This is a genomic window from Rhizobium sp. N122 (assembly GCF_002211295.1).
Classification (GTDB): domain Bacteria; phylum Pseudomonadota; class Alphaproteobacteria; order Rhizobiales; family Rhizobiaceae; genus Rhizobium.
Genome location: NZ_LOKU01000017.1, coordinates 1 through 57,671 on the forward strand (window position 1 = coordinate 1; position 57,671 = coordinate 57,671).

General features: G+C 61.3%; 47 protein-coding genes and 3 pseudogenes (1 of these 50 running past the window's edge). 19 read left to right on the forward strand and 31 right to left on the reverse strand.

Annotation, left to right across the window (positions count from 1 at the left end; translation table 11 throughout):
- The 3 genes and pseudogenes from ATY75_RS33915 to ATY75_RS14290 form a co-directional block, all read left to right on the forward strand.
- A pseudogene (locus tag ATY75_RS33915) lies at nt 1–102 on the forward strand (IS110 family transposase); the annotation flags it as partial.
- A gap of 480 nt (nt 103–582) precedes the next feature.
- On the forward strand, nt 583–1,347 hold the full coding sequence (locus ATY75_RS14285) for an SDR family oxidoreductase (protein ID WP_088938061.1): 765 nt from the start codon (nt 583–585) through the stop codon (nt 1,345–1,347).
- 63 nt (nt 1,348–1,410) lie between these two features.
- Nucleotides 1,411–1,824, forward strand: a complete 414-nt coding sequence (locus tag ATY75_RS14290) for a cupin domain-containing protein (RefSeq protein ID WP_088938062.1) — start codon at nt 1,411–1,413, stop codon at nt 1,822–1,824.
- Between the two features lie 47 nt (nt 1,825–1,871).
- Here the strand turns inward: ATY75_RS14290 and ATY75_RS14295 are convergent, their stop codons facing one another.
- The 4 genes and pseudogenes from ATY75_RS14295 to ATY75_RS14320 all read right to left on the reverse strand — a co-directional run bounded on the left by ATY75_RS14295 (nt 1,872) and on the right by ATY75_RS14320 (nt 8,575).
- Nucleotides 1,872–3,155: a cystathionine gamma-synthase family protein gene (locus ATY75_RS14295; RefSeq protein ID WP_064843876.1), complete on the reverse strand. Its 1,284-nt coding sequence runs from the start codon at nt 3,153–3,155 to the stop codon at nt 1,872–1,874.
- A gap of 87 nt (nt 3,156–3,242) precedes the next feature.
- Entirely contained in the window at nt 3,243–4,322 is a 1,080-nt protein-coding gene (locus tag ATY75_RS14300) for a YihY/virulence factor BrkB family protein (RefSeq protein WP_088938063.1), read from the reverse strand.
- Nucleotides 4,323–5,762: 1,440 nt separating this feature from the next.
- Nucleotides 5,763–6,128, reverse strand: coding sequence for a hypothetical protein (locus tag ATY75_RS14310; protein ID WP_088938065.1), 366 nt, complete (start codon nt 6,126–6,128; stop codon nt 5,763–5,765).
- 1,647 nt (nt 6,129–7,775) lie between these two features.
- Nucleotides 7,776–8,575: pseudogene (locus tag ATY75_RS14320) on the reverse strand (protein-L-isoaspartate O-methyltransferase).
- A 339-nt stretch (nt 8,576–8,914) separates the two neighbouring features.
- Here ATY75_RS14320 and ATY75_RS14325 point away from each other — a divergent pair.
- On the forward strand, nt 8,915–10,357 hold the full coding sequence (locus ATY75_RS14325; RefSeq protein WP_088938067.1) for an RtcB family protein: 1,443 nt from the start codon (nt 8,915–8,917) through the stop codon (nt 10,355–10,357).
- 54 nt (nt 10,358–10,411) lie between these two features.
- On the opposite strand, the pseudogene ATY75_RS14330 reads toward ATY75_RS14325, so the two are convergent.
- The 19 genes and pseudogenes from ATY75_RS14330 to oiaX form a co-directional block, all read right to left on the reverse strand.
- Nucleotides 10,412–10,922, reverse strand: a pseudogene (locus ATY75_RS14330) (GNAT family N-acetyltransferase).
- Between the two features lie 142 nt (nt 10,923–11,064).
- The gene (gene ugpC / locus ATY75_RS14335; RefSeq protein ID WP_088938068.1) at nt 11,065–12,135 is read right to left on the reverse strand and encodes a sn-glycerol-3-phosphate ABC transporter ATP-binding protein UgpC; all 1,071 of its coding nucleotides are present in this window, start codon (nt 12,133–12,135) and stop codon (nt 11,065–11,067) included.
- A gap of 14 nt (nt 12,136–12,149) precedes the next feature.
- On the reverse strand, nt 12,150–13,670 hold the full coding sequence (locus tag ATY75_RS14340; protein ID WP_088938069.1) for a DUF5060 domain-containing protein: 1,521 nt from the start codon (nt 13,668–13,670) through the stop codon (nt 12,150–12,152).
- Nucleotides 13,671–13,700: 30 nt separating this feature from the next.
- A complete protein-coding gene (locus ATY75_RS14345) occupies nt 13,701–14,585 on the reverse strand; it encodes a carbohydrate ABC transporter permease (protein WP_088938070.1) in 885 nt (294 codons plus the stop codon).
- Nucleotides 14,582–15,481 (reverse strand): sugar ABC transporter permease, encoded by a 900-nt coding sequence (locus ATY75_RS14350; RefSeq protein WP_037147108.1) that lies wholly within the window; start codon nt 15,479–15,481, stop codon nt 14,582–14,584. The genes ATY75_RS14345 and ATY75_RS14350 overlap by 4 nt, the downstream gene beginning before the upstream one ends.
- A gap of 91 nt (nt 15,482–15,572) precedes the next feature.
- Nucleotides 15,573–16,826 (reverse strand): extracellular solute-binding protein, encoded by a 1,254-nt coding sequence (locus tag ATY75_RS14355; protein WP_088938071.1) that lies wholly within the window; start codon nt 16,824–16,826, stop codon nt 15,573–15,575.
- Nucleotides 16,827–16,896: 70 nt separating this feature from the next.
- On the reverse strand, nt 16,897–17,544 hold the full coding sequence (gene dhaL, locus ATY75_RS14360; RefSeq protein WP_088938072.1) for a dihydroxyacetone kinase subunit DhaL: 648 nt from the start codon (nt 17,542–17,544) through the stop codon (nt 16,897–16,899).
- Nucleotides 17,545–17,547: 3 nt separating this feature from the next.
- Nucleotides 17,548–18,552 carry a dihydroxyacetone kinase subunit DhaK gene (locus ATY75_RS14365; RefSeq protein ID WP_088938117.1) on the reverse strand — a complete coding sequence of 335 codons (1,005 nt, stop codon included), beginning with the start codon at nt 18,550–18,552 and terminating at the stop codon, nt 17,548–17,550.
- Nucleotides 18,553–18,608: 56 nt separating this feature from the next.
- On the reverse strand, nt 18,609–20,468 hold the full coding sequence (locus tag ATY75_RS14370; protein WP_088938073.1) for a hypothetical protein: 1,860 nt from the start codon (nt 20,466–20,468) through the stop codon (nt 18,609–18,611).
- Nucleotides 20,465–21,499, reverse strand: a complete 1,035-nt coding sequence (locus tag ATY75_RS14375) for a Gfo/Idh/MocA family oxidoreductase (protein ID WP_088938074.1) — start codon at nt 21,497–21,499, stop codon at nt 20,465–20,467. The genes ATY75_RS14370 and ATY75_RS14375 overlap by 4 nt, the downstream gene beginning before the upstream one ends.
- Before the next feature lies 1 nt (nt 21,500).
- On the reverse strand, nt 21,501–22,565 hold the full coding sequence (locus tag ATY75_RS14380) for an ABC transporter permease (RefSeq protein ID WP_054185406.1): 1,065 nt from the start codon (nt 22,563–22,565) through the stop codon (nt 21,501–21,503).
- Nucleotides 22,562–24,112 carry a sugar ABC transporter ATP-binding protein gene (locus ATY75_RS14385; RefSeq protein ID WP_088938075.1) on the reverse strand — a complete coding sequence of 517 codons (1,551 nt, stop codon included), beginning with the start codon at nt 24,110–24,112 and terminating at the stop codon, nt 22,562–22,564. Before ATY75_RS14385 ends, ATY75_RS14380 begins: the two co-directional genes overlap by 4 nt.
- On the reverse strand, nt 24,109–24,753 hold the full coding sequence (locus tag ATY75_RS14390; RefSeq protein ID WP_088938076.1) for a DUF2291 domain-containing protein: 645 nt from the start codon (nt 24,751–24,753) through the stop codon (nt 24,109–24,111). The genes ATY75_RS14385 and ATY75_RS14390 overlap by 4 nt, the downstream gene beginning before the upstream one ends.
- A 73-nt stretch (nt 24,754–24,826) precedes the next feature.
- A complete protein-coding gene (locus ATY75_RS14395) occupies nt 24,827–25,768 on the reverse strand; it encodes a D-ribose ABC transporter substrate-binding protein (protein WP_003592022.1) in 942 nt (313 codons plus the stop codon).
- Between the two features lie 76 nt (nt 25,769–25,844).
- Nucleotides 25,845–26,672 (reverse strand): phosphogluconate dehydrogenase C-terminal domain-containing protein, encoded by an 828-nt coding sequence (locus ATY75_RS14400; protein ID WP_088938077.1) that lies wholly within the window; start codon nt 26,670–26,672, stop codon nt 25,845–25,847.
- A gap of 77 nt (nt 26,673–26,749) precedes the next feature.
- Complete coding sequence (locus ATY75_RS14405) at nt 26,750–27,196, reverse strand: RpiB/LacA/LacB family sugar-phosphate isomerase (RefSeq protein WP_088938078.1); 447 nt, start codon at nt 27,194–27,196, stop codon at nt 26,750–26,752.
- Nucleotides 27,193–27,996: a triose-phosphate isomerase gene (locus tag ATY75_RS14410; RefSeq protein ID WP_088938079.1), complete on the reverse strand. Its 804-nt coding sequence runs from the start codon at nt 27,994–27,996 to the stop codon at nt 27,193–27,195. The genes ATY75_RS14405 and ATY75_RS14410 overlap by 4 nt, the downstream gene beginning before the upstream one ends.
- On the reverse strand, nt 27,996–29,330 hold the full coding sequence (locus tag ATY75_RS14415; RefSeq protein ID WP_088938118.1) for a four-carbon acid sugar kinase family protein: 1,335 nt from the start codon (nt 29,328–29,330) through the stop codon (nt 27,996–27,998). The genes ATY75_RS14410 and ATY75_RS14415 overlap by 1 nt, the downstream gene beginning before the upstream one ends.
- Nucleotides 29,331–29,335: 5 nt before the next feature.
- Nucleotides 29,336–30,592: a 3-oxo-isoapionate-4-phosphate decarboxylase OiaX gene (oiaX, locus tag ATY75_RS14420; RefSeq protein ID WP_088938080.1), complete on the reverse strand. Its 1,257-nt coding sequence runs from the start codon at nt 30,590–30,592 to the stop codon at nt 29,336–29,338.
- Nucleotides 30,593–30,770: 178 nt separating this feature from the next.
- Here oiaX and ATY75_RS14425 point away from each other — a divergent pair, with 178 nt between their 5' ends.
- The 7 genes from ATY75_RS14425 to ATY75_RS14455 all read left to right on the forward strand — a co-directional run bounded on the left by ATY75_RS14425 (nt 30,771) and on the right by ATY75_RS14455 (nt 37,987).
- Nucleotides 30,771–31,475: a transcriptional regulator NanR gene (locus ATY75_RS14425; protein ID WP_088938081.1), complete on the forward strand. Its 705-nt coding sequence runs from the start codon at nt 30,771–30,773 to the stop codon at nt 31,473–31,475.
- Between the two features lie 91 nt (nt 31,476–31,566).
- On the forward strand, nt 31,567–31,887 hold the full coding sequence (locus ATY75_RS14430) for a hypothetical protein (RefSeq protein ID WP_088938082.1): 321 nt from the start codon (nt 31,567–31,569) through the stop codon (nt 31,885–31,887).
- A gap of 122 nt (nt 31,888–32,009) precedes the next feature.
- Entirely contained in the window at nt 32,010–33,014 is a 1,005-nt protein-coding gene (locus tag ATY75_RS14435; RefSeq protein ID WP_088938083.1) for a LacI family DNA-binding transcriptional regulator, read from the forward strand.
- A gap of 36 nt (nt 33,015–33,050) precedes the next feature.
- Nucleotides 33,051–34,343, forward strand: a complete 1,293-nt coding sequence (locus tag ATY75_RS14440) for a sugar ABC transporter substrate-binding protein (protein ID WP_088938084.1) — start codon at nt 33,051–33,053, stop codon at nt 34,341–34,343.
- Between the two features lie 96 nt (nt 34,344–34,439).
- On the forward strand, nt 34,440–35,378 hold the full coding sequence (locus ATY75_RS14445) for a sugar ABC transporter permease (RefSeq protein WP_088938085.1): 939 nt from the start codon (nt 34,440–34,442) through the stop codon (nt 35,376–35,378).
- A complete protein-coding gene (locus tag ATY75_RS14450) occupies nt 35,371–36,264 on the forward strand; it encodes a carbohydrate ABC transporter permease (RefSeq protein ID WP_064843893.1) in 894 nt (297 codons plus the stop codon). Before ATY75_RS14445 ends, ATY75_RS14450 begins: the two co-directional genes overlap by 8 nt.
- Nucleotides 36,265–36,268: 4 nt before the next feature.
- A complete protein-coding gene (locus tag ATY75_RS14455) occupies nt 36,269–37,987 on the forward strand; it encodes a GH32 C-terminal domain-containing protein (protein ID WP_088938119.1) in 1,719 nt (572 codons plus the stop codon).
- A gap of 51 nt (nt 37,988–38,038) precedes the next feature.
- On the opposite strand, the gene ATY75_RS14460 is transcribed toward ATY75_RS14455, so the two are convergent.
- Nucleotides 38,039–39,115, reverse strand: coding sequence for a saccharopine dehydrogenase NADP-binding domain-containing protein (locus ATY75_RS14460; RefSeq protein WP_088938086.1), 1,077 nt, complete (start codon nt 39,113–39,115; stop codon nt 38,039–38,041).
- A 103-nt stretch (nt 39,116–39,218) separates the two neighbouring features.
- Here ATY75_RS14460 and ATY75_RS14465 point away from each other — a divergent pair, with 103 nt between their 5' ends.
- Entirely contained in the window at nt 39,219–39,815 is a 597-nt protein-coding gene (locus ATY75_RS14465) for a TetR/AcrR family transcriptional regulator (protein WP_088938087.1), read from the forward strand.
- Nucleotides 39,816–40,061: 246 nt separating this feature from the next.
- Here the strand turns inward: ATY75_RS14465 and ATY75_RS14470 are convergent, their stop codons facing one another.
- The 3 genes from ATY75_RS14470 to ATY75_RS14480 form a co-directional block, all read right to left on the reverse strand.
- A complete protein-coding gene (locus tag ATY75_RS14470) occupies nt 40,062–42,056 on the reverse strand; it encodes a glycosyltransferase (RefSeq protein ID WP_088938088.1) in 1,995 nt (664 codons plus the stop codon).
- Entirely contained in the window at nt 42,038–43,270 is a 1,233-nt protein-coding gene (locus tag ATY75_RS14475) for an HlyD family efflux transporter periplasmic adaptor subunit (protein WP_064844957.1), read from the reverse strand. The genes ATY75_RS14470 and ATY75_RS14475 overlap by 19 nt, the downstream gene beginning before the upstream one ends.
- Nucleotides 43,271–43,684: 414 nt before the next feature.
- The gene (locus ATY75_RS14480; RefSeq protein WP_064843898.1) at nt 43,685–43,885 is read right to left on the reverse strand and encodes a hypothetical protein; all 201 of its coding nucleotides are present in this window, start codon (nt 43,883–43,885) and stop codon (nt 43,685–43,687) included.
- 653 nt (nt 43,886–44,538) lie between these two features.
- Between ATY75_RS14480 and ATY75_RS14485 the strand changes: the two genes are divergently transcribed.
- Nucleotides 44,539–45,681, forward strand: coding sequence for an AraC family transcriptional regulator (locus ATY75_RS14485; protein ID WP_088938089.1), 1,143 nt, complete (start codon nt 44,539–44,541; stop codon nt 45,679–45,681).
- 73 nt (nt 45,682–45,754) lie between these two features.
- Here ATY75_RS14485 and ATY75_RS14490 read toward each other — a convergent pair whose 3' ends face one another.
- The 4 genes from ATY75_RS14490 to ATY75_RS14505 all read right to left on the reverse strand — a co-directional run bounded on the left by ATY75_RS14490 (nt 45,755) and on the right by ATY75_RS14505 (nt 49,044).
- Entirely contained in the window at nt 45,755–46,705 is a 951-nt protein-coding gene (locus ATY75_RS14490) for a C-terminal binding protein (RefSeq protein ID WP_088938090.1), read from the reverse strand.
- A 109-nt stretch (nt 46,706–46,814) separates the two neighbouring features.
- A complete protein-coding gene (gene gloA / locus ATY75_RS14495; protein ID WP_064843901.1) occupies nt 46,815–47,225 on the reverse strand; it encodes a lactoylglutathione lyase in 411 nt (136 codons plus the stop codon).
- On the reverse strand, nt 47,218–48,003 hold the full coding sequence (locus ATY75_RS14500; protein WP_088938091.1) for an iron-sulfur cluster assembly protein: 786 nt from the start codon (nt 48,001–48,003) through the stop codon (nt 47,218–47,220). The genes gloA and ATY75_RS14500 overlap by 8 nt, the downstream gene beginning before the upstream one ends.
- 36 nt (nt 48,004–48,039) lie before the next feature.
- Nucleotides 48,040–49,044, reverse strand: coding sequence for an amidohydrolase family protein (locus ATY75_RS14505; RefSeq protein WP_064843903.1), 1,005 nt, complete (start codon nt 49,042–49,044; stop codon nt 48,040–48,042).
- Between the two features lie 435 nt (nt 49,045–49,479).
- Here ATY75_RS14505 and ATY75_RS14510 point away from each other — a divergent pair, with 435 nt between their 5' ends.
- From ATY75_RS14510 to ATY75_RS14535, 6 genes are all read left to right on the forward strand, one after another.
- Nucleotides 49,480–50,835 (forward strand): aspartate aminotransferase family protein, encoded by a 1,356-nt coding sequence (locus ATY75_RS14510; RefSeq protein ID WP_245317576.1) that lies wholly within the window; start codon nt 49,480–49,482, stop codon nt 50,833–50,835.
- A 78-nt stretch (nt 50,836–50,913) separates the two neighbouring features.
- A complete protein-coding gene (locus ATY75_RS14515; protein WP_088938092.1) occupies nt 50,914–52,989 on the forward strand; it encodes a hydantoinase/oxoprolinase family protein in 2,076 nt (691 codons plus the stop codon).
- Between the two features lie 112 nt (nt 52,990–53,101).
- Entirely contained in the window at nt 53,102–54,856 is a 1,755-nt protein-coding gene (locus tag ATY75_RS14520) for a hydantoinase B/oxoprolinase family protein (protein WP_064843906.1), read from the forward strand.
- A 105-nt stretch (nt 54,857–54,961) separates the two neighbouring features.
- Nucleotides 54,962–55,378: a nuclear transport factor 2 family protein gene (locus ATY75_RS14525; RefSeq protein WP_064843907.1), complete on the forward strand. Its 417-nt coding sequence runs from the start codon at nt 54,962–54,964 to the stop codon at nt 55,376–55,378.
- Between the two features lie 65 nt (nt 55,379–55,443).
- Nucleotides 55,444–57,030 carry an FAD-dependent oxidoreductase gene (locus tag ATY75_RS14530; protein ID WP_088938093.1) on the forward strand — a complete coding sequence of 529 codons (1,587 nt, stop codon included), beginning with the start codon at nt 55,444–55,446 and terminating at the stop codon, nt 57,028–57,030.
- 80 nt (nt 57,031–57,110) lie between these two features.
- Nucleotides 57,111–57,671, forward strand: the 5' portion of a protein-coding gene (locus tag ATY75_RS14535; protein WP_088938094.1) for a fumarylacetoacetate hydrolase family protein. The gene runs 324 nt beyond the window's last position; only the first 561 of its 885 coding nucleotides appear in the window; its start codon is at nt 57,111–57,113; the stop codon falls past the right edge of the window.

Genomic DNA, 57,671 nt, shown 5'->3' on the forward strand with positions numbered 1-57,671 from the left:
GCCGGCAAGCCCAAGATCGTCGCAACCGTCGCCACCATGCGCAAGCTGCTCACCATCCTCAACGCCATCATCAGGGACGGACGACCATGGCAAAACGCTTGACAAAGAAGACAGTCGCTCTCCCCGCAGGCGGGGCGAAGGGCCATGCCGCAAGCTCTCCGTTCCTCTCCAGCGTCTCGCAGGGCACCTCCCCTCTCCCCGTTTTACGGGGAGAGGGTTAGGGTGAGGGGCCGTCGCTGGCGCGAACCGGACAACCTCGCCGCGAAAAGTCCCGCAGCTTGCGCGACCATGACTACCCCAGCCCTCACCGTCGCCCCCGGTGGTAGGTCCAGCCGATCCCTGTTGCCGTCAAATTCCGCCATTTCGGCGAGCCGCCCTACTGCCTTGGCATAGGGCGACAACGACTGGAGGAGAATGGTTCGTTGCCGCGATCCGGCGCATTCTCCTGCCCATCGGTTCCGGCCGCCCGTACCCAAGTGACAATTCCATACCGATGAAGTCGCCTGCCTCGCCGAGGCGGCGATTTCGGCAGCCAGCTCACGTCAACAGAGGAAATCCTCGTAAAGGACAAGGAGACCACCCATGAAGATCGTCATTATCGGCGGCACCGGGCTCATCGGCTCGAAGACCGTGGAAAGATTGCGCAGCAAGGGGCACGAGGTGCTGGCGGCGTCGCCGAATTCAGGCGTCGACACGATCACCGGCAAGGGGCTGGCCGAAGCGCTGGCGGGCGCCGAGGTGGTGCTCGACCTCGCCAACTCGCCGTCCTTCGAGGACAAGGCGGTCCTGGAATTCTTCCAGACCTCCGGCCGCAATCTGCTCAAGGCGGCGTCCGCCGCCGGCGTAAAACATCACATCGCGCTGTCGATCGTCGGCATGGAGCGGCTGCAGGGCAGCGGCTATATGCGCGCCAAGATGGCCCAGGAAGAGCTGATCAAGGCTTCCGGCATTCCCTACACCATCGTCCATTCCACCCAGTTCCATGAATTCATGGCCGGCATCGCCCAGTCGGGCACATCAGGCCAGACCGTGCATCTGTCACCGGCCTATGTGCAGCCGATCGCATCGGACGATGTCGCCGACGTCATGGCCGAGGTGGCGCTGGCCGCCCCCGTCAACGGCACGATCGAGATCGGCGGACCGGAGAAAATTCGTCTCACCGACATCGTGACGCGCCTGCTGAAAGCAACGAACGATCCGCGCCAGGTGGTGGCCGATCCTCACGCCCGTTACTTCGGCGTCGAGCTCGAGGATAATTCGCTGGTCACTGGCGCCCAGGCGCGGCTCGGCCGCATTCGCTTCGATGATTGGCTCAGCCGGCAGCCACCGCAGAAAAAGAGCGCCTGACGGCCGGGGCCGCCCTTCGCGGCCCTCGCTGCAACCGTTTCCATCAACGCAAGGAGACCAGATATGTTAGGAAAAACGATTTCGGCAGCGGCATTCGCCGTTGCCATTGTCACTGGCACCGCCGCGCATGCAGCGGGCGACAAGGCGAAGGTAACCCTCGTCTACGACCACGCGCTTCCCAACGTTCCCGGCAAGAGCATCAAGGCCGTGCTCGTCGAATATAAGCCCGGCGGCACATCGCCGGGCCACACTCACCCGAAATCCGCCTTCATCTATGCCACCGTTCTGGAGGGCTCGATCAAAAGCCAGGTCAATGACGGCCCGGTGAAGATTTACAAGGCCGGCGAAAGCTTTCCCGAATTCCCCGGCGATCACCACAGCGTCAGCGCCAACGGCAGCAAGACCGCGCCGGCGAAACTGCTTGCGGTCTTCGTGGTGAACTCGGACGAGACGGAGCTGACGACCGACGACAAGTAAGCCGCCCTCGATGCCCGGCGCCGCCGGGCATCGTTCCTTGCTCTCAGTCAAGCAGATTGCAGCGCCATCTCCAGGTCGGCGATCAAATCGTCCGGATGTTCGATGCCGATCGACAGGCGGATGGTCGATTCCAGCACGCCGATGCGCTGGCGGACATCGGCCGGCACGCCGGAATGCGTCATGGTCGCCGGGTGGCTCGCCAGCGATTCCGTTCCCCCGAGACTGACCGCAAGCTTGAACACCTGCAGCGCATTCAGAAATTTGAAGGAGGCCGGCTGGCCGCCGCGAATGTCGAAGGAAAAGGTGGAACCGGCGCCGGTGCATTGCGCGGCGAAGGTCCGGCCGGCCGGCGAATCCGGATCGTGGTAAGGCAGGTAGTGGACCTTCTCGACCTTCGGGTGATCGCGCAGAAAATCGGCGACGGCGCGCGCATTGCTGTTTGCCCGCTCCATGCGCAGCTGCAGCGTTTCCAGCGAGCGACCGAGCATCCAGCAGGAATGCGGATCGAGCTGGGTGCCTATCGCTCCGCGCAACGCCTTGACCTGCTTGACGACGGCCTTGCGGCCGAGAACGGCGCCGGCGATCAGGTCGGAATGGCCGCCGACATATTTGGTCAGCGAATAGAGCGAGATATCGGCGCCGTGTTCGATCGGCCGCTGGAACACCGGCCCGAGCAGGGTGTTGTCGCAGACGATGATCGGCACATGTCCCTGCTTTGCGCCGATCGCGTCGGCCACGCGCCGGATCATCGCGACATCGACCAGGCTGTTGGTCGGGTTGGCGGGTGTTTCGATCAGGATAACGGAGACGCGGCCTTTGGCCATCGCCTCCTCGGCCGCCTTCTGCACCGAACCCTCGCTGACGCCGTCGGCAAAGCCGATGGCGGCGACGCCGAGGTTCAGGAAGGTTTTGGCCAGCAATGTTTCCGTGCCGCCATAAAGCGGCTGCGAATGCAGCACCGCATCGCCCGGCCTGACGAAGGCAAGCAGCGTGGTGGCGATCGCCGACATGCCGGAGGAAAACAGCGCGCCGCTTTCCGTCCGCTCATAGACGGCGAGCCTGTCCTCGACGATCTCGCTGTTGGGGTGGTTGAAGCGCGAATAGACGAGACCGGCGCCTTTGCCCGCCGGCGGCTCGCGGCGGCCCGAGACGTAGTCGAAGAAGTCGCGGCCGTCCTCGGCGGAGTTGAAGACGAAGGTGGAGGTGAGGAATACCGGCGGCTTGACCGCCCCTTCCGAAAGTTCGGGATCGTAGCCGTAATTCAGCATCTGCGTTTCGGGATGCAGTGCATGATTGCCGATATGGGTTTTGGAAGGATGCGGGGCCGTCATGATCGTCTCCTCTGTCGGGATTGCCCAGGGACAAATTACATCAGAACTGCATGGGAGGAGCAAATGATCGATGCCGCTCCTTAATGGTTAGCTCACGGTCTCGCCCAAAGTGTCTGCAACATAGGCGCCGCGCGCACCCATCGGCAGCGGCGTGCCCGTCGTCGTATCCCTCGCCGTCTGATGTTCCAGCTCGGCGTTGAGTTCCGCGCCGATGACGAGAATGACGACGGAAAGCCAGATCCAGATAAGGAAGCCGATCAGCGCGCCGAGCGTGCCGTAGGTCGCGTTGTAATTGGCGAAATGATCGAGGTAGAAGGAGAAGACCAGCGACATGGCGGCCCAGGCGAGGGTCGTCAGACCTGCGCCCCAGGTCATCCACCGCACCCTGGCGGGCTCCCGGCTGGGGCCGAAGCGGTAGACCGAGGTGACCGCCAGCGCGACGACCAGCAGCAGCAGCGGCCACCGCAGCAGAAGCGCCATGTGCTCCTTGAACTGATCGAGCCAGAGATAGGAGAGCACAACCGGCATAACCCCGACGAGCACGACCATCACCACCATCAGCAGCATCGCGCTCAAGGTGAAGCAGAGGCCGACGAGGTTCAACCGGATAAGACCGCGCTTTTCATTCTCCTCATAGGCGACGTTCATCGCATCGAAAATCGCGAGCGTGCCGCTATGCGTGCTCCACAGCGCAATGCCGAGCCCGACGAAGAAAGTGATGCCGAGCGCGCTGTCGCGCTTGCTGACGAGTTCCTTGATCTGATCGGCCAGAAGGTCGAAGGCACCCGGCGGCAACAAACCGGCCAATTCGCGAAGATGCTCCGAAATCGTGACCGGATCGGCAACCAGCCCGTAGAGAGAGACCAACGCCGCCATGGCGGGGAACAGCGCCAGCAGCAGATAGAAGGTCACCCCCGCGGCAATGAGTGTCACCCGGTCGTTCAGGACCTCATGGTAAACCCGCCAGAACACATCGCGAAGGCCGCTGAGCGGAATAGCCTCGGGTGTGGCGGCGCTGCGGCCATGATCGTCAATCGCGCGGCCCGGCGCCGCGGACGGCACCAGCGCCTCGCTCTGCTTTGCCTGGATCAGCACAAATGCCCCGATCGCCGCCGCCATCATCGCAGCGGCGATGGACAACCTCTTGAGCGGGAGCGCATCTGCCATTACCCTATCCTCCGATTTGCTGCGTGGATAACGCCGGGTGCCGCAAAAGGATGCAAGCCGTTGCTTTCCTGCGGAGATTCGAGAACGAGGGGGAGGGGGGCCGCAGCCACAAGGGCTCCGCTGGACGCAACCCCAAGATCATAATATACTGATTTTACTGGATAAGTTATTCGATACGGAAATGAAGCCGCACTTTAGTTTCATCACTCCGGGTTAGGGTATATCTGCACCAACCCGCCGTCGCCGCGATTTTTGGCCCCTGGGCCAGCAAATTCGGCACCATGCATCTTGGAAAGCGCGGCTTGGAACCGCATTCCGTCCACCGCCATCAGCTCGAACGCCGGTATCAAACGCGATAAACGATGCCTCCCCTCATCAATAGCGTCGCCGGACATAACCGGCAATAGCCGCTGGCGTTGTCCACGGCAAACTTCGCCCTTGGGCTATCGACGCCGCCGCGCCAGCATCCACGAGAGCCTCATCCTGAGGTGCCCCGCAGGGGCCTCGAAGGACGAGGCGGGTGCGCAGGCGCCCGAATGAATGTAGGAAGCAGCGCCGGAGCGCGTCCTTCGAGAGGCTCCGGCCTCGGGCTTGCACACCTCAGGGTGAGGTGCGTTAGCGAATGCCGCGCCACCACCACCCGGAGAAGCCTCATCCTGAGATGGCCCCGCAAAGGCTTCGAAGGGCGATGCGCACGCCAGAGGTTGCCACTGCAAGAGGCAACACTGGAGCGCGCCCTTCGAGGCTCCGGCCTTCAGCCTGCGCGCCTCAAATGAGGAACCCTTGGAGGATGCCGTGTCGCCCTCCGAGAAGCCTCATCCCGAGACCCCCGCAGGGGCCTCGAAGGACGAGGCGGGTGTGTTGACGCCAGACGACGGCAAGGAGCAGCGTTGCGGCGCGTGCTTCGAGGCTCCGCCCTACGGGCTACGCGCCTCAGCATGAGGGGCGTTAGAGGATGCCGCGTTCGACGACGTGGGACATCAGCGAAAGCCTGATCCAAACTCCCTCATCCCTGTGCTCGGTTTTGACTCAAGGGATGTCACAGGGATCCAGTGCGCCCAAATGCAAGGTTGGAGCATGTCCTTCGAGGCTCCGGCCTGCGGCCTGCACACCTTAGGATGAAGACAGATGGAGAATGCTGCACCTCGGCAGGAGGCGCCGGCATTCCGCGCCTTCGCAACGAGCTAACGCCCTCGCCGAGTCCACGAAAGCCTCATCCTGAGGCGCCCCGCAGGGGCCTCGAAGGACGAGACGGGTGCGCCAACGCCGAATGAATGCAAGGAGCCGCGCCGGAACGTGCCCCCTCGATGCCCCAGCCTGTGATTATGCACCTGGATATCGCTCATGCCACGCCATTCGGATCTCGGCAAACAATGACGCCGGCCGCCTCGCTAAATCTTCACGGCAGATCCGTTCCAGCTTGCGCATTCACCCAATGAACTACCCGGCATTGGCGGCCGCGGGCCTCCTGCGCGCCCGGATGATCTGCCCAACATCCTTGTCATACCGATCATCGGGGAAGGTTATATTCCAGATGAGGCGACGCAACGGCTCCGGAGCGATATTTGAATAACCAAGTTCCTCCAGACCGAGCAGAAGCAGCAAATGATCGGTCACGACGATCAGCCGGGCGTAAGCGCTAAGCTGATACAGCGCAGGACGCATGGCGGCATAGGAGTTGAAACCGAATGACGCGGCGATTGCCTCATCGAAGTGCGATGATTTGATATGAGGATATTGGCCCCGGAGAGCTTGCTTTAACGCGACGACGTTCGAAGGCGAGAACCTGATGGATGGGTTCAACATAGGACGATCCAGTGCTCTGGTCGAAGTCTGCCGATTACACTTCGACCTTGAGGAACACGGTCGTCGAGAAACCCCCTACGCCCTTCAACCCGGCAGCAGGTTCGGATAGGCTTCCAGACTCATACACTACCCGTCAAACACCTCACCCTCAAGGCCCAGACTCGTGGAACCAACGGGGATCGGCTGCGCACGGCGCGCGATATCGCATGCCCAGCCAGTTGCCAGCAACATCCGTTGTCCGCGGCACTCAGATGAGTGCACCGAGCAGCGTTAGCGTGTGTCCTTCGAGGCTCCAGCTTTCAACGTCAGGCCGAGGCACGCCCGGAGAACGCCACTCCAGCACGCCCGAGAAGCCTCATCCTGAGGTGCCCCGCAGGGGGCCTCGAAGGACGAGGCGGGGGCGCTACCGCCAGACGACGGCAAGGAGCAGCGTTGCGGCGCATGCTTCGAGGTTCCGCCTTACGGGCTACGCGCCTCAGCATGAGGGGCGTTGAAGGATGCGGCGTCCGACGTCGTGGGGCATCAGCGAAAGCCTCTCCAAACTCCCAATCCCTATGCTCGGGCTTGACCCGGGGGATGCCACAGGGACCCAGTGCGCTCAGGTCCTTGGGCGCGAAAGAACTCTTTCCTGACGAAAGTCATTCACCGCGCGGACGCGCCGTGGCTGGATTCCTGCGGCATCCCTCAGATCAAGCCCGAGGAAGGAATGACGGAGATGGAGCGGGCGCCCACCAGGAGCCTCGAAGGGTGAGGCGGCTGCGCCGCCACCGAAATGCAAGAAGCAGGGCCAGAGCACCACCTGCGAGGCTCCGGCATGCGGCCCGCGCCTCTCAGGGTGATGACCGTTATAGGACGCCGCACCCGAAATAGGGGGCCTGACAATCGGCGCCCCGGCAACGGGCGCTGAAGAACCCACGACGATACTCACGAGAGCCTCATCTTGAGGCAGCCCACCCCCCAAGACCAAGCAGGCGCGCGGACGCGGAATAAGGCGTTGGCGTCCCACATCTTAACAACGGGTACTGAAGATTTCGCCCTCCTGAGAAGCCCCGTCCTGAGGCGCCCCGCAGGGACCTCGAAGGACGAGGCGGGCGCACCCACGCCAAAGAAATGCGAGAAGGAGCTTGGAGCGGTGCTCCGAGAGTTTGGCCATCGGCCTGTGCACGACAGGACGGAACTGGAGGCTCGCACCTTTAATAACGGGCGCTGATATTCTGCATCGCCGCGCTGAGGCGAGCGAGGATCGACCCTGCAAAGGACAGGCGGCGAGAATCCGCTATCAATTGCGAATGCGTTGTCCGCGGACAACAGGCAACCATTTCAGAGCGGCGGCGCGGCGCAAGTTGTCCGCGGACAACGCCACACAGAATCCGCCCGCCGTTATCAGAGCTACGCCCGCTTAACCTTCCTCCACCGCATCATCCGCCATGGCCCAACCACGACGCTTGAATTTGCGGCATGGCGGCACTACCTGTTGGCCGACCGAAGCACTCCCCCCTCCGAGCCGCTTCGGTTCGACGGACAGCATTCCTCCTCCCAGGCTGTCGGTCCCTATCGAAGCCCGGCGCCCTCTCCCGCGCCGGGCTTTCGTTACCTCGGCGAGGCGCCGTCGCCGCCGACCAGCTTTCCACTGCCGAAAAGACTATGTCAGGGCTCATCGTAACAAAGCGCCCATTGGTCGCCGACATGCCAGCAACGTCCTATCCGCGGCTCGGTCTTCCAGATCAGGCTGTTGACGAACTCGATGCCGCCACGCTTGAACGCGGCCGTCAGCGCCTCTTTCTCATCGATGGTCAACCCACCATCGGCGCAGACGAAATAGGCTGTGCCGCCCCAACGCGCCGCAAATCCACGCGCGCCGCGCTCGATACGAAGCGCGGCGCCATGGGAGGTATGACGGCCGCTATTCGGCGCCCGGCCCTGGCGCGGTACGCCGAGCGGCATTACCAGGCGCCCTCCCGGCCGCTGACTTTCGATCCAGGGCTCTGCGGGACGCCCGGCCGGCAAGGGCTGACCGAGCGTGGCCGGCCAGATCACGATCCATCTCGATGGCATAGACATGACCAGTGGCGCCGACCAACTCGGAAAGAACCGCGCTATAATAACCGGTGCCGGCACCGATATGGGCGATGCGATCGCCGATTTGAACGTCGAGCTCCGCCAGCAACCGGGCACGACGGGCTGCCATTATTGACGCCCTTGTCGGGCTGCAACGCAAACAGCACATCCTGCTAGGCAAGAACCAAATCGGCGGAGAGCAGCCGGCGATATCCGCCACCCAGACTGGCGATCTGCCACGGCGGCGCGCCAAGGAATTTTTCGCGGGGTACGACCGCAAAGGCGGCCTCGATCCGCGGGTTCGTCGTTCCGGCGGTTGCCGCCACCTGTCGGGCGTAAGCCCGGCGGACCACCGCAAGTTCGTCGGCCGTGAACGTCGCAGTCGGCATGACTCATCTCCGGCATGTCTTTGAGATCTGTTCCGTTTTACGTCTCGCGGCTTAAGATCTAACACGATCGACGGGCAACAGTCCTCTCAAGGCTGCGGCATTCGTGACGGAAGTTAATTGTCGTTTTTTTTCCTTTGCAGAAAACTACGCTGTTACGTCAGAGGCTTACTCTAGCCACCCTACAAAACTCTATTCATCGCAGCACTGAGCCAGGCGCATGGCATGGCCTCGTATGTCGGTCACCCGTGAAAAGGATTGAGTTTTTCATCAGGCCATGCCATACGCCCCGACACTCCGTATTGCCGCGGCTGCTGAACCTAGGCACTCACGGAGAACAACATGAACGCGCCATCATTCATCTGCCGCACCAGCAACATTGCTGGGCATGTCATCAGGTCCGTCGTTGCACACGACGAACCGGAACAGAGTTTTTCACATTCACTTGCGGACCTTGCGAGCGCTCTGCCATCGCCGGAGGCGTTGGCTCAAAAGAGGGCCTCGCTTCGTGCCGTCGTCACGACCCCCGACTTTCATCCCGGCAAACCCGTCCCCGTCGGCGTCGTTGCGGACCTTGAAGGTGCGGTTCTCCCGCACATGATCGGCTCTGACATCGGATGCGGGATGCGCATGGTTGTTCTCGAAGACGTTACGGCCGATCAATTATCGACACCACTTCTCGACCATCATCTTCGTCATCTCTTCTTTCAAGGTGGGCGTGATATCGCCCTAACGGGATCGGACCGGCACGCAATTCTGCGCGAGGGTCTACCTGGGCTCCTTGATAACCTACAACGGACGAGTACTGGCCTGCTGTCCAAACTTGACCTTTCGCGGGCATGGGTCGATCTCGAGCGGCATTCGGACAACGGGGTTTTCTCATGTGAAGACATCGATCCTGACTTCGCAGACTATGCGCAGGTCGATGACGACCACCGCCGCGATGCTATCCTCGGCACGATCGGTGGTGGGAACCACTTCGTGGAACTCGGTTATGTCGATCACGTTGCGGATGGCGCATTTGCCCGAACCGCCGGACTGAAATCCGGCTCAGTCGTCCTTGTCGTCCACTCCGGCTCTCTCGACTTTGGACAGCGAGTAGGCACGGCAACAAAAGAGAGAGCGAGGATTGCTTCAAGATCTGGCGAGGATTGGCGGGTGCTCTCTATGGAGATGCAGCCGCACCTCTACAGACGATACTTGGATGGCCATGCGAATGCGGTGAATGCCGCCTTCGCCAACCGCTTCTTTATCGAACTCGCGGCGGTGGAGGCCGTAGCGCGCGCTTTGGGACGAGAAATCGACCATCGTCTCGTCTATGACGCCCCACACAACACTGTTTGGCAAAACGGAAATATCGTACGCCATAGAAAGGGTGCGTGCCCAGCTAGGGGCGTCGGTGTCATGGCCACCAGTCCATATGAATGGCTCGGCGAACCGGTCATCCTTCCCGGCTCCATGGGCGATGGCACATGGCTACTTGCGGGATGCGGTTCGAGCGACTTTCTGGAGTCCGCTGCTCATGGAGCGGGTCGCAAGCTATCGAGGCAGGAAGCACGCTCGAAAACGAATATCGGCAGTGGGCTACGTGTCATCGGTCCCGTCGACCCTCGAAGCCCGACTTTGCGGGGCCGGCAGGATATTGTGGCCGAGATCCACGCTCGACTCAAGGAAGAGGCGCCAGCGGCATACAAGCCAATCGACAGCGTTATGGCGCCGATGGTCGAAGCGAACATGATAACAAAAGTTGCGAGGATCAAGCCACTCACCACGGTGAAGGGATGATACACGGCAATGACCGGAGACGTGCGGCCTTAAGAGCAGGCCGCCCCCGACCAATCAGGCGTGCGCCGTCATGCGATGCATGCCGTTTACGCTATACCGTTTCTTGATCCTGTCGACCGGCGTCCCGTCCTGAAGCGGGACCTGGACCACCCTGTCATAGGTCTCAAAACCCATCTTGGCGTAATAGCCGAGGCCGCTGACATTGTCGGCGCGGATGGTCGCATTGATGAATTCGAGTCCGAACGCTTCCGCTGCCGCCAGGGTCGCGGGAAAAAGCGCGCTGCCGACGCCTGCGGTCTTCGGGTTCATACGGGCAAAGGTCGCAATGTCGGCGACGCCTTTCGGCGGATCGCCGTATAAGCTCAGCGATTGAAAACCGACCAGCGTCTGATTGTGCTCGGCCACATGGCAGGCAAGCGGAAACTCGCCATCGATGAACCAGTCGGCAAACTCGGCAGCCGAAAGCGGGGTCTCGAGCGCTGTCGTGCCACCGGCCCCGGATGATCTCGTTCAGCAGAGCGCTCAGCTCCTCCGCGTCAGAGGAGACGGCTTTTCGGATGTGCATGCTTGGCTACCTCGTCGTGAGCCAACAACCTGTCGGCGAGATTTTGAGATGACAAGTTACCGTTTCGTCCGGATGAGACGACCAGCCGGCCTGCCACCCTCGGTTCCGACTTCGTCTTCCCGGAGTTGCGCGCAGAGTATTTTCAGGCGTTCAAACGCTGCTGCGTCTGCTGGTCGAAGAAATGCACCTTCGACGTTTCGAAGGAAAGCTTCACCGGCTGTTCCGGCGCGAGCTCGACCCGTTCGCGCACGACCCAGGTCAGTTCCCTGCCGTCGACCTCAACGGCGACATGGGTTTCCGATCCCGTCGGCTCGACCACCTTGACCACCGCATTGACGCCGGTCTCGCCGCCGAAAGCAATGTCTTCGGGACGGATGCCGAGCGTCAGCGGCCGGTTGGCGGAAGCGGCCGGCGCCCGCGACAGCGCCACGCGCGAACCGCCGTTCAACGCCAGTGCCGGGCTGCCGGCATCCGCTATGGTCCCTTCGAGAAAATTCATCGCCGGCGAGCCGAGGAACCCGGCGACGAAGATGTTGCGCGGCTTGTCGTAAAGCTCGAGCGGGCTGCCGATCTGCTCGACGCGGCCGCCATGCAGCACGACGATCTTGTCGGCCATGGTCATGGCTTCGATCTGGTCGTGGGTGACGTAGACGATGGTGGTCTTCAGGCGCTGGTGCAGCGCCTTGATCTCGGCCCGCATCTTCACACGCAGTTTCGCATCCAGATTGGAAAGCGGTTCGTCGAAGAGGAAGACTTTCGGATCGCGGACGATGGCGCGGCCCATGGCCACGCGCTGGCGCTGGCCGCCGGAGAGCTGAGCCGGCTTGCGGTCGAGCAGCGGCTGCAGGCCAAGAATGGCGGCAGCCTCGCCGACCTTCTTCTCGATCTCCGGCCGCTTGGCCCCGGCAAGCTCCAGCGCAAAGGCCATATTCTGGGAGACCGTCATCTGCGGATAGAGCGCATAGTTCTGGAACACCATCGCGATGTCACGATCCTTCGGCTGCAGATCGTTCACCACCCGCCCGTCGATGCTGATCTCACCGCCGGTGATGTCTTCGAGGCCGGCGATCATGCGCAGCAAGGTCGATTTTCCGCAGCCGGAGGGGCCGACGAGAATGGTGAATTCGCCATCGGCGATCTCGACGTCGACGCCGTGGATGATATCGACCGGGCCGAAGGATTTCTTGACGTTTCTGATGCTCAAGCCAGACATGTGGGACCTATCCTCTATCGCTTCCTGCGCACGCGCAGCGCCTGGAACGGCTTGCGCGGGATTTTGACGCCGAAGGCGGCGTCCGGCTTGCCGCCGCGCACGACCGAGCCGTGGCGCGTCGGATGCGGAACGGGTGCGGCCACTTTCTCGGCCGGCGCGATCGTCATCTCCCAGGTGTCGATGATATCGACATCGTAATCGTCGCCATCGACGGGCAGGCCGGTCGACCAGACGACCGGCTGATGCTCGCCGAAATAGATCAGGCGGAAATCGCCGTCGCCGTCACGCGCGCCCGACACCCGCGACCAGGGCCATTCGCCGATGACGCCGAGCGGTTCGAGGCCGTGCTTGACGTCGGCCTCCAGCAGATCACGCAGGAAGCCGATCCGCTTCCAGGCTTCGCCGCGGAGTTCCCCGCCCTTGGCCCACCAGATCAGATCCTCGGGATGGGAGTAGGTCTCGCCATGGCCGGCATAACCGCCGCGCGCCATGGTGATCCAGAAGCGGTGCACCAGTTCGCCGGCATGGAGATTGCCCCAGGACTGCAGGATGTCGCCCTCATATTCCGGCTCGTCGTTGACGACAGGCTTGCCATAGGCGTTGCGCCATTCCTGGGTGCGCTTGACGTCGGGGTTCTGAATGCAGGTGTGGGTGACCCACGGCTTGCGGTGATCGAAATTCGCCGTCACGTCGCCATTATGGATGGAGCGCAGATGCTGGTAGGGATCGTTTTCCTCCAGGATGTGGAAGTAGCGGTCCCATTGCGCCATCGGCTTGGTGTCGATCAGGAAATCATATTCGTTGGCGAGCGACCACCAGACGTTCCGGTAGGCGGCAAGACGGGCGGCGAGATATTCGACATAGCGGAAATCCTGCGCCGCCGACATGTCGGCATAACCCCAGCGATCATAGGGGTGGAAGATGATGATATCGGCTTCGATGCCGAGGTCGCAAAGGGCCGCGACCTGTTTTTCGAAATGCTGGAAGGCCGCGGGGTTCGGGCGGTCGAAATCTTCCTTGCCGTCCGCGCCGCGCTCGAAGCAGGCGTGCAGCGGCTCATTGACGTTATAGGGGTAATCCTTCGGAAAAACGCCCATGCGCATCTTGTTGAAGCGCGCCTTCTTCAGCGTCTCCAGCGTCTGCTTCTGCATGTCGAGCGGCTGGTGCGTCCAGGCATAGCAGGTCGTTCCGAAGGAGAGGAACGGCGTGCCGTCGGCATAGGCGAAGTGGAATTTGTTGCGCACCCGCACCGGGCCGTGATTGCCTGATGAAGGGGCGGTCGCGATCAAGGCGCCGGTCTTGCCGTCGAGGGCTGCGGTCTTGGAGCGCGTCTTGAACAACCACTCGCCCTCGCTGTCGGGCATGAAGCGGATGCGGTAGGTACCGTTGCCGTCATAGAAGCCCGGCACGCGAACCTCGCGGCTCTTCTGGGTGAACACGGCATCGAACGCCACGTCGAGATAGGGATTGCCTGCCGCAGGCCCCTCGAAGGCGGCCTCGAACACACCCCATTTTTCGACTGTTGCATCGGACATTCTGTCTCTCCTCGTAGGAAAATTTCGCGATCAGCCCTTGACGGCGCCGGAGGTGAGGCCGGAGACGAAGTAGCGCTGGAACATGAGATAAACGATCGTTGCCGGAAGCACGGTCATGACGATCGCCGCGTTGAGCTGGCCGTAGTTGCTGGAGAACTGCCCCTGGAACGACATCAGGCCGAGCGGCAGGGTCCACATGTGTTGGTCCTGCAGCAGCACCAGCGCCATGGCAAATTCGTTCCAGGTGGAGACGAAATCGAGGATGAGCAGCGCGGCAAGCACCGGCAGGCAGACCGGCAGGAAGATCCTGCGGAAGATGGTGAAATGGCTTGCGCCGTCGATCAGGGCCGCTTCCGACAGCTCCTTCGGAATGCTCTTGAAGAAGCCGTGCAGGATGAAGACCTGATAGGGAACACCGAAGGCGATATAGGGCAGGATGACGCCGGGATAGGTGTCGATCAGCCCGAAGGAATTGACGAGCGTGAAGAGCGGCGCCAGCATCACCTGAAAGGGGATCATCGTGCCGAAGACGACGAGAAGCAGCAGCGCCTTTGAGATCCTCAGCCTGATCTTGGCCAGCGCATAGGCGGCCATGGCCGAGAGGAACAGGCCGAGCGGCACCTTGATGACGGTGATGATGACGCTGTTGAAGAAGGAGTTGGCGAAATTGCCGCGGCTCCAGGCAGCGCTGTAATTGTCATAGGCAAGCTCGGTCGGCGGCATGAAGGCGCCGGTGCTCGTCACCGCCGCCGGCGTCTTCAGCGAGGTGAAGACGATGAAGATGAAGGGCGCCACCCAGACGAGCGCCACGAGAACGAGCGCGATCCAGAGACCGATCAGGACGGGGTCACGCTTCATCGACGACGGCTGGACGTCGGCATGCACGGCGGCGGTATCGCTCGGCACTGCTGTCACGATTCGACCTCCTCATGCCTCTGGGTCCATCTCAGATAGGGGATGACGACGGCCATGGTGATCAGCAGCAGGACGACGGAGATTGCCGCGCCCCGGCCGAAATCGAAGATCTGCATGGCCTGGGTGAAGGCCCAGAGCGCCAGCATCTGGGTGGATTGGGCCGGGCCGCCGCCGGTCAGGCCGTAGACGATGTCGAAGGCCTTCAGCGACGAGATGACGGAAAGAACGAGAACGATGGTGATCGTCGGCCGCAGCGCCGGCAGCGTTACATGCTTGAACACCGCCCAGCGGCCGGCGCCATCGATGCGCGCCGCCTCGACCAGCGTCTGCGAGACGTTCTGCAATCCGGCCAGGAACAGCACCATGGAGAAGCCGACCGTCTGCCAGAGATAGGCGACGAAAACGGAGTAGAGCGCGATATCCTTGTTGCCGAGCCAGTCCTTGATCCAGCCCTGCATGCCCCAGGAGGTCAGCAGCTGGGCGAAGAGGCCGAAGAAGGGATCGTACATCCACTTCCACATGGTGGCGACGGCGATCGGCGCGATGATGACCGGCAGGTAGAAGATGGCGCGCAACCCGTTGCGGCCGAAGATCTTCTGGTTGAGGCTGAGCGCCAGCAACAGGCCGACCAGCGGCGGGAAGATCAGGCTCATCAGGGTCCAGATCACCGTGTTGCGGAAGGCGACCCAGAAGACAGGGTCGCGGGTGAAGATCGCCGAATAATTGGCCATGCCCACGAACTGCCGGTTGGCATCGAGCCCATTCCACTTTTGGAAGCTCAGGATGACGACGTTGAGCATCGGGTAGAGCGCGAAGACCGCGTAGATCGCCAGCGCCGGCACCAGCAAGATGGCCGCCTGCATGCGCGGATCGTGTGTCGATTGTCGAAGTGACATGCTTTCCTCCTGGTGGGGCGCTTGCGCCAGCTCACGAAAGGATGTGCCGGTCGATCAACTCAAAGGTCGATCGACCGGCGCTTGGGAGGAATCAGCTTCTGCCTGCGATGAAGCTCTGCAGCTGCTTGGCCGCCTCGGCCGGTTCGGTGTTGCCGGAGGCGACGTCGTTGATGACGCGGAAATATTCCGTCGTGACATCGAGCGGGAAGGCCTGGTCGCCGTTCATGTAGACCTTGCCGTATTTCTGGAAGATCCCCAGCCATTCCGCCTCGAGCGGCTTCTGGTTGGCATATTGGACGTTCTTGTTGACGGAGGTCGAGCTCAGCTGGCCGAGCAGATCCTGCTGCACCTTCGTCGACAGGAAATAGTCGAGGAACTTGGCGGCGATGTCGGGATTCTTGCTCTTGGTGCTGATGTAATTGTACTCGGCGAAGCCATAGAGACGTTCGGTATTGGTCGGGAAGGGGAAGATGCCGTAATCGTCGAGATTGGCGCCCGAGCCGTTGAGCTGGCTGACCAGCCAGTCGCCTTCCAGCATCATCGCCGCGCGGCCCGCGGTAAAGAGGCTGTAGGACTGCTTGTTGTCAATGCCCATGAAGGGCTGCAGCGTATAGTCCTTGGTCCACTTGGCGAATTCGGCGAAGGCGTCCGTCGCGCAGGGCTCCTTGGTCCAGTCCAGCGTCATCGCCTTCAGCGCGTCGTGCTTTTCGGCGCCGCACTTGGTTTCGAGGATGACGTCCATCAGGCGCATGACGTGCCAGTTGACCGTGCCGCCGAAGGTGAAGGCGGGAATGCCCGCGGCCTTCAGCTTCTCGGCGGCGGCGAGAAGCTCCTCATAGGTCTTCGGCTCTTCTGTGATGCCGGCCTGCTCGAAAAGCTTCTTGTTGTAATAGACGGCTTCGCCCTTGAAGGTGAAGGGGACGCCGTGTTTGCCGCCGGAATAGAGATCAGCGAAGGCCGCAGCCGACGGCAGCAATTCGTCGGTCCACTTGTATTCGGTGTAATATTTGTCGAGCGGCAGGGAGAGGCCGGCCTTCACATATTCGCCGCCAAGGCCAAGGCCCGCCCAGCTGAAATAGATGTCGGGTCCCTTGTCGGAGCCGGCCGCCACGCGCAGCGCCGTCTTGTGCTCGTCGACGGCGCGCTGAACGATCTCGACATGCGTTCCCGGGTTCGCCGCTTCGAAATCCGTCGCCACCTTCTTCAGCGCGCCGTTGGCGGCATTGTTGTCGAAGTTGAGGGTCCAGAGCGTGATGTCTTCGGCCAGAACCGGCGTCGCGGCGAAAGATGCCATGGCCATCGCGACGATGCTCGCAGTCTTCAATTTCGCGGATAGGGTCAGCATTACCGTCCTCCTCTTGATAAGCCGGCCCCTTGTCGCAGATGATCATTTACATGTCAACTGGTATGATGAGCTAACCATCATGCTGCTGGACGAATTTTGCGATAGCAGCAATGACAATGACGGCGGAGGCAGCACCCGGATCGATATGCCCAACTGCCCGTTCTCCCAGCCGCGACGCCCGTCCCTTGGCCGCTGTCATATTTCTGGTCGCTTCGCAGCCTTGGCGCGCTGCCCGCTCTGCCATTTCGAAACATCGGGGAAAGGCTGTTCCCGGCTGCCAGGCATCGAGCGCCGCATCGGCCGCAGGTTTCCAGGCATCGACCATCGTCTTCTCGCCGGGCTCCGCCTTGCCGCGCTCCTGAATGCCTTGCGCCATCGCCGCGAAAGCGCGCAGGAAGTCGTCATCGCTGAGTTCAGGCCTGTCTTTGACTGCCGCTCCGGCGCGCATGAAGGCCGTGGCATAGAGCGGGCCGGAAGACGCGCCGACCGCATTCAGGAATACCTTTGCCGCCGCGTTGAAGACGGCCGTCGGCGCAGTCTGCGCGGGGTCGAGCGCGCCGACCGCCTTGGCCGCCGCCTCACAGCCGGCATCCATGGCAAGACCGTGATCGCCATCACCGATCGCGCCATCCAGCTCACAGAGATGGTCGCGCTGTGCCGCGATATCGGCGGCGATCAGGGCAAAGAGGTGCTGCAGGTCTTTGGTCGTGATCGCCATCGATCACCTCCGGAACATGGCGCAATCGCAGGGATGGTCGATCAGCCGCCGAAGCTCGTCATCGAGATGCATGAGCGTGATCGAAGCGCCGGCCATTTCGAGCGAGGTGCAGTAATTGCCGACGAGCGAGGTATGGATGACGAGCCCGGCCTCATCGAGCCGCGCCTTGGCACGTCGCATCATGATGTAGAGCTCCATCATCGGCGTGGAGCCCAGCGAGTTGACGAGCACCGCAACCCGGTCGCCCCGCTCGGCCTTCATTTCGCGGAGAAGGTTGTCCATCAACTCGTCGGTCACCGCATCGGCCGTTCCCAGCGGTTCTCGGGCAACGCCGGGCTCGCCATGGATGCCCATGCCGATCTCCATCTCCTCCTCGCCGATCAGGAAGTTCGGCTTCAAAGTCTGGGGCAGCGAGCAGGGCGAGAGTGCCACGCCCATCGTATAGGTTCGCGCATTGGCATGGCGGGCGGCGCGCTCGACCTCGTTGAAAGAATAAAGAAGATCGCAGGCAGCACCGGCGGCCTTGAAGATGAAGACGTTGCCGGCAACGCCGCGCCGCCTGGCGCTCTGGTCGGCAGGGGCAGACGCCACGTCGTCGGTAGTCAGCACGGTGCGCACTTCAATATCGTCGAGTGCCAGCATTTCGGCGGCCATGTCGAAATTCATGACGTCTCCGGCATAATTGCCGTACATGAAGAGCACGCCGACGCCGCCGTCAACCGCCTTGGCGCAGGCGATGATCGGATCGGGCGGCGGCGAGGCGAAGACATTGCCGATTGCGGCAGCATCGGCCAGCCCCCTGCCGACATAGCCGAGGAATGTCGGCTCGTGCCCGGAGCCGCCGCCGATCACCAGCCCGACCTTGCCCTGGCGCGGCCCGTTTCTGGCAATGATGGCGCGCGGCATGTCCTCCACGGCATAGAGATGCTCGGGATGCGCCGCGAGGACGCCTTGCAGCATCTCATCGACGGCATCCGCGCCTGCATTGATAAGCTTCTTCGTCTTCACGCCGATCCTCCCCAGAACGAGCTCCGACTGCATAGATGCGGCTGGCGCCCAGAACGTCAATCCGCCAGCGGCATGACCGCGGTGGCGAATGGTGCGAGCAGCAACTGTTTGTCCAAATCCGCCGGCCGGCATGCGCTGCAATCGACCGTCCGGTTCTCGCCGGTCAGATTGACGATATGAAGCCTGGCGCCTGCGGCATCCCTGGCAACGAAAGACAGCACCTCGGAGGGGGAGGAGGAGACGCATTCCTGCCAGGCGGCGCCCGCCAGCGCCGACAAAGTCCGCACGGTGTTGAACAGTGGCCGCCGCCCGCCTTGCTCGACCGGTTCGTCAGGACCGGCGATCAGCCCGAAAGGACCGGTCAGGGCCGAAAGCGTCAGGCATTCGAGGCCGGCGTCCAGCACGCGGATGGCGTAGCCCAGCGCAAAGGCCTCGGCGAAACACCCGTTATGGCGGGGGTCACGGTTGGCCATGGGAATACGCCCGCCGGACGGATTGTCCATGGTGCGGCTGCCATAGGGGTTCTGCCGCATCGGGATCGTCGATGGGCCGATGCGATAGGGCTTGTCGCCGTAGATCGCGCGGACGGATCGGGTGATGAAGGGCAGCGCCTCTAAGGTCTGCATGACGCTGAGATCGTCGGCCGCATGCACGATCGGGTTGGTGCAATGGCTGACGAAATCGATCTCGCTTGCCGGCACGCGCTTGCGGTTGAGCTCGGTGAAATAGCTGAGCATGCCGCCGCCGATGCGCATGCCGGGGAAGGCGGCGCGGGCCGCGGCATAGATCTCTTCGAGGGGAGGGCAGTCCGGCCATTTGCTGCCCGGTGGTGTCGACTGCCGATCGACGGAAGGCGAGATCAGGATCGCATCCGGCCGGAAATCCGCGCGCTGCATCTGGCGGGCGATCTCGGCCGCTTCGCTCGATGGCGACGACTTGCAGGCAAGCGCGATCTCCAGCACCGTGCGGCCGCGATAGGCGGCGGTGATCGCGGCAAATTTCTGCAGCGCTTCGGCGTCATCTCCGGCATTCGGATCGAAATGGAAGAGCAGTTCCCGAGGCGCGATCTCCAACAGCGGCGACCGGGCCGCGAGCGTTGCATCGGCCTCCTCCGGCGTCACGACCACGCCGATATCGGGCATGGCGCCGGTCCTTGTTCCGAATTCGAGCCTGATTGCTCCGCTCGACGCCGCGGCTGCGAGCAGTGCGGAAGGGCCGGTATCCCTGATAATCAGCGACGTCTTCTGCCGAACCGGTTGGCTGGCAGGAAGCCGGTAGGGCCAGGGCAGAGCGAGCGGCCGGACATAGGTCTTGTAGGAGGCATCGGACCAGTTCCGCTGATCCTCCATTTCGAAGGTGTCGCCTTCCATGCGGCATTCCGCCCTAACATTAGCCGCGACCTTATGGGAAATGGCGCGCATATCTTTGAACGGCTGCCAGGGCTCGATGACATCGGGAAAGCGCGTCTCGACGATCCGGCCGTCGACGTGTTCGACCGTTGCCGTTGCCCCGGCAACGCCGACGATCGGGTGCAGGATGCAGAAGCCGCAGCGGTTGGTCTCGAAGCCGGTTTCCGAAATGGCTTCGGCCTCGAAGTCGAGCCGGTCCTGATCTGCCCTGATGCGAACCTCAATGACAAGGCTCGTTCCGTCGGGCGCCTCGCAAGTCGCCCGGTAAGCGACATCGAAACGACCTTCGCCCTGATCGATCCGGAGATCGGCTATGCCGGGGCTATAAGTGCCCCAGTCCCGGTCGCGGACGAGGTAGGAAATCGCCCGCAGCACCTCGATTCCCTGGTAGCGGATGGAGCGAAGGCTGCCATCGGCGAGATCGGCCGTCAGCTTTCCCGCCGTCAGGCGAACCGGCGGCCTTTCCAAAGAATGGGTGCCGTAAAGCTGAAAGGCATCGGCCGTCATCGCAGCATCGCCCGGACATCGATCGTCTGCCCCCTGGAAGCACTGTCATAGGCGGCTTCGACAAGCGCGAATGTCTTCAGATTGTCGGCGCCCGAGGTCGAATGTTCCGCGCCGGGCCTGAGCTGGTCGACCCAATGCTGCTGGATCGCATAGACGCTCTCCTGGATATTGTGCCAGGGTCGCGAGGCCCAGGACAGCAGCTTTGGCGAGACATCCATCCTGGTCGTGCCCCTGCCGTTGGTGATTTCGAGGCCATACCCCTGGCTGAGGCGGATCGTACCCTCGGCGCCGTCGAGTTCGATCAGGGTCTCGGGGAAGGGCTCTTTGGAAAGCTTGGTGGCGTAGCTGACATCGACGACCGAGGTGGCGCCGTTTTCGTGATCGAGCAGGATGGTCGCGACGTCCTCACCCTTGATTTTAGGATTGACCCGCCTGGTGCGGGCGGTCAGCGAATTGACGTCGCCGAGGATATAGCGGGCGATATCCAGCGTATGGATGCCCAGATCTTCGATGATGAACCGCTCGCCCTCGGCCAGATAGGGCTGGCCGGAGAAAACGTCGTAACCCGAGCGGAAGGAGAAGCGGCCCCAGAAGGGCGTGCCGATCGCGCCGGCGTCGAGCGCCTTGCGGACCGCCTGGATCGGCGTCTGCCAGCGGAAATTCTCGTGCACCATCAGCGCCACGCCGGCATTGCGGCAAGCCTCGACCATTGCCTTGGCATCCGACAGCGTCTTGGCGAAGGGCTTCTGGCAGATGGCCGGCACCTTATTCCGGGCGGCCATTTCCACCAGCGTGCGGTGGCTCTGGACGGTGGTGGCGATATCGACGAAATCGAAGCCGCCATCGGCAAACATCACCTCGGCATCGCTGTAGCGCCGCTCGATGCCGAACTGGTCGCCGACGAGCTTCAGCCGTTCCGGATCGCGGTCGCAGATCGCGACGATCTCGGCACCTTCGACATCTTTCCAGGCATGCATCTGGTTGATCGCAAAGAAGCCGCAGCCGATCAACGCGCCTTTCAACACGGTCATATCAACCTGCCTTCGCCATCTGCATCAGCGTGACGCGCTGCTGCAGGCGGCGCTGCGCCTGGTCGACGACCACGGCAATGATGATGACGAGGCCCTTGATGACCATCTGCCAGAAGGAGGAGACGCCCATCATAACAAGCCCGTCAGAGAGAATGCCGATGACGAAGGCGCCGATGATCGTGCCGCCGATCGTGCCGCGCCCGCCCGACATCGAGGTGCCGCCGAGAACGGCTGCCGCGATCGCATTGAGTTCGAAGCTCTCGCCGGTGGCCGGATGGGCGGCCATCAATTCTGATGAAATGACGACGCCGACGATCGCCGCGCAAAGGCCGGAGAACATATAGACGAAGATTTTCACGACATCGACGCGGATGCCGGACATGCGCGCCGCCCGTTCATTGCCGCCGACGGCGAAGATGTGGCGTCCGATCGGCGTCGAGCGAGCGACATAGGCGGCCGCCAGCGCCAGCACGATCAGGATCCAGATCGACACCGGCAGGCCGAGAATGCGTCCGGCGCCGAAGAAATCGAAGCCGGTCGTGGCATATTCCGGCCGACCGACGAGGTTGGGAAAGGTCTGGCCATCGGACGATAGCAGCGCCAGGCCGCGGGCGACATACAGCGTGCCGAGCGTGGCGATGAACGGCGCGACGTTGAGCTTGGTGATCAACAGGCCGTTGATGAGGCCGATGATAAGGCCGATCGACAGCGTGATCAGCACGATCTCGAAGAGGTTGAAATAGATGGTGTAGCCGATCGGCAATTCGATGCCGTAGAGGATCAGGCCGCCGGCAACCATGCCGCACAGGCCGACGATCGAGCCGACGGAGAGGTCGATGCCACCGGTGATGATGACGAAGGTCATGCCCATCGCCAGGAAGGCGTTCAGCGCCACATGTTTCGACATCAGGATCATGTTCGCGGTCGAGGTGAAGTTCGGCGCGAAGATCGCAAAGAAGATGATGACGGCGAACAGCGCGATGAAGGTCCTGAGCTTCATCAGCGTCAGAAGCGCCGAGCCGTTGGCGCCCTTCGGCGCAAGAGTGGTTGAGGTTGCCGCCATCATGACGCGAGTTTCCCTTGATGTCCGTGTCCCTTGGCCGAGGCCGCGATAATGGCCTCCTCCGTCGCCTCGTCCCTGTCGAAGACGGCGACCAGATGCCCATTACTCAAGACCGCGATGCGATCGGATAGCGCCATGACCTCTTCGAGGTCGGAGGTCGAAAACAGGATGGCGAGCCCGTTTGCCGCCAGCCGGCGCATGGTGCGGAAGACGTCGGCCTTGGCGCCGACATCGATGCCGCGGCTCGGCTCATCCATCAGCAGCACCTTCGGATTGGTCATCAGCGCCTTACCGATGACGACCTTCTGCTGGTTGCCGCCGGACATCGAGGTGACCTCGAAATCCGGGTTCGGCGCCTTGATGGAGAGATCCCGAATCGCCTCCTGAATGGCGTTCTTTTCCGCGCCGCTGTCGATATGGAAGAGACGGGTGAAGCGCGACAGGCTTGCGAGCGTCAGGTTCGAGGCGATCGAGAGCACCTGCACCAGCCCCTCCCGCTGCCGGTCTTCCGGGATCAGCGCAAGGCCGCGGCGGATGCGCCGCGTTGTGTCGCGGGCGCGCACTTCCTTGCCGTCGATGAAGATCCTGCCGGTCGAATGCGTATGGCGCCCGATCACGCATTCGAAGAATTCGCTGCGCCCGGCGCCCATCAGGCCGTAGATGCCAAGGATCTCGCCTGCCTTGACCGAAAGGGAGACGTCATTGACCGCCAGCCCGCCGGTTGGTCTTGGAAGGCTGATATTTTCGGCGCGGAAGACTTCATCGCCGACGGAATGGGTGACGGATTTCGCGAAATCCTTGGCGTCCGAGCCGATCATCGAGCGCACGATCCAGCGCGTGTCGATATCGCGCACCATGGCATGGCCGGTGATCTGGCCGTCGCGCAGCACCGTTATGTAGTCGCCGATCCGCATCAACTCTTCCAGCCGGTGCGAGATATAGACGATCGCCACACCCTGAGCCTTCAGCTCGGCGATCACCTTGAACAGGATTTCGACTTCGGCCGCCGACAACGCCGATGTCGGCTCGTCCATGATCAGGATGCGGGCATTGAGCGACATCGCCTTGGCGATCTCGACCAACTGCTGCTGGCCGATCGGCAAGTCCTCGACCATCGTATCCGCCTCGATGCCGGCATCGAGGCGCCTGAGAAATTCATTGGCCTTCTCGACCTGCGCCTTGTGATCGATGCCGAACAGGCCGCGGGTGATCTCTCGCCTTGCGAAGATGTTTTCGGCGACCGACATGTTGGCGAAGAGATTGAGCTCCTGGAAGATCATGCCGATGCCGTGCGCCTGCGCGGCGGCCGGGCTGTCGAAGGAGACCGTCTCGCCGTCCAGGATGATGCGGCCAAGCGTCGGGCGCTCGACGCCGGCGATGATCTTCATCAGCGTCGATTTGCCGGCGCCGTTCTCGCCGACCAGAACGTTCACCGCGCCGCGGCGCAGCTCCAGATTGGCGCGCTTGACAGCGACGATGCCGGAATAGACCTTCGACACGTCGTCGAGGCGCAGGATGATATCGTCCTCTCGTGCCTCTGCCGCCGTCATGAGCCCACCTTCAGTTCCGAAGGGGTGACGAGCGGAAGCTCTCCGCTTTTCGGCAACGGAAAGGCGCCGATCACGGTCACCGTCTTGCCGGTCAGACCGTCGCGGGGAACGGCGGCGAGAAAAGCGGTATTGGCTTTCTCGTTGAACGCCTTGCCGAACTGCGCCCATTCGATCTGGTTCTTGAATTCGTTGAAGTTGACGAATTCCAGCGTGTCGCGCAGTGCGGTGCCGCGCAGCGCCGGCCCGATCTGCACCTTGGCATCGGCCTTGCCGTCGCCATCGGCGTCGACATCGAGCGTTGCCGCGCGCGAAGCCGTGTCGGCTGCGACGACCTTGCCGGTGATCTTCACCGCATAGGTCCAGGGCGAACTGCTCTGCTTGCGCGGATTGCCGTATTTTTCGCCCGCGGCATCGGGGCTCGTGGCAACGAGCTGCATGACGTCCTTCAGCTCGCCGGCGCGCTTTTCGAAATAGGGCACGACGTCAGGCTGCCAGATCGCCTCGACCTTGGCATTCGGATCGAAGGCGGTCTTGGCCACTTCAGCCGCTTTTTCCTCAGCGGTCGGCGTCTTGATGATCTTGCAACCGGGCAGGGCCGCCGCCACGATGGCAGCGACCAGGGCGCCCTTCATTCTCAACATACGGGTGAACCTCGACGTCTTGCAAAATGCATTGCGGAGGGCGCAACGCTGCACCCTCCGCAATTGGTGCTGATCAATTCGTCAGGGCGAAGGTCTCGAGCTTGCCGGAATTGTCGGCATTGATGAGAACGCAATCCATCAGCTGTTTCTCTTCCTTCGGCGTCGTCTTGTTCTTGATGTAGGCGTCGGCCTGTTCCACCGCCAACTGGGCCTGCGCATAGGCGGGCTGCAAGACGGTCGCCTTGATGCCGCCCGCCTTGATGGAATCGCGCACGTCGTTGGAACCGTCGAAGCCGACGACGATCACATCCTTGCGGCCAGCCGCCTGGAGTGCGGCGATCGCGCCCATGGCCATGGTGTCGTTGCCTGAAATGACGCCCTTGATATCGGGATTGGCCTGAAGGATGGTTTCCATCTTCGAATAGGCTTCCGTCTGGCTCCAGTTGGCCGACTGCTTGGCGACCGACTTCAACTCCGGATAATCGTCGATGACGTCGTGATAGCCCTGCGAGCGGATGCCGGCATTCGTGTCGGACTCCTTGCCCACCAGTTCGACGTAATTGCCCTTCTCGCCCATCAGCTTGACGAATTCCTGCGCCCCGAGCTGCGCGCCCTGATAGTTGTTCGAGACGATCTGGGCGACGGCAACGCCGGTCGCGTTGATCTCGCGGTCGATCAGGAAGGAGGGGATGCCGGCATCCTTGGCCTTCTTGACGGCGGCGACGGAAGCGTCCGCGCCGGCATTGTCGAGAATGATCGCCTTGGCGCCGCGCCCGATGGCCGTATCGATCATTTCCGACTGCTTGTTGGCGTCGTCGTCGTGGGTCATGACCAGGGTCTCGTAGCCGAGTTCCTTCGCCTTGGCTTCGGCGCCGACGGCTTCGGCCTTGAAGAAGGGGTTGTCATGCGCCGGCGTGATGATGGCGATGAGGTCGGCCGCAAAGGCCGGCATGGCCGTTCCGAGCGCCAGCGCGCTGGCAAAGGCTGCGAGTGTCAGTCTGCGTGTCAGTTTCATTTTTTCCTCCCTGTTGTGAATGAAGCCCCGTCTCCCCGGAGCGGTTAAGGGGGAGGGCATGCCTCCCCAGGCCGGTTCAGGTGATGCGCCGGATGCTTTCGGCGATCTCCTGCGGTTCGAATACTTTTTTCCAATCGTCACGCATCAGCGCCGGGATGCCGAACTCGATCGCCTTGTTGCAGGCATCCGAGAACACGCCGTCGACCTCCTTGAAGATGACTGCGCCGAGCACGTTCATATGACCGAGCAGAAAGTCGCGGGCCGCCTCTGCAGGCACGCCGCGCGCCACGCATTCGTCCATCGCCTGGCGCATGACGACGAGCAGCGAGGCGCAAACGGTTTCGGACAAGCCCGGCTCAAGCATGGCGAGCTGATCGACCGTAACCCGGTGCGAGCGCATCACCGGCGCCCAGATGATTTTGGCTATTTCCTCGCCCAGCGCATAGGCGCTGTCTGGCCCCTGCATCAGCGCCGAGACGATGTGCTGCTTGGCAAACAGGCCGCCGAAATGGTCCTTCTTGGCCTGCATATCCGTCTCATCGTTGAAGATCGGCGGATGGCAGGGATGGGTGACGAAATAGGTGAGATCATCACGCTTCGGCAAATGGCCGGCAAAGGGGGCGGCAGCATCGAGCGCGATCACCATGGTGCCGGATGCGAGCTTGTCGACGATACCGGCCGCGACCTTGCCGATCGCCGTATCGGGCACGGCGAGGATGACCACATCAGCCCCGTCGAGGGCGGCCTCGACCGGCACGCAATCGAGACCGAGATCGTTCTTCAAACGTGCTTTGCCGGCGTCGCTCACCTCGACATGGCGCACCTGGAAGCGCGAGCCTTTGAGATTTTTGGCAAGCCGGTATCCCATTTTGCCGCCGGCGCCGAAGAGAGCAATCTTGGTCATGTTTTCCTCATCTTTCCGTCTGGATATGATCATGCACTGGTATGATGAGTCAATCACCATATCACCTTTTTGGTTGTTCAAGACCCATGTTTTTCCGCGTCGAGCCGGTCAATCGCCTCGACGTTGCCGGCCGACGGGCCGTCCGGGTCGAATTCGGAGGCAAGCCAGACGTCGACGATCGACTTTGCCAGTTCCGGCCCGATGACACGCGCGCCCATCGTGATGATCTGGGCATTGTTCGATTTCGCCGCCCGTTCCGCCGAATACGTGTCGTGGGTGAGGGCGGCGCGAATGCCCGGCACCTTGTTGGCGGAAATGCACACGCCGATGCCGGTGCCGCAGAGCAGGATGCCGCGCTGATGTTCGCCGTCGACGATCGTCTGCGCCAGGCGCTGAGAGAGATCGGCGTAGAAGCCGGACTGGCTGAGATCATGCACTTCGAGGTCCGCCTTGCCGGCGAGATGGGCGGCAATGACATCCAATAGCGGTTTGCCGGCGCTGTCGGCGCCGATTGCGATCTTCATGGCAGTTTCCTTTCACTCGCCGTCTGGCGTGGGGATGAGCGGTCGATCGCCGCGCCGACGCGGCCGAGGATGTCGAGGTAACCGTCGATGGACCAGGCGGAGCGGCCGATGAACAGGCCGTCGATATGCGGCTCGGTGATCAATTCCTCGCAATTTCCAGGATTGACGCTGCCGCCGTAGAGGACCGGCATCGCCCGGCCGAGAATGGCTCTCGCCACCTCGGCGATCTTGCCGTGCCGCTCCGACGCGTAATCGGCGGTCGCCGGTATACCCTTGGCGCCGATCGCCCAGACGGGTTCGTAGGCAAGCAGGATCGAAGCCTCGCCGGTCTCGGTATCGACGCCCCGCAAGGCGGCCTCGACCTGCCGCCGCAACACCGCATCGGCCCGCCCCTCCTGGCGTTCCTGCAAGGTCTCGCCGATGCAGATCAGCGGCGTCAGACCATGGCGGAGCGCGGCGGAAACCTTGAGGCCGACGGTCTCGTCGGTCTCGCCGAAATGTTCGCGGCGCTCGGAATGGCCGAGCTCGACGATATCGAGTTCGCAGTCCTTCAGCATCACCGGAGAAATCTCGCCGGTCCAGGCGCCGGCATCTTCCCAATGCATGTTCTGGGCGCCGACCTTCACCGAGGTCTCGGCGAGCAGGCGCTTGACTTCGCCCACCGCGGTAAAGGCGGGAATGACGAAGCGCTGCACGCGTGTATCGCGTTCTCCATCGGTCGCTGCGAGGCGGCGCGCGAAAGCGAGCGCTTCCTCCACCGTCTTGTTCATCTTGAAGCTGGTGCCGACCCAGACGACCATCAGTTCTTCCTTCCCAGACGAATCTGCGCGAAATAGCCATCCGTTCCGACCTGGCCGCCTTTCAGTGCGATCTGCAGGCCGTTGGTCGGCGCATAGTCGCCATGCGCCAGGCACAGCGGCGAACCCGGGGTCTGGGGCAGCGGCAGCAGCGTCGTCAGCGCGTCGATCCTCAATTGCCGGAGCGCATGGCTCGACGTATCGCCGCCGGCGACGACCGCGCGCGACAGCCCTTCGGCTTCGATCAGCCGCCGCAGGATCGTGCCGAGCGCACTGCCGAGCCGGTGACGGGCGCCCGGCAGCCGGTCGATATCGGCGCCGCGGTCCGCCGAGGGGCCAAGCGCCGTATGGAGGATGACGCTCTTGCCTTCTTTCAGCTTGCCGACGCCCGCCTGCACGGCCGCATCCACGGCGCCTTCGCCATTGGAAATCAGCACGAGCGGATCGAGCGCAATGCTCTCGAAACCGTTCTCGGCAGCCGTGCAGATCTGGCGCTCGGTGGTCGGCGAGACGCTGCCGGAGACGACGGCGAGGCGATCGACCGGGCCGATATCAGGGAATTCGGCGCTGATCTCTCCGATCAGGCCGGCCTGCCGCCAGGCGCTGAGCAGGGCATATTCGACCCCCGACGAGCCGGCGACGAAACGTCCCGAGCGACCGGTGACCCGCAGCACCTGCCAGCCGGCGGCCGCCTGCGTTGCGTCGGAGTCGACATCGAGGAGCAGTATCCCTTCGCCATCCGATGTCAGCGCGTCGATCCGTTGGTCGGCGTCCGCCGCAGTGATCGCGACGAGATCGGCGAGCAGGACGGGGAGGGCGGTCTGCTTCGACAGGTGGACCGCAAGATCCGCCTCGTCCATCGGCGTGACGGGATGGCGGCTCATGACGGGGTGGCGGTCGATGCGGAAGACGCGGCCCTGATAGGCGGCAAAGAGATTGCCGAAGGCCGTATAGCGCTTCAATTGCGGCGCGCCGACGATAACAGGCACGATCGATTGCCGGAAACGCCCGCGGCCGATTTCGATCGCCTTGCCGATATTGCCGATCCCGGGGCTGGAATCGAAGGTCGAGCAGACCTTGTAATGGCAGATCGAAGCGCCGAGCGAATTCAGCCAGTCGAAGGCCGGCGCAAGATGTTCCTGCATCCACGCCGGCGTTTCGCTGCGGCTCGTCCCTGCGAGACCGATCGCACGGCAGTGTTTGAAGCGGGCGAGCAGTTCCGGCCTTGGGATGTCGAGGAAGAGCACGGTCTCGACACCGTTCGAAGCCAACGCCTCCATGACGTCGGTCGAGCCGGTAAAATCATCGCCGTAATAGCTGACGAGACGTCCATCCATCTGGTTCACGCGCCCTTGCCGTCGCTGAATTTCGCAATCGAGGCGGCAAGCTCCGGATGGTCCTTGGTGTAGACCTCCAGCGGGATGTCGGCGACTGCCGCCTGCCAGGCCTGCTGCACGGCGCGAACGCCGGCCGCCGGTCCGCCGGGATGGCTGACGATGCCGCCGCCGCAGAGATAAAGCAGATCGACGGTGCGGCCGGTGCGCTGGTAGGTTTCCGGCGCCTGTCCGCCCCATTGGCCGGAGCCTGCGACCGGAAGCGGGCAATCGGCGGCGTCGAAGAGCGGCGTGCTGACCGCCTTGAAGGAGGAGACGAAGCTGTCGTCCGGCTCCCAATATTTGACCCGGATGCCGTTGATCTGGAACTGGTCGACGCCGAGCAGCCGCCAGAACTGCTGGTAGACCCTGAAATCCATGCCGGCGCCCGGATCGCGCGTCAGCACGTCCCAGCCGTTGCGATGCGCGTGCAGCACCAGGCTGGAGCGCTTGCGCAGAAAGCTCATGCCGCCGAAACCGATCGAGTTGATGTTGACGACGGCGCAGTTGCCGCCGGCCGCCGCGACGATATCGTGATTGCGCATCATCTCGTCGGGGTCGGCATGCGAGATGCCGAAGGCATACATGACCTTCTTGCCGGTCTTCTGCTGGTGATCGAGAACGCGCGGCATGATCGCCGCGACGCGCTCCTTGAGCGGCGAATAGGCCGGGCTCATCAGCTTTTCGTCGTCCTTGATGAAGTCGACGCCCGATCCAATCAGCTCGCCGACGAGTTCCGCCGTCTCGTGTGGCCTCAGCCCGAGGGCCGGCTTGACGATCGTTCCGATAATCGGCCGGCCTTCGACGCCGGTGAGGCGGCGGCTGCCCGGGATGCCGAACTGCGGCCCGGGATGGGCGCTTTTGAACGCCTCCGGCAGTTTCATGTCGACGATGCGGATGCCGGTCATGCCCTTGATCGAATAGACGCCGCCGATCGCGATGGTCATCAGCGCCGAGAGATCGGTGCCGATCGCATCCAGCGGAAAGCCGATGTCGACATCGGCGCGGTGGAGCCGCGTGCCGGGCGCGACCTCGGGCCAGGTCGGATGGCGCCCGTCCTCGAGCGGGCGGATCGCCAGCACCCGGGCGGCGACGCGCGACTTCAGCTCCTCGGTCTCGCCGGGAACAGGCACGAAGGTTCCGGTCGACTGGTCGCTGGCGATCTTCTCAGCCATCGCCTCGACGCTGCCGGCCGTTTCGATGCGGTAGGTCAGGGTAATCATCATGAACGGACGGCTGCTCCTCTCGGCCAACGCAGATTGTCATGGCGTCAACTTGTGATCTGGTATAATGAGTATTCCAATTAATGAAAAGCGGAATCTTCGGCCGCGCAAATTTTCGCTGCGCGCTTTGTCCTTGGTCCGAAAACTGTTAGGAGGAGACATTTTGAGCCAGCGAGATCTCATGACCCAGCCCCTCGAACAGATCGTCCGCCGCAAACTCTCCGACGAAGTGTTTGATCGATTGGAGCGAATGATCACCTCAGGCGAGCTTCAGCCCGGCGATGAAATGCCGTCGGAGCGGGTGCTGATGGAGCGCTTCGGCGTCGGCCGGCCGGCAATCCGCGAAGCCATGCAGTCGCTCGCCAACAAGGGCCTCGTCAGCATCTCGCACGGCGAACGCGCGAAGGTGCTGCGGCTGACGGCAAAATCGATCTTCCGCCAGGTCGATCTCACCGCCAAGATCATGCTGTCGCAATCGGCGGATTCGCTCGAGCATCTGAAGAGCGCCCGCATCTTCTTCGAGCGCGGCATGGCCCGCGAGGCCGCCCAGCGCGCCTCCGCAACCGATATCAGCGATCTCCGAGACATCATCGAACGTCAGCGCGCCTCGCTCGGGCGGGCCGAAGAGTTCATCGACGCCGATATGGAGTTTCACACCCGCATCGCCCAGATCTCCGGCAATCCGATCTACGTCGCCGTCAGCGAAGCCATGCTTGCCTGGCTGAAGGAATATCATACCGAGATGCTGATCTGGACCGGCAAGGAAAAGTTCACGCTCGCCGAACACGACGAAATCGTCGACCGCCTTGAAGCCAACGACGTCGACGGCTCGGAGATGGCGCTGCTCAAACATCTCGAACGGTCGCGCGCGCTTTACGCGAAGTAGGGCGCTTTTGTTTAGCTGCTGCTTGGGAACAATGATGTGCTGGCGAGGTTGTGGATAGGCCAAGCACGCAAGATCCCAAGGAGGACACCAGATGCGTATGAAACTCGTAGCGGCTTCGCTTTTCGCCCTCGGCATGGCCACCTCGGCCTTCGCCCAGTCCAACCCGGCGCCGGCCGGCGCCACGATCGACAAGAACCAGGCCGATCAGGGCGGCGGCGCAGCCAGCGACACGAAGGCCAAAAAGCCGATGGCAACCGACACCACCACGACCGGGTCCACGACCGGCGGCACGATGAAAATGGATAAGACCAAGTGCCCGAACCCGGTCAACAACTCGGCCAATCTCCAGACGCAGGGCGGCACCAGCAACGCCACACCGATGGACGAAGCCTGCGCCGCCCATAACAACTGAGCGGCCTCATCATAAAAACCCCGCTTCGGCGGGGTTTTTGCGTGCACCGCTTTTATCATAACTTGACTTCCCGCAAAACAGGCGATAGCACATTGGGTAATCGATAACCCAGATGTGTTCCCATGACCGCCTCACTCAACGACATAGCCGCCCGTGCAGGTGTCTCCGTTAAAACGGTGTCAGGTGCTTTGCATGGCGGCTCGGCCCGCATGTCGGAAGACACTCGGCAGCGGATCAAGGAGATCGCCGAGGAGCTGGGTTATGTCACCAACTTCGCCGCACGCAGCATGCGGCAAGGCTGGATGCCGCTTGTCGGTCTCGTCGCAGACGACTTGATCACTTCGCCTTTTGCGACGGAGATCATCCGGGGGCTCGATGGCGCCGTGCGCGCTGCCGACATGGCCGTTTTCGCCATGACGCTCGGCGGCCATCGCAGCGTGGCGTCGATCCTCGATGAGATGCGGCGCTTTCGCCCGCGGGCGATCGCCTATGCTGCCATGTATCACAAGAGCGTCGACCTGCCGCCCGAATTTGCCGATGCCGTCGGCGTCATGATCAACTGCCGGGATGCCAACGACCGCGTGACCTCGCTGGTGCCCGATGAAACGGGCGCGGCGCTGGAGATTACCAACTATCTCATCGATGCCGGCCGGCGCAACATAGCCTTCATCAATCTGCCGGGGCTGCTCGCCGGCGAACTCCGGGAACTCGGCTTCCGGCAGGCGCTCGATCATGCCGGCATCGACGGAGCCGGCGCCATCGTCCTGCCCGCCGTCAGCAAGGCGATCTACAGCGACCGGGCGCACAGCCTCGTGGCCACGCATGTGCATGCGCTGATGAACGGCCCCCGGCGTCCCGATGCCATCCTGTGCGGCAATGACCGCGTGGCCATGGAAGTTTATGCCGCTTTGCGCCGCGAAGGCGCGGCCATTCCCGACGACGTCGCCGTTGCGAGTTTCGACAACCAGGTCGAGATCGCCTCGCGTCTCGACCCGCCGCTGACCACCATGGCGCTTCCCCATCGCGCCATGGGCCGCCAGGCCGCGCAAATCCTGCTTGCCGAAGACCGGATCCAGGTCGGGGTGCAGAAACTGCCGTTCCAGCTCGTGGAGCGGGCATCCGTATAAATTGAGATAGGCCCATTCAATGGAGGAGGAATTCTAATGGGTAAACGTTTACTTTGGTCTCTGGTCATGTCCTCAGCCCTGGCAGCTATAGGGGCGCAGGCAGCCGAGAAAACCGTAATCCAGGTCATGCACCAGGGCGATCCAGGATTTGTCGCTGCCTATGGCAAGGTCGCCGAGCGGTTCGAGGCAGCCAATCCCGATGTCGACGTGCAGTTCATCTATGCGCCGCATGATGCCTATAACGAGAAGTTCAGCGCCGCCGTCATGGCCAAGCAGCTGCCCGATGTGATGGAGCTCGATGCACCGTTCCTCGCCAATTACGTCTGGTCGGGCTATCTTCAGCCGATCAAGCCGCTGATCGACAAGGATGTCCTCGACGACATGACGGAGTCCAACATCGCCCAGGGCACATACCCGATCGACAAGGACCTCTATGCGATCGGCCTGACCGATTCCTCCGTCGTTCTTTACGGCAACAAGAAATATCTCGAAGCGATCGGCGCCCGCATCCCGAAATCCGTCGACGATGCCTGGACCCGGGAAGAGTTCGAAACCTATCTCGAGAAGCTTTCCAAGCTCGACGGCGTCAAGTGGCCGATCGACACCTTCCGCGGCTACGGCATCAAGACCGAATGGATCACCTATGCCTATGGCCCGATCCTCCAATCGGCCGGCTGCGACCTCATCGACCGCAAGGCCTGGAAATCCGAGGGCACGCTGGATAGCGACGCCTGCGTCGATGCGCTGGCGATGATGCAGAAATGGGTCAAGAACGGCTGGATCGTGCCGCAGTCGGCCGGGACCAATCAGTTCTTCGCCGAAGGCAATCCGGCGGCGCTGGCGCTCGGCGGACACTGGGTCTATGCGGAAGCCGCCGCGACCATGAAGGACAACATCGTCGTGCTGCCGCTTCCGAAATTCGGCGCCAAGGGCGCGAGCCCCGACGGCACCTGGATCTGGGCGGTCACCAAGACCTCGGCGCATCCCGATATATCAGGAAAGTTCATCAGCTTCCTGCTCAAGGACAAGGAGTTCCGCACTTACGTCGCCAGCCAGTCGGGCTATCCCGGCCTGAAGAGCTTCGCCGCCGAATCTCCGCTCTATGCCGCCGGCGGTCCGATGGCGATCGCCTTCGAACAGGCATCGAAGACGGCCGTCGCGCGCCCGCCGCACCCAGCCTATCCGACGATCACCTCCGCCTTCATGCAAGCCGTCGACGAGGCCTTCAATGGCGGCGATCCCAAGGAGGCGCTAGCGTCGGCCGCCAAGAAGATCGATCAGGATATCGAGGACAATGACGGCTATCCGCCATTCGGCGACGAGCAATAGGCGTCATCGCCACCGCCAGGTCGCGGCCCGGCGATGTCTCCAGCAGACGTCGACGGGCGGGCGGGACCGGCAGTAAATTGCGAAAGGAGGAGCTATATGGTGCTGCAGCAATCGACATCTTCGACGTTCGTTCGAAAGGCCCCGGCGCGCCGGCATGACAAGGGACGGCTGATGCAGGAGGCGGCCATGCTGGCGCCGGCCGTCATCCTGTTGACCCTCTTTCTGATCGTACCGTTCCTCCTGTCCTTCTGGACGGCGATGACCAACCAGCCTCTGGTGCCGCGCCCGACGCCGGTCCGGTTCATCTGGTTCAACAATTTCATCCGCATCTTCCAGGACGACCTTTTCTGGACGGCCCTTTGGAACGTCTCGCGCTTCACCTTCTGGATCATTCCGGCGCAGTGCGGCCTCGCCTTCGCAACGGCGCTGCTCTTGCATCAGAAGCTGCCGCTCCGCAATCTGCTGCGCGGCATGTTCTTCCTGCCGGCGATCACCTCGATGGTCGTCGTCTGCGTCATCTGGGGTACCCTGTTCCAGTATCCGACAGGCCCCTTTAACCAGATCCTCGGCTTCCTCTCAGGCGGGGCGATCCAGCCGATCGATTGGCTCGGCGATCCGCAATGGGCGATGTTCTCGCTCGTGCTGCTCTCGGCCTGGCAGGCCTACGGCTTCCAGATGATCGTCTATCTCGCCGGCCTTCAGGGCATTCCTGATGAACTCTACGCCGCCGCCAAGATCGACGGCGCCAATGCTTTCCGGCGCTTCTGGCATGTCACCATGCCCGGCCTGCGGCCGACCCATGTCTTCGTGCTGGTGATCACCACTATCCAGGCCTTCAAGCTCTATACCCAGGTCGCCATTCTCACGCAGGGCGGGCCGAAGAGCAGTACCGAAACGGTGGTGCACTACATGGTGCGCGCCGGCTTCGAAGAGCAGAAGATGGGCTATGCCTCCGCCGTCTCGGTCATCCTGTTCGTGATCGTTCTCGTCATCGCGCTGATCCAGCGCCAGCTCCTGAGGCGCTTCGATGTCTGACATCGCACTCTCAATGCCGCAGGCCCGCACAGCGCGGCGCCCTTCCGCCGCAGCGGTTCTTCGCATCATCCAGACGATATGCATTTTCATCATCGCATTGGTGATCGTGTCTCCCTTGCTGCTGCTGGTCGTGGCGAGCCTGAAGGACGACCGGTTTCAGATCCTGGCCGATATGGGCAGCTTCCGGGCCTTCTGGGTGTCGAACCCGACGCTCTCCAATTATGCCGAGGTCGGCCACCTCTCGGGCGAACTCGCCTTCGGGCGCTACCTCATCAACTCGCTAATCATCCTGGTCACAACGGTCTGTTCCGGCCTGATCGTGAATTCGATGGCCGCCTTTGTCCTGGCCTGGGGATCGCTCAGGGGCCGCGCCGTCATCCTGTCGATCGTGATCGCGCTTTATGTGATCCCGCAGGAAAGCATCATCATGCCGCTGGTGATCATGGTTTCAAGGGCGGGTATGTCCGATACCTTCGCGGTGCAGATCGTGCCCTGGGTCGCCAGCCCGCTCTATATCTTCCTGTTCTACCAGTTCTTCGCGCAGCTGCCGAAGGAGTTACTTGAAGCCGCCGAAATCGACGGCGCCTCCTTTTTCCGGGCCTATCGCTCCATCTTCCTGCCGCTCAGCCTGCCGGCACTCGCCACCGTGTCGATCCTCATGGGTATCGAGACCTGGAACCAGTATCTCTGGCCGATCCTGGTGACGCAGACCGATTATGCCCGGCCGATCGCGGTGGCCATCGCCACCTTCTTCGGCCAGGACAGCATCTACTGGGATCGGGCGATGGCCGCCTCCGTTTTGATGATGATCCCGATCCTGGGGCTCTACCTCGCATTCCAGCGCTGGTTCGTGAGTTCCTTTATCGGCTCTGCCGTGAAAGGTTGAATTGATGACAAGCCAAACGATTTCTCGCTCCGATGAAGTGGGGCTGGAGACGATCAGCGCCGTCCTGGCCGCGGGGTCCACAATCCATGCCTGGATCAAGGCCTTGCATAACGGCGCACCGGGCAGGCTGACGGCACATGTCGATGGGGACCCGGCCGGCGCTGTCGAAACATCAAATCCGCATGAGTTCGAGTTCCGGCTGCTGACGCTGCAAAGCGGCGGAGAGACCGCCTTCTCCTATGATCCCGCGACGACCGAGGTCTCGGTCCTCTATGCCTTCCTCCCGCCGCGCGTTCTCGAAGAAGGCGTCCGGCTGCTGCATGTCAGCCCCGCCAATGCGGCCCCCGAAGTTTCGGGCGGCTATCATTTCCGCCCGCCTTTCGGCTGGATGAACGATCCCAACGGCTTTGGACGGTTCGGCGGCAAGCTGCATCTCTTCTACCAGCACTATCCCCATAGTCTTCGGTGGAACAACATGCACTGGGGTCATGCGGTCTCGAAGGACTATCTTCGCTGGACGCATCTGCCGATCTTTCTTCCGCCTTCGGATCAACTCGCCGCCCGGGCCGACGGGCGGGGCGGGGCATTTTCCGGCTCCGCGATCGCGCTTCCTTGCGATGAAACCGGCCTTCGCATTTTCTTCACCGAGCATATGAAAGATCGGGAACCGGAGGAACAGGTTCAGTTCACCGCCATCAGCCGCGATCTTGTTAATATTGAGCCGGCGAGCCTGATCCTGCCGGCGCGTCCCGCTGGGCTCGGCCTGACGACCGACTTCCGCGACCCTTACGTTTTCTCGGGCCCCGACGGCAACTGGAAGATGCTGCTCGGCACGCGAGACCGCGAGGGCGGCGTCATCCTGCTTTATCAAACCGACGATCCGGCCGCGGCGGCGGGATGGACCTTCCTCGGCACGCTTCACCGCGAAAACCGCTTCGGGATGACGGCGGCGGAGTGCCCCTGCATGGTGCCGCTCGACGGTCCCGCCAACGACCCCTCGACGCGTTGGGCGCTGATCTTCGGTCTGCTGACCAGCCGCGACCCGGCAACCGGCCGGCGCAACATGACGCTTGCGACCGTCGGCCGTTTCGATGGCCGCAGCTTCTCGGTCGAATTCGAACAGGAACTGGATTTCGGCACCGATGCCTACGCCTTCCAGGCCTTCGTCGACAATGCCGGCCCGGTCGGCATCGCCTGGCTTGCGAACTGGACGGATATATCCAGAGAGATCGACATGCCGACGGCAATGACCCTGCCGCGCCGGCTGGCCTTGCAAGGCGGTGCGCTGATCACGCCGCCGGTGTCAAGTGTCGAAAGCCTGCGGCAGCGCCAGCTGGATGCCGCAGGTCTTCTGGATGGCCGGACCGTCGATCTCGCCAACGGCTCCGTCGAAATCCTGCTGACTCTCAGGCAAGCCGGCAGCACTTTCCGCCTCGATCTCGAACATCCCGAGGCAACGGTCGCGGTTCAGTTGAGTGACGAGGGGCTTAGCATCCCCTTCTCGGTGGCGAATGCCAAGGCTTCACCCCGCTATATCGCCGCCGGCGCACGCCCCTCGGCCATCCGGATCTTCCTCGATGCGGGCTCGATCGAGGTTTTCGCCGACGATGGCCGCTGGACGGGAACCAAGCGGCTGCCCGGCTTCAAAGGCGTGAGCGCTGCGCGAATCATCGCAGCCGAGGGCAATGTGCTCGCCGCCGAGATCTGGCAGCTCGGTCTCTGACCTCTGAGGAAACGACGTGGCATCGGTTGCGATCGACGAAACCCGCAAGCATTATCGTGCCGTTCCGGTGATCCCCGGCGTCTCCGTCGATATCGATGTCTCAACCGACAGATGGGGGCCGAGCGCGCCCAAAAAACTCGCGGCATGGAAAATGGCAGCCGGTGGCTTTGCGCCGGTGTCACGGATGTCGCCCGACAGAATACGCTGGACCGCTTCGCAGATGATTGGCGCCGTGACGGCATAGATGTCCTGTCCCTGGGCGAGAATCCGGCGGTGCAGGTCGCCTTGCGTGACGATCACCTCGACGGCGAAGCGCTGCGCCGAACGCCCGGTTTCATCGATGGCCTGGGGCGAGGGCGTCGAGGGATCGCGAACATCGCGCAGGGCTGTCGTGCTGAGAAAGCTGTGCAGTTCCATGGTCCTGATGTGGCGGGCGATCAGCGGTACTTCCGAAAATGGAAGCTCGACGAATGTCTGCCGGCCGAACGGGGCCGGCAAGACGGATACCTTCTCGGCCGGCGGCTGATGCACGGGCCCAAGCTTTCCGCCGCTGACGGCCAGGCGCTGCGCCTTGTTTTTCTCGCCGGTCACGCGCGTGCCTTTTGTCGGCAGCCAGCTGTCGAGCGCAACCCGGACTTCGATCGTGTCGGCATGCTGCCATTCGTTCATCAGCGCTGCCACCAGCAGATCGGTCAGGCCGCCGTAAAATCCCATAGCCGGGATGACGACGACGCCCGCTTTTGCGGCCGCAGCCTCATGCCGGTCGAACGTGGCCTGTACGCTCGGCTGTTCAGCCGTTACGTCGAGATAGTGGATGTCGGCCCGCAACGCGGCACGCACGACCGCGTCGGCCGTGTCCATGAACGGGCCGGCGCAGTTGATGACCGCTGCCACGCCGGCGAGCGCCCTGTCCAGCGCCGCGTCATCCTCTATCGCGGCTTCACGGCATTCGACGCCACGTTCCGGAAAACCCGCTTCGGCCAATCGCCCGAGACTCCTTCCGATCGCAATCGGTTTCAGCCCGCGCCGCAATAGTTCGGCGACGACAAAACGGCCGGTATGGCCGTTCGCGCCGAAGACCGCGACGGCCTGGGTTGTTCTGATGATGTCGGCTTGATGCATGGTCATTGCTCTCTCCTGCGCTACAGACCTGTCTGCCCTCTATAAAACATACAGGTCTGTAGCGTGTCAACCAACTTTCTGCTAGTGTGGCGGAATTGGAGATAAGCGAATGACCAAAAGTACAGCGAACACACCTGCCCCTGCCGTCAACGAGGTCCGGGACAGAATTCTCGAGACGGCATCGGAACTCTTCTACCGGCGCGGCGTCCGCGCCGTCGGCGTCGATCTGGTGGTGGAAAGATCCGGCGTCGCCAAAACCAGTCTTTACCGCCATTTCGGCACAAAGGACGATTTGATCGCGGCCTTTCTCAAGCGCGAGGACATGGACTTCTGGAGCACTTGGGATCGGATCACCGAACAGCACGCGCATGACGCCGGGGCCGAACTCGACGCCCATTTCGAATGGATCGGCGAACGGGTCGGGCGGGACAATTACCGCGGCTGCCCGCAGATCAACACCGCTGCCGAGTTTCCGGAAGCCGGTCACCCCGCCCGCAAAGTCGCCGAAGCCCATATGCGTGAAATGCGCCGCCGCCTGAAGACCATCGCCGGGCGACTGGCGGTCGCCGCACCCGACCGGCTTGCCGGGCAACTCGCAGTTCTGATCAACGGCGCTTTTGTCAGCATGCAGGTCTTCGAACCCGGCGAGGCGACGGGTTTGCTCCGCGATGCGGCGCACGCGCTGATCGCCGCCAGCCGCAATTGATTCACTGGAAGCAGATTTGCCAGAGTGGGAAATGGGTCAATAGGAACTGGTCACGCATCGGGATCGAGAGTTCCCGACATTCGTCGACTTGCGGCTCAGCCAAAATTTGTACCGCAACATCTTCTGTCGGCACTTTTGCGAGGCACAAGGCTTTCGCTACAACAGGCCGCCGGTTCGGATCCCTTCAAGGCAATCAAGCGAGGCCAACGTCGTCAAAGACGCGGGCGACCTCTCTCATGAGCCGGGCTACAAGGTGCGCGTTCGCCCGAATGACCGCAACAGCAGGTTAAGCGAGACGGCAACCTTGTCGATGTCGCGAATATCCCGCGAATATTGGCCGGTGTAGAGTTTGACAATCATGTTGTCGCGCGCAGCGCCGCTGAGTTCGAAATAGAGGTGCAGGTAATAGGCTTGCTTGTCGCCGCTGCGACTGACGCTCCGTCGTCGTTGAGTGACCTGTCCGAGTTCCGTTTTGAATGGGGCGAAGCCCGGCAATTTCAGCATGACCGATTTGGATTGAAATCGGGCCATGTTGGGGACTGCAACGACCGCCTTATCCAGTGCCAGACTGACGATTTGGCCGGGGACATCGTCGACGGTGGCGGGCTCATCGAGCTTGAACGCATGAAACAGGCGCCGGGGTTTCTCAAAGCAGATCAGTGACGCGATGAGCAGGACGACGATATTGATCCCTGACCACCAGGCCGCGACCGGCGAAAACTGGCCTTGCACATGCGACGTTTCCGGCACGACGTTGACCAGCAGACCAAGGACGGTGACCGTGACGATGCTTGCGATCCAGGCGAAGCTGTAGCGGTCGAACTGGTTCGCCTCATTGCCGCTGCCCTTCGGCGTTACCCTGAACGGCTTGCCGAATGGCCGCACCAGGCTGGAGACCACGGTCGGCAGCATGCGGAATGTCGCAAAGGTCCCGACGGCGCTCGAAACCACAGGCAGATAGCGTGTCGGCGTTATCCACAGCATCAGCAGAAAATACGCCGCCAGCAGCGGCACCTGATGCGCGACATAATCGGCTATATCGGTGAAATAGAGCGGGAGCAGGCCGAACCAGAGATAGACGATGGGGACGAGCAAGATCGTGAAGCGGACCAGATACTGCACCAGCCATGATGCCGGCAGGAACATGATCCGTTGAAAGAGCGTCAATCCCGGGCCGCGCAGCGGACCATTGTACAGATAAAGGGTTTGAATACCCCCCTGACACCACCGTTCGCGCTGCACAAAGTAGCCGGTCAGGTTTTCGGCGGCCAGTCCCATCGATAGCCGCTCGTTCAGGTAGCGCGTCTTGTAGCCTTTGTTGAGCATCGAAAGAGTTGTCAGCAGGTCTTCCGTGATCGACTCGGTCGGAAATCCGCCTATTGCGTCGACGGCCTTGCGGCGGGCAATCGAGCATGACCCGCAGCAGAAGCTGACGTCCCAGGCGTCTCGGCTGGGGGCGATCTCGTCGAAGAACAGGCGCTGCTCGTCCGGCCAGATATTCTCCAGGCCGAGGTTCGATTGCACCGGATCGACGTTGAAGAAATGTTGCGGCGTCTGGACGATGCCGATGCTGTGATCGCAAAAGAAGGGCAGCGTCCGGCGCAGGAAATGGCGATAGGGAACAAAATCGGCATCGAAGATCGCAATGAACTCGCCCGAACTGACCTTCAGCCCATTGTTCATATTTCCCGCTTTGGCATGGCTGTTGTCGCCGCGCGTGACGTGGATGACGTTCTTCTCCTCGCAATAGGCCTTCAGCCAATCCCGGCGTTGATCGTCAAGCACATACACATTCAATTTGCCGGCGGGATAATCCAGCGAGCGGGCGCCAATGATGGTTCTCTCGAGCACGTCGAGCGGCTCGTTATAGGTGGGAATGAAAACATCGACAGTCGGCAGCTCACGCTGGTCCCGCGCAAAGAAAACGCACGCCAGCCTGTCCGCTTCTGCGCTGCGGTCAACGTAGCGGCTCATCAATACCAGAAAAAGGATGACTTCGACGCAGGCCAGGACCTCGACGGCAAAGAGCATCCAGACCCAGTAGAAACTCGGACCGCCGTCGGGATAGGGAAGCACTGTCTCCGTCAGGCGCCAGTACATGTATCGCAATGCGACTGCGGCGACAAAGGCGCAGGTCACCGCCCGTGTCCAGGTGTGACGGCGCGACCAATTGAACGGCCCCAGGAAAAAGAAGGCCAGAACGGCAAAGGTCGGAATCAGCGCTACAAGATACTGAACCACAGGTTTTTGACCCAATTGGATAGGTTGATGCCGTGTTTGGAAAACCGCACCTGCACTGTGCGTCCCACCTGGCAGGAGTTCGCAAAGTCGTCGTTCATGAAGGATGGATCGAGGCGAACCCGAATGCGGGCATTGCGTTGTGTCGACGGCGGCAAACTGGCGGCGAAGGAATCGGTCTCGATTGAAGCCGAACTGCCTCTGACGGAGATGACCGTGCCCTTGAAGACATCGCTGCGGCCGAACAAGCGCACCTGGGCGACAAGCCCCGGATAGATCTCGTCATAATTGACCTCAGGAACAAGGATATCCACAAACAGCTCTCGACAGTCGAGGAGACGCATCAGCTCGTCATTCAGCACCACGTTGGAACCGTTGACGATACTCCTGGTCCAAACAACGCCGTCGAACGGCGCTCGTGCGGTTGCGGATTCAAGGCTGCTGACGCGGTCTGCCTCTTTGACCAGCTGCTTTTGAACTTCGGCGGCTCGCGTCTCATTTTCCGCTATGCGCGAGTTCAAGTCGTTGATGCGAACGATGACCTCGTCCTCGCGTTGTCGCGAATAGGGCACGTCATTCTGTCCGTCGCCGAAGACAAAGATGCCCTGGCGAACGGCATTGAGCCTTTGTTGCAATTGATCGACAGTCAGATTGCTGATTTCGACCTCGCCGCCGGTCGCAGCTCCAGCGGCACGTGCGGCCTCAACCAGTTTCTGCGTCAGAATGCCTTTAGACTCGAGCTGCATCCGGCGGCTCAGGTCAACCTGCGCGACCAGATCCTGCGCTTGCGACACTTCGACTTTCTTCCGCAGGATTTCGACTTCGCGTTCTAGATTGGCAATGGTGGTCTGCTTGTAGACTTCCAATCTGGCAGACAATTCCTCGCGAAGCGCGGAGAGTTCCTCCCGTTCCTTTTTCAGCGCCGCGACGCGGTCGAGCGCCGTATTGCGATCTGCCTCGAGCGACGCGAGGATTGCGCGATTGACGCGCGTATTTCTGATTTCTGCGAGGGATTGTCCTGCTTTGACCGGGCTGCCGGCCTTGAGGGGTTCTTCCGCGATCGTGCCGTCGATCGGGGCATTCACGACAGCAAACCGCGCATTGACCGTGCCATCAAGGCTGGTAAAGCCGGTGATCGTCGGCAATGAGACGACAGTCACGAGTGTCAGCAGCAGCAGGCCGACAATAATGCGCGTGATGCGATGGTTCCAGATCATGTTGGCATCCGAGGTGATCGCTTCTGCAGCCATCCGCCGCTATCGAAGCGGCACAAACGGATGCAACTCATTCTTGCATAAATTAGCGTATCGAAAATTAGTAGACAAGAGAGGACCGCAACGACAGAAACAGTTCGGCTGTGGAGGAAACGCGGCCGGGGGAGGCTTGGCACCCGCATCGATGCGGGGCTGGGGCATGGTCAAGCCATCTGCGGCGTGACGACTGACGTGACAGGGCGCTGGAAATCACTGCGCCGCGCCTGATAGCGCGACCGTCTCATCTGGACAGAAACATAATTCCCCGCGATCTTATTTCTAATGGGCATCGCATGAAACTCGATTCATGCGATGCCCATCAGTTCTTTGTTTTGCGTGTTGTTATCCCGGAACCGCCGCACGTCCGGGCGACGGGCATTAATGCGGTCGAAGCTTTTTGGTCGCGATCAGCATGACGAGATCTTCGGAGGCGTCCGCGAGCTCCAATGCCAATTCCGCAGCCGACCATCCCCGTTTCTGCAAACCGACGAGCATTTCCACCATCGCGACTTCGACCTCTCGTCTGCAGTTCGAAATCGGCTTCAATTCGATATGTTTCTCATCACATGCAGTGGTCATCTCAGCCTCCGTTCTGCCACAGCAAAGGGCAGCGTCGCAAAAATTCGCCAGTGGGTGGATATGGTAAGGGTTGCGTGCAAGCCTCGGCCTATTACGCATCGACACAGGCGGCCTCGGCCTGCGCGCAACCCTTCGCGCCCTTATTTGCCGATGTCCGGCCTCAGGAGCGTCTCGCATGAAGGTGAGCAGGGGAAGCCCACACGACCGGCGATAGGGATTTTCCCTGACGCCTGTGGGTTGTGTGGAGAGGAATTCCTGCCGTAAGCCGATGCTCGCGCAAAGCGCGCAGGAATATTGCCCCGATAGGTCACGACCTATCCTCCTCTGCTTGCATATTTTGTTCTGATTTATGTCGTTTCACGTTGAAAGTGCTTTGCACCGGCAAGTGACTGTCTGGGTTTTCCGACCGTCCTTCGGAATTAACCATTGCTTATTTAGATACAGGAACAGGACGCAATTGTCGTTATCGCCGCATCCCGAAAATTATCGGTCCGTCCATTTCTGCTCGCAGGAGAATATGATAATCAGCTTATACACGTAGAGCTTCAGTCGATTCGGCCGATCGGACGGGTTGCGCCGACGCGTCAGCCGGCAAAACGATTGCTTGCTTCAGTTTCAACAGCCCGGATCGGCTTATGCGCTGGAGGAATTGCATGGTTACGGAGTCTGGAGACGACCCCGCTGCTGGACGGGAATGGCCGGCCCATTTGGAGCGGCGGCGCTGGCCGCGCGAACCGTCCCCGCAGAAAGAACATCGGGCGGACGTTCCGCCGCCACTGGTGCCCTTGCGATTTTCAACGCGGGATCTGCCGCCGAAAGAACAGTTCCAGTCCTGGCGATCGCACATGGCGCCGCTTATCGATGTTCATCTGCCGGACGGAAAATCAGAGGAAGACGGCTTTCTTGCGGAACAGACCGGTTGGCAGCTCGGCGATCTCCTCATCGTCCAGCAGCGCGCACAGGCATGCAGCTATATTCGCGATCAGGCCATGCTGCGATCAAGCCCAATCGATCACTGGAACGTCGGCGTGCTTCGCAGCGGCCGGGCCTGGACCGAAGCCAATCGCCATGTCACGGAGACCGGCCCGGGTGAGATATTTTTCAGGTCTCTTGGTTATCCCTACCGCGGACGGATGACCGATTCAGCCGCCGTGCTCGTCTTCCTGCCCTATGAGTTGTTGACCCGTGACGCGCCTCTTCTGCAGAACGCCCACAACATCGCTCTCTCCGGTAGCCTGGCCGAGTTGCTCGTCAGCTATATCGATGGCCTGGAAGCGAACCTCAGCAATTTGACGGTGGAGGAGATGCCGCGGATCGTCCGGACGATCGGCGATATGGTCATTGCATGCGCTGCCTCGTCCGCCAGTTTGGATCGCGGGCAGGAGCAGACCAATATGGGGCTGATGGAGCGGGCGCATCGCTATATTCACCTCAATCTTCATTCAGACAGTCTGACGCCCGACGTCATGTGCCGGGCGCTTGGTATTTCGCGGACGCGGCTCTACCAATTGTTCGAAACGAGCGGGGGCGTCTTCAACTACATTCGCAAACGTCGATTGCTGCAGGCCTATGCGGATCTTACCAACCCGACCGACAACAGGCCGATCTCGGAAATTGCCGAGGCCGCCGGCTTCGACGTTGCCGCCAATTTCACGCGCGCCTTCAGCCATGAATTCGGGCTCAGCCCGCGTGAAGTCCGAAAGACCGGAGCAACGGAGCGCCCGGCTATCTCCGCACCACGTTCCATGCAACGGTTTGGGGCAACGATCGGCGATTGGCTGACACCCGCAGGTTGATGCGGTATATGTCGAAGCTTTCCCGAACAACCACGCAAATTTCACCCGCCCTTTGGCGGTCAAACCTTTCGATTTAGGTGACGACATTCGGAAGCGCTTCACCTTGAAGCGCCCGTCGCGCTCTTTCGACGGCCTGTTCTTGCAAAGCATCCAGCGACATATTGGATCGCCAGGCTACGTGCGGCGTGAAGACAGTGTTTGGTGCTTGACGAAGCGGATGATCGGCGCGGAGTGGCTCCTGAGCAAATGTATCGAGACCCGCGCCGGCAATCGAGCCTTCGATGAGAGCGGCAGCCAATGCATCCTCGTCGATCAATCCGCCGCGCGAAACATTTACAATGACGGCGTTTCGCCGCATGCGCCCGAGCACCTCGGCGGAGATCATGTGATGGGTCTCGGCACTCAGCGGTAAATGCAGCGTCACAACGTCCGATTCTTCCAAGACTTGCTTCAACGTCGCAGACGGCACCTCGGAGAAAGGCGCGATCGGATCGAAAGCATGCACCTTCGCTCCTATCGCTGACCACCATCGGGCTACCAGCTGTCCGATGCGGCCCATCCCGACCACGCCGACCTCCAAGCGCGAAAGTTTCGGAGTATCCAGACCAATAACCCCGGCCCATTCCCCGGATTGAATGGCGAACTGCCCTTGTGGGATCCGTCGCGCCAAGCTCAAACCCATCGCAAGCGCGTGCGAAGCGACCTCTTCGGAGGCCGTATCCGGCACGATTGTCACGGGCACGCCGATCTGTTTTGCTGCTGCGACATCGATGTTGTCGTAGCCGACGCCATAACGGACGACGGCCCTGCAGCGTCGCAAAAGCCCGAACTCAGCAGCTGTCATCTTCGCATAGGGCGTTACCATGACGACCTCGGCATCGGCCATCCGGCTCGAAAAGCTGGCCTGATCGGTTGCGACGACCAAGTCCATTCCGAATGTCTCGGCCAGCGCGCGTTCCCGGTTAAGATTGGGGAAGCGGTGAGGGGCGACCAGAATGATCCCGGGCTCGGTTGACGATGTCATTATTTTCTCCTCCGAATATTGCTCAGCAAGAAGGCGATCGAATGCGCTCGCGCATTCGACATGCTCGTCCTCCGTTGTTGGCGGGTTATTGTCGGTGCTCGGATCGCGACTAAGCAATCGTGTCGAGATCGATCAGTTCAATCTTGTAACCATCAGGATCCTCGACGAACGCAATGACTGCGGTGCCGTGCTTCATGGGACCGGCCGGACGTGGAATCCGGGCGCCGTTTGCTTCCAGCTCCTTGCAGATCTGATAGATATCCCGCACGCCGAGGGCAATGTGGCCGTAACCCTCGCCAAGTTCGTAGGGCCTATCCTGATCCCAATTATATGTGAGCTCCAAAACGGCATTGGACTCCTCCGGACCGTAGCCGATGAAAACGAGGGTGAATCTTCCCTCGGGGAAGTCCATTTTTCTCAAAACCTCCATTCCCAGCAAGCGCGTGTAAAAATCGATGGACCTATCCAAGTCCTTGACGCGCAGCATCGTGTGAAGAAGGCGAAATTTCGGCTCACTCATCAGTATCATCCCTCTGGCGTTCAGCCTCGTAGCCCGGCGCCGGATTGCTCCGGCGTGCTTGAATATAAAGACGGCACATTTCCGCGTTGCTTTCAGCGGCTCCCTTGACGCGTCGCAAGGTGCGTAAATGCGCGGGGTAGTCGGCAGCCTCGATGGGAGCGCCGTCGACAGTAATGAAGGCTGGTGCTTTGGGATCGCTCCCGCCCTTTTCGTGACGTCGTAACGTCAGATAGCGGATCGCCGCCCCTCGAATTTCGCTCCCGCCATGCTGGGCGAAGGCCTGCAATTCCTCCATTGTCGTGGCAAGCGCCGCTGCGGCGCCGCGTTCAGCGGCCATGGCACGCAACACACTTTCCTGCCGACCAAGGAAAGCGCGTTCCTGGAAGTTGCGGCGAAGCTCGGCGAGATCGGTTTTCGCTTCACCGGAAAACACCGAGGAAAACGCGGCACCGTCGGCAACGCCGCGGTTGATCTTGCCCGCCGCGAAATGATCGACGAGGCGCACCCGCGCCGTTTCGATGCCTGGCACCTGCTCGACCGCGAGCCGCATGTCAGCTGCCATCAAGAATGCAAAATTTGCTGAGCACCAGAACGTCGGCAACCGAAAAACGATGTCAGCTCTGCCCGCTTCGACGCGCACGGATTCGATAAATCCCATCGCGGCAACGGATTCGTCGAGTTCCGGGTCCATGACGGTGTCGAGTGCCGCCGCAACAGCGTCAAGCTCAGCCCTTGGGCCGCAAAGATCGCGTGACGTGGAATGATCAACGGCCTGCATTGCTTCTGTCGCCTGTCAGTATCATTGTTTCCTGGCTCAACGAAGGGGGCTTGGCAGCCTGCAATCAGCCGGGACCTCGAGACCGTAAAGATTTGCGGCATTGAGACCCAGAATCTTGCGTTTGACGTCGAGAGTGAGCGGGGTGCCGGCCTCCTTCGCCAGGTCCTCCGGAAATTCGTAGGCCATGAAATGCTCAATGATCCATTTCGGGCTCATGATCCCGTAGTCCGATCCGAACAAAATCCGGTCGGGTCCCAGAAAGTAGAGAAGATCCGATAGCATCTGGCCGAAATATTTCGGACGCGCGTAGACGAACGAGGTAATGAGCGCGAGCCCGCCCATGACGTTCGGTTCCTGAGCGGCGATCCAGCAGAAATCGTCGATGCGCGGCATGCCGCAATGATCGACGACGAAAGTCAGATCAGGGAAGGCGGTGGCAATATGATCGACATCCCGGACGTCGAATGCATCGAGATTAAGCGGATGTGTCGTTGGCCCCTTGTGAACATGGATGATTTTCACACCAAGCTCGCGACACTTTTCCAGGTAGGGAACCACGAAGTCGTCTCGCAGCGTATAGCCCTTGGAGACGCCATTCCACTCGCCGGTGTATAGCTTGACACCTTTGAATCCGTATTTGCTGTGATCGGCCTCCAAGCGCTCCAGCCCGCGAGGGCCATTGCGCGGATCGCAACGGCCATTCAGGACCACTTTGTCAGGATAGGCGCGTTTGAATGCAGCGCATTGCTCTGTCGTGTTAAATCCTTCGATGTAGAAGTCGTAGAGATCGACCGGCAGCATGATTGCGGCATCAACATAACCGTCGACAAACAGATCCTTGGCTGCTCCGTCCACGCCGTAATGGCAGAAACGGTCAAAGTCCCACCGCTCGTCTGGAGGCGTTGAGCCGACATGGGCGCCCCAGAAGCTTTCGATAAAAGCCAGCCCATAACGGTTGCGCCGATTTTGCTCCCGAGCGTCCCAAAGATGAATGTGCCCATCGACGATGAAAATTTTCTCGCCGTTCGGTGTAACAAACATTCGGTCCTCCTCGGGTTATGCCATGCATTTTCATGTTCGAAGGCCGGAACCGGCAGTCGCCACCTTGCGCTGTCGCATAAGACAAAATGACACCGGTGGCATCTGCTCTCCACTTCGACTTCTTAAGTCAACATCATGATCCCACTTTGTGTCAAGTGGATCATGTGATCCAGATTGACGTTTGTTGATACAGAACGCCGCAATGCGTCGAGGTGAAATGAAGCAGCGCCGCCTGGCAGCTCGAGTGCCTGCCTGAGCTCTGCTTGGTTTTGTCTCCGGACCCGCCTGCGTCGATATCCCGTCTCCGAATTCCCGATGACCCGTTGCTCCGGCAGCGAAAATAAATTCCTATAGGATCATATGATCCAATTGACAAATTATAGGATCATGGTGTTCACTGCTGCTCAGAAAGCGCCAAGCGGAGGAGATAGAGCGGTGAGACATAGCGAAAATTGTGCGGAAACCGCATCCGGCAACCGATCCGAAGCCGCGTTTTTACGAGAACGTAAAGTGGTTCCGGGCGGATCGATGCGCGCAGCCTCGTGGTTTCAGCCGCACCCGCCCTATGCTGCGAAGGGCGAGGGTTGCTGGGTCATCGATGTGGATGGAAGGCGGCTTCTCGATTGCGCCAATAATTTCTTTTCGCTGATTCACGGTCATGCGTTCGAGCCGGTCCTGGAAGCAGTTCGCGGCGCGATGTCCAAGGGGACTGCATTTGGAATGCCGACTGAAAGCGAAATTCTGCTTGCCGAAGCCCTGGCGGAAAGAAGTCCGCGACTGGAACAGACCCGCTTCTGCAATTCCGGAACGGAGGCAGTGCTCGCTGCGATCAAAGGCGCGCGCGGACTAACGGGACGCGAGAAAATTGCCAAGTTCGAAGGCTGCTATCACGGGGCCTATGACTGGATTGAGGTCAGCCTTGATCCGACACCCGCCAATTGGAACGACGAGGCCGGCAATCCCGCATCGGTGCGATGCAACGCCGGAACGCCGGATTCCGTATTGCGCGAGACTGTCGTTCTTCCTTATGACGATCCGCAGCGTTGTGCAGATATCTTGCTTCGCGAAGGTCCGTCGCTGGCGGCGGTTATCGTCGATCCGCACGCCTCGCGCGCCGGCGCGGTGCCAATGTCGAGGGAAACCGCTGCCGTCGTCCAGCAAGCCTGCCGTAAGCACGGGATTGTCCTCATCGCCGACGAAGTTATCAGCTTCCGGCTTTCCTTCGAGGGAGCATCGCCCCTGTTCGGCCTGGAGCCGGATCTGGTGACGACGGCTAAAATCATCGGCGGAGGCCTGCCGATCGGAGCGGTTTCCGGCTCTCGCGATCGCATGTCCGTGTTCGATCATTCCGCCGGCAAGCCGATCGTATCCATGGGGGGAACCTTTAGTGCGAACCCCCTGAGCATGGCCGCAGGTCTTGCCTCTCTCACGCATTATTCCCGCGCCGCCGTCGAGCGGCTCAACACCTTGGGCGACAGACTTCGCCAGCGCGTGCGGGCTGGATTTGCAAGTTCGGGAGCGGAAGCGTCGATAACGGGGATGGGGTCGCTGTTCCGGCTCCATGTCGGGCGGCACGAGGTCACTGGTTATCGCAGTGCATACGCCAACGCCGACACCGCCAAGCTCATTCGCCGCGTTCAGCTCGCAATGCTCGATGAGAACATCCTTCTCACGCCCAACTGCTCGGGCGCCCTGTCAACACCCATGACGGAAACAGAGGTTGATCTGATTGCCGACAAGCTGGTCGGCGTTGTGTCGAAGGGCATCGGCGAAAACTCAGCCCCGGGCTAAGTGATTTGATGACGGTCGGCGTTTCAGCCTGAGACTGGCGGCATGCCGTCGCAGAAACAACCAAAATGGGAACCGTGGATGTTAGTTGCACCTTACCGCGTTGGAGTTGATATCGGTGGCACGTTCACCGATCTTGTCATGGTTGATGCCAAGGGCGCCGTGCGAGCGTTCAAGGCTCCATCCGTGCCGGCCGACCCGACTGACGGCGTGTTGTCTGCTGTGCGGCTTGCGGCAGAGTCGCTGGGAACCGGCATAGAAACGTTCCTGGCCGATACCGAACTTTTCGTGCACGGCTCGACCATTGCCACAAATACCCTTCTCGAAAAGACGGGCGCGAAAGTCGGACTGCTCGTAACCAATGGCTTCCGAGATTCGCTCGAAATCCGGCGCTCGATCCGGGAGAACGTATGGGATCATCGTCATCCCTTTCCGGAGGTCCTCGTGCCGAGGTACCTGCGTCTGCCGGTCGTCGGACGAATGGAGCATGACGGAACCGTGCGGACCCCGTTCGATCCCGCTTCGGTTGCCGCGGCCGCGCGGATCTTTGCCGAGGAGGGGGTCGAGGCAGTGGCGATCTGTTTTCTGCACTCCTATGCCAATCCGTCCCACGAACGGGCAGCCAAGGCCGAGCTTAAGAAGCTGCTTCCGGAGGTCTGGGTCACCGCTTCTTCAGAAATCGCGCCGACCATCGGCGAGTATGAACGAACGTCGACCACCGTCGTCAACGCCTATGTCGCCTGCAAAGTGGTGCCCTATCTCGAGAGCCTGGCGACCAGGCTCGCAGCGTTGGGCCTGCCGCGCAAGCTTTTGATGATCCAGTCGAACGGAGGTGCAATCTCGATAGACGAGATTGGCCACACCCCGGCGAGCCTGGTGCTTTCCGGACCCGCCGCCGGTGTCGGATCGCTGAAATTTTTCGGGCAGGACACCGGCTCCGATCATCTGATCTCCATCGAGGTCGGGGGTACGAGTTGCGACGTCACCTTGATGCAACACGGCGCGGTCACGATGACGGACCAGATCGTGGTTGACGGTTATCATCTCAACATCCCTGCGGTTGACATCCACACAGTGGGCGCTGGCGGCGGTACGATCGCGTCTGTCGATGGCGCCGGCCTTCTCAAAGCCGGCCCCGAAGGCGCGGGCTCGACACCAGGGCCTGCATGTTATGGCCGTGGCGGCCGACGGCCAACCGTCACCGATGCCCAACTCGTTCTTGGTCGACTGAAACCTGGCCCCTATGCGGGCGGCGCGATTACGCTCAATTTGGAAAAAGCCGTCGAAGCGATCGATGATCATGTCGCCAAACCTCTCGGCCTCTCGGTCGCGGACGCGGCAGCCGGAATCATCCAGCTCGTTGAGCAGAACATCCTCCATGCTGTGGAACAGGCGTCCCTCGAGAAGGGCTTCAACCCGAGAACGTTCACGCTTGTCGCCGCCGGAGGCGCCGGGCCGCTGCATGGCCCATCGACGGCTCGACTGCTCGGCAGCTCCAGCCTTTACGTCCCCCGTCTTGCCGGCGTCTTCTGTGCATTCGGAATGTGTAATTCCGACCTCCGTCATGACTATGTGCGAAGCTGGCTCCATGGCCTCGACAATGCTGCGGACTCTGGTTCCGCGGAGTTGGAGGCGGCTTTTACAGAAATGCAAACCGAGGCGAGCGAAGTTCTGCAACGAGAAGGATTTACAGGGAGCAGGGCGGCCCTGGAGCGAGCCTATGACTTGCGGTATTTTGGACAGCAGTGGACCATTCCGGTCGAATGCGCCTCGACCGATGCCACTGTCATCAGAAAGGCGTTCGAGCAGATTTACCAGCGCCTCTTCGGCTACGTACAACCCGCCGGCGATATCGAGATCGTTAACCTTCGATTGGCGGCTATAGGCAAATTGGATCCCCTCCAGGTCGCCGCGGCGGCGAGTGACATTTCCAATCCGCAGCCCCACTCCCGTCGATCGGTGTGGATCGACCGGCGCTCCGGATTCGTCGATACGCCGGTCTATGACGGCACGAAACTCGTCCCGCGCCAGACACTCGTTGGGCCGGCAGTCATCGAGGAAGCCACGACGACGCTGTTCATAGGTGACGGGGATCGCCTGACAATGACCGATGCCAGCAACTATCACGTGAAGATAGCGCCGGGCGGGATAGCATGACCGTTTTTCCCGAGCGGTGGCGAGATCCCGCCAGGGCAACCCCCAAGGCACGGCGCCATCCAACCGTCAGCCAGGCAGGTTTTCCCGATTTTAGATGTGATGGAGCCCAATCATGAGCACTTCCTCGTCTTTCGACTTCGATCCGGTTCTGATCGCAATCCTGCAGCGGCAGCTGGACCATATCAGCCTGCAGATGGGAACGATCATGACGCGCACAGCGCGCAGTCCGATCTTCAGTCAGAGCCACGATTTCTCATGCTTTTTGAGCAATGCCAGCGGCGAGACCATCGCTCAGGCGGATGGGCTGCCGATTCATTCCGGCAGCGGCGGGTTTGCAGTCAGGGCGGTTCTGCGGGATTTTGCCGGGCGCATCGACCCCGAAGACGTCTTCCTGTTGAGCGATCCTTATGCCGCGGGCGGTAACCATCTGCCCGACTGGACGCTCATCCGGCCAGTTTTCGTCTCGGGCGAACTGATCGGATTTTGTAGCAACCGCGCGCATCAATCCGATATTGGCGGCGGCGCGGCTGGAACATACAATGCGAAGGCCACCGAGATTTTCCACGAGGGAATTCGCCTACCCGTTCTTAAACTGATCGAGAAGGGTACGCTCCGTGACGATCTGTGGCGGTTGCTGCTTTTGAATTCGCGTTGCCCGGATCTGCTGGAGGGCGACCTCGGTGCGATGATCGGTTCCACGCGTATCGGCGCTCAACGTCTGGCCGATGTCGTCGAACAGCTTGGAGTGGAGAAGGGCAATGCCTATCTCACGGCACTTCTGGATTACGGCGAACGACGCATGCGTCAGGCGATTTCGGAGCTTCCGAACGGAGTCTGGGAGGCTTCGGATGTAAGTGATACCGACTGTTTCGATCTGGTTGATATTGAAACGCGTGTAAAGCTGACGGTCGAGGGAGACACGATTAGCTTCGATTTCACCGGGACCTCTCCTCAAATAAAAGGCTTTAAAAACAGCGGGATAGCGAATACGCACTCGGCTGTTTACTGTGCGCTGTCGGCTTTCCTCGACCCGGCAATTCCTCATAACGAGGGCGTCTACCGCTGCGTCAGGATCATTGCGCCGGAGGGTACTGTGGTCAACGCTTTGCCACCGGCGCCGATGACGATGAACACCGTCTATCCGGCGATCGACATCATGAACGCGTGCTGGCGGGCTCTGGCGCAGGCCGACCCGGAACGAGCTTGCGCGGGCTGGGGCAAGTCGGTGTTCGGGATATCGTCCGGCTCCAAGCCCGCCGGCGGCGTCTTTGTCCTCTATCATTGGCATGGTAGCTCAGGGGGCGGCGCAGTCAAAGGAAGGGACGGCTTTCCGACGACGAGCCATCAGATGACGCTTGGCGGCATGTTCATTCCGAATGTCGAAACTTACGAGCAATCCTACCCGATCCGCGTGCATCGGTATGAGATGCGCAGGGACACCGGCGGCGCCGGACAGTATCGCGGCGGTACCGGTGTGGACTATGTCGTCGACGTCCTTGTTGGCGGCGAGCACCTGCTGCGCGGGGAGGGCGCCCGCAAACAGACCGGGGCCGGCGTCAATGGGGGGCATTGGGGTGCGAAAGGGTCGATCCAGGCCTATGATCTCGAGACCCGCGAAGCCCTGCCTTGTCCGCCATATGGGGTGGAGCAGGTCAAACCCTTCCATCTTGTCATCGAAGCCTCCGCAGGCGGGGGCTGGGGGCATCCGCATGAGCGACAGGCAGAAGCGGTGCTTCGCGATGTGCGCGACGGGGTGGTTTCGCCTGAATCAGCGTTGAACATCTACGGTATCGAAGTCTCTGCAGACGGCAAGTCGATCCTTTCATCCAAAGCGAGGAGCGCCGGGCGCACTGCCGCCCAGCGTTGATCAAGATAACATCTCGCTTCATCGCGGCGAACGTCCCCCAGAGCCTGTGCCCGGGTCCGTCGATGAGCGTCAGCAATATGGTCACACAACGTTACGGAGGTTCAGTTGGCTAAACGCGCAAAGGAAATTCTTCACGATTATCACCAGGCTTGGTCCAGCGGCGATGTGGAAGCGGGATGCAGCTTTTACGCCGAGAGCCTGGTCGTCCATATGGGAGGATCGCACCCGGTACTTTCCGGCGACTTTCACGGTGCGAAAGGCTTCATAGAAGGCTGGGTGAACAAGGTCGCCGCGTACACCGACCGGTGGGTGGTCGGTGGCGAAGCCGGAGCCGACGAGCTCATTGCCGAATCCGACGAAGCCATCCTCATCATGGTTCATGAGATCTGGACGCGCGGCGAGCAACAGGTGCGCACCGACCGGCTTGCCGCCTATCGGTTCGAAAACGAGAAGATCGTCGAATGCTGGTTCTGTGACATGCGCCAGGCTGAAGTGGATCGGTTCTTTGAGGGTATCCGCTGACGGTGCTGGTCGATTGAGCGGTCAGAACATACGCGGCTGCGTGCCGGAATAGGAGAGGGGAATTCATGCCCGACTATATCGTCGTAGGTGGAGGATCTGCCGGATGCGCCATAGCGGGGCGTCTCAGCGAAGATCCAGCCGTGTCGGTAACATTGTTTGAAGCGGGCCCACGAGACAGCAGTATGTGGATACGGTTCCCCGTAACCTTCTACAAGTCCTTCAAGAGTTCATTGCTGCAATGGTACAAGATTGAAACGCTGAAGCACCAGAATGGTCTTGAGACTCAGGTCGGCCAGGCGCGTGTTTTGGGAGGAGGCAGTTCCCTTAACGCGATGATTTACATTCGCGGCGCCCCCGAAGATTACGATCGGTGGGCAGCTCATGGTGCCGATGGCTGGAGCTACAAAGACGTTCTGCCATACTTCCGGAAGGCGGAAAACAACGAGGTATTTTCCAACGAAGCCCATGGACAAGACGGCCCTCTGAGTGTTTCCAACCAGCAGCATACGCTCCCCTTGACCAAGGCCTGGGTCAAGGCATGCCAAGAGGCAGGTATTCCCTTCAACCCGGACTTCAATTCCGGAGAGCAGAAAGGCGCCGGTTTCTACCAGCTCACCACCAGAGACGGTCGCCGGTGTAGTTCTGCGGCGGCCTATCTCCAGGCGGCGCGAAATCGGCAGAACCTGAAGATCCTGACCGACAAGCCGGTCACCAGAATTCTCGTCGAAGCCGGACGCGCCGTTGGCGTTGAATATCTTGAGAACGGGCGCTTGACGACGCTCCGTGCCGACCGCGAAGTCGTTGTTTCGTCTGGTGCGATCGGGTCGCCACGATTGCTGATGCTATCGGGGATCGGGCCGGCGAAGGAATTGCGGAGCGCCGGCGTCGACGTGGTGCACGATCTTCCAGGCGTCGGGCAGAACCTGCAAGACCACACGGATTGCTTCCTGATCTACAATCTGAAATCCGACAGCAGCTATGACAAATACAAGAAACTGCGTTGGCAACTTGCCGCAGCCGCTCAGTATGGCCTCTTTGGAACAGGCCCCATCACGTCCAACATCTGCGAAGGCGGAGCATTTTGGTGGGGCGATCGACGCGACCCAGTCCCGGATCTGCAATATCATTTTTTTGCCGGCGCCGGTATCGAAGAAGGCGTCGAAACGACAGCCAGCGGCAATGGCTGCACGTTGAATGTCTATGTATGCCGGCCGGAATCGAGGGGCAAAATAGCGCTCCGCTCGGCCGACCCGACCGTCCCGCCCCTCGTCGATCCCAATTACCTCAGCCACCCTTACGACGTGGACCGTCTCATCGACGGCGTCCGGCTGGGACAGGAGATCATGTCGAAACCGTCAATGCAGAAATATGTTCGTGCTGGGCATTTGCCGGAAAAGCCGCTGACGGCTCGCGCAGACCTTGAGGCCTTTGTCAGAAAATATACGCAGGGCGCGTACCACTTGAGCGGCGCTTGCAAGATCGGCACCGACGAGATGGCGGTCGTCGACCCTCAGCTTCGTGTACGAGGTATCGATGGTCTGCGCGTTGCCGATACCTCGGTGATGCCGTTCGTCACCTCCGGCAATCTCAACGCTCCCGCAATCATGATCGGGGAGCGAGCCGCCGATTTCCTCAAAGGCAATAGGATCTGAGAACCGGAGCAGATCGTTCGGTCTGCGGGCGGCGTCCCCCCTTTGCGCACTTAACCGATTGAACATTGAAAGGGCAGCATATGAAACTTGTATCCTACTATGCCGGCGTCACGACCAGGGCAGGCGTCGTGCTCGATGCGAAAGTGTACGATGTAGAAATGTTGCTGAGCGGCTTTGCCGTCAGGCCCTCCCGAAGCTCTTCGCTCCGAGAGGTTCTAAGCGAGCACGGTGGCGGGCTGGCAGCATTGGCCGCGCGCCTGACGGCGGCGGCCAAAGACAATATGAAGGCGGAGATTGGACCACTGGAATCCGTGCGTCTAGCACCACCGATCACAGACCCGGCAAAGGTGTTGTGCATCGGCCTCAACTATAATGACCACGTCGCAGAAACAGGTCGCGCATTACCGTCTCATCCCGACGTTTTTGCAAAGTTTGCCAGCACGCTGATCGGTCCGAACGAAGACATCCGGTGCTCTCACGTTACGCAAAATCTCGATTTCGAAGGCGAACTGGCAGTCGTGATCGGTCGTGAATGCCGCGCGGTCGCGCCGGATCAGGCGCTTGGCTACATCGCCGGGGTAACGGTACTCAACGACATTACCGCCAGGGACTTGCAGTATCGGGGAACGCAGTGGCTCGCC

What these genes read in the sequence shown, in the direction of transcription:
- ATY75_RS14430 (WP_088938082.1), top strand. Translation starts at nt 31,567, where the DNA reads ATGCGTATGAAACTCGTAGCGGCTTCGCTTTTCGCCCTCGGCATGGCC.
- ATY75_RS14400 (WP_088938077.1), bottom strand. Translation starts at nt 26,672, where the DNA reads ATGACCAAGATTGCTCTCTTCGGCGCCGGCGGCAAAATGGGATACCGG.
- ATY75_RS14285 (WP_088938061.1), top strand. Translation starts at nt 583, where the DNA reads ATGAAGATCGTCATTATCGGCGGCACCGGGCTCATCGGCTCGAAGACC.
- ATY75_RS14460 (WP_088938086.1), bottom strand. Translation starts at nt 39,115, where the DNA reads ATGACCATGCATCAAGCCGACATCATCAGAACAACCCAGGCCGTCGCG.
- ATY75_RS14350 (WP_037147108.1), bottom strand. Translation starts at nt 15,481, where the DNA reads ATGTCACTTCGACAATCGACACACGATCCGCGCATGCAGGCGGCCATC.
- ATY75_RS14295 (WP_064843876.1), bottom strand. Translation starts at nt 3,155, where the DNA reads ATGACGGCCCCGCATCCTTCCAAAACCCATATCGGCAATCATGCACTG.
- ATY75_RS14440 (WP_088938084.1), top strand. Translation starts at nt 33,051, where the DNA reads ATGGGTAAACGTTTACTTTGGTCTCTGGTCATGTCCTCAGCCCTGGCA.
- ATY75_RS14465 (WP_088938087.1), top strand. Translation starts at nt 39,219, where the DNA reads ATGACCAAAAGTACAGCGAACACACCTGCCCCTGCCGTCAACGAGGTC.
- ATY75_RS14410 (WP_088938079.1), bottom strand. Translation starts at nt 27,996, where the DNA reads ATGGTCGTCTGGGTCGGCACCAGCTTCAAGATGAACAAGACGGTGGAG.
- ATY75_RS14500 (WP_088938091.1), bottom strand. Translation starts at nt 48,003, where the DNA reads ATGCAGGCCGTTGATCATTCCACGTCACGCGATCTTTGCGGCCCAAGG.
- dhaL (WP_088938072.1), bottom strand. Translation starts at nt 17,544, where the DNA reads ATGGCGATCACGACCAAAGACCTGCAGCACCTCTTTGCCCTGATCGCC.
- ATY75_RS14355 (WP_088938071.1), bottom strand. Translation starts at nt 16,826, where the DNA reads ATGCTGACCCTATCCGCGAAATTGAAGACTGCGAGCATCGTCGCGATG.
- ATY75_RS14445 (WP_088938085.1), top strand. Translation starts at nt 34,440, where the DNA reads ATGGTGCTGCAGCAATCGACATCTTCGACGTTCGTTCGAAAGGCCCCG.
- ATY75_RS14375 (WP_088938074.1), bottom strand. Translation starts at nt 21,499, where the DNA reads ATGACCGTGTTGAAAGGCGCGTTGATCGGCTGCGGCTTCTTTGCGATC.
- ATY75_RS14310 (WP_088938065.1), bottom strand. Translation starts at nt 6,128, where the DNA reads ATGTTGAACCCATCCATCAGGTTCTCGCCTTCGAACGTCGTCGCGTTA.
- ATY75_RS14340 (WP_088938069.1), bottom strand. Translation starts at nt 13,670, where the DNA reads ATGTCCGATGCAACAGTCGAAAAATGGGGTGTGTTCGAGGCCGCCTTC.
- ugpC (WP_088938068.1), bottom strand. Translation starts at nt 12,135, where the DNA reads ATGTCTGGCTTGAGCATCAGAAACGTCAAGAAATCCTTCGGCCCGGTC.
- ATY75_RS14485 (WP_088938089.1), top strand. Translation starts at nt 44,539, where the DNA reads ATGGTTACGGAGTCTGGAGACGACCCCGCTGCTGGACGGGAATGGCCG.
- ATY75_RS14390 (WP_088938076.1), bottom strand. Translation starts at nt 24,753, where the DNA reads ATGTTGAGAATGAAGGGCGCCCTGGTCGCTGCCATCGTGGCGGCGGCC.
- ATY75_RS14290 (WP_088938062.1), top strand. Translation starts at nt 1,411, where the DNA reads ATGTTAGGAAAAACGATTTCGGCAGCGGCATTCGCCGTTGCCATTGTC.
- ATY75_RS14530 (WP_088938093.1), top strand. Translation starts at nt 55,444, where the DNA reads ATGCCCGACTATATCGTCGTAGGTGGAGGATCTGCCGGATGCGCCATA.
- gloA (WP_064843901.1), bottom strand. Translation starts at nt 47,225, where the DNA reads ATGAGTGAGCCGAAATTTCGCCTTCTTCACACGATGCTGCGCGTCAAG.
- ATY75_RS14405 (WP_088938078.1), bottom strand. Translation starts at nt 27,196, where the DNA reads ATGAAGATCGCAATCGGCGCCGACAGCGCCGGCAAACCGCTATTGGAT.
- ATY75_RS14435 (WP_088938083.1), top strand. Translation starts at nt 32,010, where the DNA reads ATGACCGCCTCACTCAACGACATAGCCGCCCGTGCAGGTGTCTCCGTT.
- ATY75_RS14520 (WP_064843906.1), top strand. Translation starts at nt 53,102, where the DNA reads ATGAGCACTTCCTCGTCTTTCGACTTCGATCCGGTTCTGATCGCAATC.
- ATY75_RS14370 (WP_088938073.1), bottom strand. Translation starts at nt 20,468, where the DNA reads ATGACGGCCGATGCCTTTCAGCTTTACGGCACCCATTCTTTGGAAAGG.
- ATY75_RS14395 (WP_003592022.1), bottom strand. Translation starts at nt 25,768, where the DNA reads ATGAAACTGACACGCAGACTGACACTCGCAGCCTTTGCCAGCGCGCTG.
- ATY75_RS14300 (WP_088938063.1), bottom strand. Translation starts at nt 4,322, where the DNA reads ATGGCAGATGCGCTCCCGCTCAAGAGGTTGTCCATCGCCGCTGCGATG.
- ATY75_RS14425 (WP_088938081.1), top strand. Translation starts at nt 30,771, where the DNA reads ATGACCCAGCCCCTCGAACAGATCGTCCGCCGCAAACTCTCCGACGAA.
- oiaX (WP_088938080.1), bottom strand. Translation starts at nt 30,592, where the DNA reads ATGATGATTACCCTGACCTACCGCATCGAAACGGCCGGCAGCGTCGAG.
- ATY75_RS14380 (WP_054185406.1), bottom strand. Translation starts at nt 22,565, where the DNA reads ATGATGGCGGCAACCTCAACCACTCTTGCGCCGAAGGGCGCCAACGGC.
- ATY75_RS14385 (WP_088938075.1), bottom strand. Translation starts at nt 24,112, where the DNA reads ATGACGGCGGCAGAGGCACGAGAGGACGATATCATCCTGCGCCTCGAC.
- ATY75_RS14505 (WP_064843903.1), bottom strand. Translation starts at nt 49,044, where the DNA reads ATGTTTGTTACACCGAACGGCGAGAAAATTTTCATCGTCGATGGGCAC.
- ATY75_RS14480 (WP_064843898.1), bottom strand. Translation starts at nt 43,885, where the DNA reads ATGACCACTGCATGTGATGAGAAACATATCGAATTGAAGCCGATTTCG.
- ATY75_RS14455 (WP_088938119.1), top strand. Translation starts at nt 36,269, where the DNA reads ATGACAAGCCAAACGATTTCTCGCTCCGATGAAGTGGGGCTGGAGACG.
- ATY75_RS14515 (WP_088938092.1), top strand. Translation starts at nt 50,914, where the DNA reads ATGTTAGTTGCACCTTACCGCGTTGGAGTTGATATCGGTGGCACGTTC.
- ATY75_RS14475 (WP_064844957.1), bottom strand. Translation starts at nt 43,270, where the DNA reads ATGATCTGGAACCATCGCATCACGCGCATTATTGTCGGCCTGCTGCTG.
- ATY75_RS14450 (WP_064843893.1), top strand. Translation starts at nt 35,371, where the DNA reads ATGTCTGACATCGCACTCTCAATGCCGCAGGCCCGCACAGCGCGGCGC.
- ATY75_RS14490 (WP_088938090.1), bottom strand. Translation starts at nt 46,705, where the DNA reads ATGACATCGTCAACCGAGCCCGGGATCATTCTGGTCGCCCCTCACCGC.
- ATY75_RS14415 (WP_088938118.1), bottom strand. Translation starts at nt 29,330, where the DNA reads ATGGATGGACGTCTCGTCAGCTATTACGGCGATGATTTTACCGGCTCG.
- ATY75_RS14325 (WP_088938067.1), top strand. Translation starts at nt 8,915, where the DNA reads ATGAACGCGCCATCATTCATCTGCCGCACCAGCAACATTGCTGGGCAT.